Below are 56716 nucleotides of genomic sequence, written 5' to 3'. Positions count from 1 at the left end.
CGGTTGTGGACGACGCAGCTCACTGCGGCCAGGCGCGGCACGTCCACCGTGAAGGCGGGGGCGGAGGACGTCCCCACGTTCGTGACTTCCACCGGCTCGCCGTCGTCGAGGTTGGTGCAGACCGCGTTCTTCGCGCCTTGCGTGACCAGCTCGTAGCCCGGCTGTTGAGCCTCGGCAACGGTGACGTCGGCGTCCGTGGTCCCGGCCGGGTAGGTCGGCCTGAAGACGACGCCGCCCGTTCCGTCGTCCACCGTGGTCTCTCCGGCCGGCAGCCCGCCGACCCCGGCCGTGGTGGTCGACGCGTCGAACTGCCAGCCGGCACCGGCCGGTTCGGCCCCCGTGACGTCCTCGCCTTCCGTGTCCTCAGGCACGATCTGCTTGATGACGGACAGTGTGCCCTCGCACTGCGCCAAAGCCATATTCCTCAGAGCCTCGCCCGCCGCGGCGAAGTCGGTCGTCTGGTAGTAGTCGGCGGTCTGCGGCGCGGGGTCCGCCGGATCGAAGGCATCCTCGCCCGAGATCGCTTTCAGGTTGATCCCCGAGATCCCTTCAATGCCCTTGCCCACGCCGACGGCGACGATCCTGGATCCCTTCGCCTTCACCGCGTTGGCGGAGAAGATCCCGCCCTCGACGTCCGCGAAGTGGGTGTTGGTGCCGTCGCCCGTGTACGGCTTGGCGAAGCGCGTCGGGTTGCCGTCCGTGAGGACGATCACCAGGTCGTACTCCGGAGCCGACCGCGCGACCGCGTTCAGCCCCTGGTCCCAGTTCGTCCCGGAACCGAGGGTCCACCCCTGGTACATGTCCTTGAACGCCTGCGCGCCGTCCTTCGTCGAGACCGGCATGAGGGCGGGATGGTTGGCGGTGCCCGTGCTGGGCGAGTTCCGGTCGAAGGAGAACAGCGCGAGGCGGGAAGGCGTCCCGGTCAAGGTGTCCGTCAGCCTGTCGGTCGCCGCTTTGAGGTCCGGCAGGGCTCCGCCGACAGACGCCGACAGGTCGAGGACCACGGCCACGTCCAGACCGCAGGCTGAGGGAAGCGGCGGGTTCACCCGCGACTGCTGCCAGATCCCGCCGGAAGCCACGTACGGCACCGCCGCCCAGTCCGTGCTGTGCATGAAGTCGGTGAGGGAGGAATACGTCTCCCCGCCCTCAAGCGCGGGGAGACGGAACTGGTACGCGGACTCCACCGAACCCGAGCCGCTGCCCTTGCCTGTACGCAGCGACGGGTTGACGAACCAGCCCGCGGGCACCCCTCCCGACACCTGCCGCACCCAGAAACGCGCCCCGGCGTTGGTCCCGCCGCTCTCCGTGTCCGGCACGGTGAAGCTGCAGTCTCCGTCCGCATCGGAAGTGCACCGCGCCCAGGCGCCTGCGACCGGGTCGGTATCGGCCTCGTCCGCGAAGAGGGCCAGCCGCACTCCGGGGAGAGGGGTGACCCCTGTGTCCCCTGTTCGGTCCCCTCCGGTCTTCACGGTGACCACCGACGCATCGGCGGCGGGTGTCGGAACATCGGCCCTCACTCCAGGCGCGGCCAGTCCGGCGAGGACGAAAACAGCGGCACCCAGAGCGAGCTGACGGCGTTGCGGACGCATGAACGGTCTCCAGGGGAAAGAAGTTCACCAAGCATGAAACTTAGCGACTTATGCCCAGATTTGCCCACTATGCGACATAAGTGAGCGTGTCGACAGAACGGGGAGCTCACACTTACCCATGCGTACCACCGAGCCCTTACGAGCTGGCGCGTGGTCACGTGTTGCGGTGCGGTGGGAGACGAGGTCGGCGGTGGCCCGGTAGGTGGCGGGTAGGACCTTTCGGGGCACCTGACTCTCCGTACAGCCAGATGGTCAGAGGAATCCTGGCTCGCGGCCGGGTTCGGCGTCTCGACCACGACGGCCTGGCGCTACGTCGACGAGACGCTGAACGTCCTCGCGTGGCATGAACGTCCAGGCCATCGCGCGGCCGGACGGCAGTTCAACCGCGACCATGCCCGGCTGAGAGCCCCGGGCGAACGCGCCTTCGCCCTGCTGAAGTCCTGGCGGCCGCTCCGGCGGGCCAGATGCTCCACCCGCCGCATCGGCACCATCGCCCAAGCCGTCCACACCCTGCTGACCTGCAGTTATTCAGGATGAAAAACGCCTCACTCAGGTCACTAGGTCCTGGGTGATGTCGCCTGTTCAGGTAAAGGTGCTCATGGAGAGTGCATGTGAACCCGAAGAGGAAGTGTAGGGGGATCCCCTCACGAACGGAGTAATCCGATGCTTCGGATCAGCACCGCACTCACCGCTCTCGCCGCAGTCTCCACCGCTCTTTTGCCCACTGTCTCCGCGGCCGGCGCCGACCGACCGACGGTCGTGACCGCCGCCGCGCCGAATCCGAACTTCACTGTCCGTTGCTTCACCACGCTCGGCGGTGTACAGCAGACCGAGAGTTGGCTCTTCCAGCCCGCCCCCAGCACTGCCGGCCGAACCATTTCGGCGACCCACCGCACCAGCTATCGCTCCTGCTCGGGCAGCGCCAGCAGTACCCTCAATCAGAACGCCCCCGTGATCTGGGACTCCACCTGTGAGGAGCCCTTCCCGGTGTTCAGCACCGAAACGGTCACCTACACCTGGAACACGGGCGACACCACCACCGTTAAGTACGACCAGGTAGTGATGACCCACGAGGCCGGCGGCAACCTGATTCGCTACCGGATGCAGAGCAAGGGCACCGTCACCGACGGCAGCGGCCTCGGCAAGGCGGTCACCCGCAGCACCCTGTTCGACCCGGTCGGCAGCGGCTGCAACAGGGACACCACCGAAGTGTTCGGCGTCACCGACTCCTTCAGCATCGTCTGACAGCCGGGTCTGTCAATCCAACGGTGCAACGAGGGTCGTTGGGGTTACCGACGGGCTGCGGAGGGGCGGCCGTCGAAGGCGTGCAGCGCGGTCTTCCAGCGCTTGGTGCAGCATGCCTGGCCCGTGCCCGTGGGGTCCAGGGACGTGATCGCCATGTAGACGCACTTCGACGCGGCCTGCTCGTTCGGGAAGTGGCGAACTCGGCGAACCGCTCCAGGGCGGTGGTCTCTGGCGGGACGGGGCCCTGCTGTTCGGCGTTCTCCGTCACGTAGACCGTTGTACGGCCGAGCGCGTCCTTCACGGCGATCACGTCGGCGATGCCATGCCGAAGCGGGAAGAAGGGGTGACGGCGAGGCACGCCGGGGTGTCGGGGTCGACCGCGGACAGCCGGTCGATGAGATCACGAGCGGTAAGGGTGAAGGACAACAGCAGCTCCTAGAGAACCGTGCGGGACCCCTGGTCAGCGGGGAGCAGCGGGTACGGACGTGGCCGGCACGCTGCCGACGGCGGCGGCGACAACGGTTGGCGGGGTCTCCTTACGGAAGGAGACCCAGTAGCCGGGCGCATCCGCGTGCCGGTGACGGCGAGCTTCCGGCCCTCTCCGTCGGTGCCGGGCCGGCCGTCGGGAAACCAGCCGAGGTAGAGCCGACCGTCACGGAAGTTGAAAGGGACATCGGCGCGGTCGTCGACGACGACCTTGAAGTCGGCGTCGGTGAAGAGGTCGATGACGTCCACCGGCTGCCCTGGGCCGAGCAGCCACGTCCGCAGCCTCAGGTCGGCGACAGTGGTGGAGAAACCTGGCCTCGCAGCATCGACGGTCGTGGGCATTCACGTCTCTGACCTGGAGCTTTTCGGGAAGGGGCCAACGTTGACATCCTTCTCGCCTGTCCACCAGTCCTTCCCCGCTTCTTCCTGTCCGCCTGAGGCGAACTCTCGGAGTGGGCCCTTGTTGTAGGGTCCAAGATTCCGCGGCACGGTCTCAGCCGCGATGGCACCAGGTTGGCACGTGTGCCATCCATCGGAGATCCGCAGGTCGAGCACGGCATCTTGCTGGTCAACCACTTTGCGGTGGGGTGATGATGGCCGCGCAGCACCGTCTCCGGCGCCTGATCTGCGACGGGAACACCCGTCCGGCCGGCGGCCGCGGGCGAGATGACCGACGCGGGGTCACGTGAAGCCACGGTGACATCTCGCCGGCCATGAAGTGGCGGTAGCCCCGCACAGGCAGACGGACGACCATGGCGGAATCCGACCCCGGCTCTCCGAAGCTCCTTCCGGACGAGATCCACCGACGGTGAGACCCTCCGCAATCTCGCACTGACGGCCACCTGTGGCGCCCTCCGGCTTCGGCGGTCCTCAAGGACGCCGGAGGGGCACGGTGTCACCGGCTCCGCTCGGCGAGGTGGGCGTCCATGGTGGCGTTCAGATCGGCCATGAACTGCTCGAACCGCTCCAGAAACTGGGGCGGATAGGGGGCCATCGAGGCGTCGAGACGGCCGGCGAGCGGGCCGAAGAATTCGTCCGCCCGCTCCCGGACATGTGCTCCGCTGCGCAGCGTGACGATGCGCCGGTCGGAGTGCTCGCGGGTGCGGGTGATGTGCCCGGCCGCTTCGAGACGGTTCAGCAGCGCGGTGGTGGCGCCGGTGGACAGGGAGATCCGCTCGCTCAGCCGCGCCGGCGACAGCGGGGCGCCGCGCTCCTCGGCAGCGGCGATCTCCAGGACCGCGGTTGCGTCGGTGGCGTGCAGGCCCAGCCAGGCGGCGAAGCGCCGGCTGAGCTCGGCGTAGTGGCCGCCGTAGATCCTCAGCAACTCCATCAACCGCTCACGCTGCTCCGCGACACCGTCGCGCACCGCTTCCTCCACGCCTCCGCCCTCCGCTCCTGCCGCACGGCCACTCCGCGTTGACAACCTACCGCCACCACTTTACCTTCACCATGGAATTACTTCACCATGGAGGTATCTGGAATGCGTGACCCGTCCCCCACCCCCGAGCAGACGACCGAGCCCTACCGGTGGCGGTGGCTGATCCTGGCGGTGATGATCCTCGCGGAGATCATGGATCTCCTGGACGCCTCGATCGTCAACGTCGCCGGGCCGGACCTGGAGAAGTCCCTCGGTGCCGGTTCCGTCGGGCTGCAGTGGGTGATCGGCGGCTACGCCCTCACCCTGGGCGCCGGTCTCGTGCTCGGCGGCCGGCTCGGAGACTGCTACGGCCGACGCCGGATGTTCCTGATCGGACTCGCGGCGTTCACCGCGGCCTCGCTTCTGTGCGCGGTCGCGCCGAGCATCGAGTCGCTGATCACCTTCCGTCTGCTGCAGGGCACCGCCGGAGCGATGCTGCTGCCCCAGGGGCTGGGCCTGCTGCGGGAGAACTTCTCCGGCCCCGAGCTCACCAAGGTCTTCGCGATCTTCGGACCCGTTCTCGGCTTGGGCGGCATCATCGGCCCGGTCCTGGGCGGCTTCCTCATCGAGGGCGACTTCTTCGGCCTGGGCTGGCGGTCAGTGTTCCTGATCAACCTGCCCATCGGCATCGCGGCACTGATCGTCGCCGCGAAGTTCGTGCCCAGGAAGGCGGGCGACCGCACGGTCCGGGTCGACATGACCGGCGCCGCCCTGGTCGTGGCGTCCTGCGCCCTGCTGGTGCTGCCGCTCAACCAGGGGCAGGAGAACGGCTGGCCGCTGTGGACGTGGCTGTCCATGGCCCTCTCCGTGATCGGTTTCGCCCTCTTCGCCCTCCAGCAGCGCCGCACGGCCGCCGCGGGCCGCGAGCCGCTGGTCACCCCGGGCCTGCTGCGCAAGCCGGCCTTCACCGTCGGCCTCGGAGGCATCGCTCTGTTCTTCGGCGGGCTCATCGGCACCCAGCTCGTACTGACCCTGTTCCTCCAGATCGGCCACCACTTCACCGCCGGCGACGCGGGCCTTGGCAACCTGCCCCTCGCGGTGGGAACCGCGATCGGCGGCGCCATCAGCGGTGCGTTCCTCGCCGACAAGATCGGCCGCAAGGTGCTCCAGATCGGACCGCTGGTCCAGCTGGCCGGCGCGGCCGTGCTGTGGTTCGAGCTCGACGGCCTCGACGCCGCCTCGTTCTCGATCTGGGACATCGCTCCCGGCGTGGCAGTGGCGGGCATCGGCGCCGGCATGGTGATCGCCGCCCTGTTCAGCTTCATCCTGGCCGCGGTCGACGACGACGAGATCGGATCCGCCTCCGGTGTCCTGTCGGCGGTCCAGGCGGTCGGCGGCTCCATCGGCGTCGCGGTCTTCGGGTCGGTGTTCTTCGCCCAGGCCAAGACCGGTGATTTCACCGGCGGCTTCCACCGCGCGCTGATCGTCCAGGCATGCTTGCTGGTGGTCTTCTTCGCAATCACCTTCCTGCTGCCCAAGAGGGGCCGCCCCGAAGACGAACAGCACGGCATCACCACCGAGCCCACCACCGGCTCCGACGCAAAGCAGCACCTCACCGTGTGAAACACAGCTGGGGAGAGCGCCCACCGAAGCGGCCTCCCCACACACCGGCATGGACCGACCAGGCATGACCCGACTACACGCCACGGGAAGAGCCCGGACGAATACCGCTGTTGGATTACGGGACAGCCTCGGCACCGAACGCGTCATCGGTCAGCGAAACGTCGGATCACCGGTTCGTCCGTCCCGACCGATCGGCAGAATCCGCGAGGAAATGCCACCTCCGTGAGACGGAACAGCGTGCCGTCCACCCGAGACGGCGGAAGAACCGCCGGTCAGCGACCCCGCCCAGTGCCACGAGCGGCGAGGCCCCACAGCCCTCGGGTAAGGTCGCGGATTTCGTCGCCAAATCTCAGGCCGGTTGGCCATTGCGTGGCCACTCGGCCACGTGGCTGAGACGGGCACGTCAGCAGCCTTCGCCTCTCGCCCTCACCGTAGAGCTCTGCGAGGGAAGCGCGTCGCGCCCGACCGACGCATCGCCCGCAACCGCCGTGGGGTGCTCACTTGTCGCAGTGCTCGGCGGGCTCCTGGCGAGCAGGCGCATCGCCGACGTCCTCGCCATCCTCCCTTTCGTATTCGGCCGCACGGAGCGCCGTCGGGTCGCGCAACCACTGCCGCCCGTCGCTGTCGATGAACTGGATCGCCCGGACCGGGGCCCCGCCCTGCTCGATCCCGAAGTGGCTCAGAAGGAATTCGTCGAGGGCTCGGTGATCGAAGACCATTCGGGTGCAGGGTGGGATGGTCTCGAAGGCCATGAAGACCCATTCATGCTTGGCAGGGTCGATGTTCGCGTCCGGCGCGTACCACCACAGCTCGACGTTGGTCACCGGATCCAGCGAGCGGTTCACGATGATGACCGTCTCGGCAAGCTCGCCGGCCGACTCGGTCCAGTAGCCGACCCTCCCAGCCTGTTGCCGCTCGTCCTGGTCCAACTGCCTGCGTGTCGCGTCGACGCTCGACGACGCCACCGTGGCGCTGAAGAACAGGCCGATCGCTGCGGCGATGGCCGTCAATGCCGTTGCCCAGGGCGCCAAGGATTCGCCGAGACCAGGTGGCCGCCGCGCCGCCCCCGGTGATGCGTTGGCCGGCGGACGTCCGCGGCGGGCATACCGCCGGCGTGCCCTGACCGTGGGGGAGGTCACTCGATGCACCACGACATCACTATCAGCCGGAGGACGCATCCCGGCCACTGGGTGTCCGCCACCTGGCAGGAGAGAACGGACCTGACCGGCGCCGGACGGGACCCTACACCTCGTGCAGGTTCACAAGAACGGCACCAAATTCTCAGCGTCGATTGCATACACGGGCCGTAGTGGACCGCTCGCGGACTCGGTCGTGGACGGGCGAAGTACGCGTCAGCTGACCCGAAGACCGACCGCCAGCGTCAGTTCAAGGACCCGCTGTGGCGATGCGAGATCCGGAAACAGCTCCCGCAGCTGCGACATCCGGTACCGGACGGTCTGGGGATGGACGAACAACGCCGCCGCCACCTCGTCCCGCCTGCCCTGGTAGAGCAGCCACGCCCGCAACGTCTCCTCCAGTCGCCGTGCGGTCGCGACAGGCAAGGTCCGCAACGACGCGAGGGCTCGGGCCCGCAGATCCGCGAACGCGTCCACGTCAGCGCTCAGCACCAGCTCGGGCAGGTGGTCCTCGGTGTCGCGGATGTCGGAGGAGAGGGAGCGCGCGCGTGCGGCTCGTTCGTACGAGGCCGATGCACGGATCCATGGCCGGGCCGGGCCGACCACGGCGGTGCGGTCGGTGAGCTGCCGCAGGAGATGTGGCCGGTCGGCATCGGGGACGAGTAGCACACCGGAGGCGTCCGGCAGATCGTCGAGGACGAGGGTGTTCGGGTCGAGCGTGCGGTAGGCGGGCCGGGCCTGGGCGGCAGGCAGCAAGACGGCGGTCAGCGAAACCGGAGGCTGCCACCCGGCCCGTTGAACGGAGGCCAGCAGCACGTCCGGGCTCGCGCCGGCGAGGAGGTCGCGGGCCAGGTGTTCCAGGTGACGCTCGTGGGCCCTGCCCCGGGCGGCCAGTTCGTCGGCGTGACCCGCGGCGCTCGCCGCGGAGAGCTCGTCGATGTAGGCGAAGGTCAGCTCGGCGAACTTGGCGACCTCGGCGGCGGGCAGCCCCGCGGGTACGGCACCCGCCGCCAGGCATCGCCAGGCCACACGGGCGCCGACGCGGTAGGCGCTGAGCAGGGCGTCCATCGAACGTCCGTCGCGCACCTCGCCGCGGCCCAGCTCGTAGGCCGCGTCACCGGCGTCGCCGCCTGTGGCGTTCCCGCTCGCGAGGTCCAGATAGTGCCCCAGGGCGGTGCGGACGGCTCGGCGGATGGTGACGCCCATGCGGCCCGCGAGAGCGTTGGCGTAGGGAGGGACCTCGTCGATGATCGCCTGGACGACCTCGTCGGCGGTGGTCTTCAGCGCGGCCCGAAGCGCGGTGACCGTTGCCTGGTCCAGGGCCAGGTCGGTGACCCTCCGGATGGGATAGCTCATGCTTTATTCCCTGCGAACAATTCAGCCGATCAAATTTACATCTTTTGGTCAGGACTTTACCCCTTGAAGCGCATCAAGCTGGGGTCATGACGAGTGCAGCCCTCCGCAGTAGGGCGTGGAAACTGCTGGAGACGATCACGACGCCGCTGCTGCCGTCGGACTACCTCGACCTGGTCAGCCCCCTGCGGGCGGGAGCAGACCTGCGGGGGCGCATCGAGGCCGTGCACCCCGAGACGGATGACGCCGCGACCATCGTGATCAGGCCGGGAAGGGGCTGGCGCGGCCACACGGCCGGTCAGTACGTGCGGATCGGGGTCGACGTCGACGGGGTGCGCCTGTGGCGTGCCTACTCCATCACCTCGCCGACAAACCGCCCGGACGGCCGCGTCACGATCACCGTGAAGGCGATCCCGGACGGCAAGGTCAGCAACCACCTGGTCCGCAGGGCGAAACCGGGCACGCTGGTCCAGCTCGGCCAGGCAACCGGTGACTTCGTCCTGCCGCAGGCCAAACCCGCCAAGGTGCTCTACCTGACGGCCGGCAGCGGCATCACGCCGGTGATGGGCATGCTGCGCGACATCGAGTTCGACGACGTCGTCATGGTCCACTGCGCGCCACAGCCGCAAGACGTGATCTTCCGCGACGAACTGCACGACCTGGTCGCGGACAAGAAACTGCGGCTCACCGAGGTGCACACCCACACAGACGGCATGCTCGACATCGCCCGCCTCGACGAACTGGTGCCCGACTGGGCCGAGCGCGAGACCTGGGCCTGCGGGCCCGCGGGCCTGCTCGACGCCGCCGAAAGACACTGGACCGAGCACGCCGTACAAGAGCGCCTGCACACCGAACGCTTCCGCCCCGGCATCGTCGTCGCCGGCGACGGCGGCGAGGTCACGTTCAGCGCCACCGGCAAGACCGTCGACGCGGACGGCGCCACGCCCTTGCTGGACATCGGCGAGGAGGCCGGCGTGCTCATGCCGTCCGGGTGCCGCATGGGAATCTGCTTCGGCTGCGTCACACCGCTCAAGGCGGGCGCCGTCCGCGACTTGCGTACCGGCGAGATCACCGAGGCCGAGCCTGGTGTCCTCATCCAGACCTGCGTGTCCGCCGCGGCGGGCCCCTGCGACATCGAACGGTAGGAACACCTTGACCGCCATCGACCCCACCGCCCACCTGACCGCGGAGCAGATCGAGGAGCTTGGCCGCGAGCTGGACGCGATCCGCGACGAGGTGATCGCCGACCGTGGCGAGAAGGACGCCGCCTACATCCGTAAGGTCATCTCGGCGCAGCGCAAGCTCGAGCTGGTCAGCAGGGGCGTGCTGCTGTTCTCGTTCTTCCCGCCCGCGTGGCTGCTCGGCACCGCCGGTCTGTCCGTGGCGAAGATCATGGACAACATGGAGATCGGCCACAACATCCTGCACGGCCAGTGGGACTGGATGCGGGACCCGAAGATCCACTCCACCACCTGGGAGTGGGATCACGTCTCGCCGTCCGAGCAGTGGAAGCACTCGCACAACGAGCTGCACCACACGTACACCAACGTGATCGGCAAGGACAACGACCTCGGCTACGGCATCATGCGCGTCGACGAGGACCAAAGGTGGTACCCGTTCCACCTCGGCCAGCCGCTGTGGAACTTCATCAACGCCTGCTTCTTCGAGTACGGCATCGCAGCGTACGACCTGGAGCTCGGCAAGAACCTGCACAAGCGCCGCCGCAAGAACCCGGAGTTCCGCGCGCGGGCCAAGGCCGTGGGCCGCAAGATCCGCAAGCAGGTGCTCAAGGACTACGTGATCCACCCGCTGCTGTCGGGCCCGTCGTTCCTCACCACGCTCGCCGCCACGTTCACCGCGAACCTGGTCCGCAACATCTGGTCCCACTCGGTGATCATGTGCGGGCACTTCCCCGAGGGCGTGAAGGTCTTCGAGCGCCGGTCGATCGAGGGCGAGACGCGCGGCCAGTGGTACCTGCGCCAGATGATGGGCTCGGCGAACATCAGCGGCAGCAGGGCCATGCACTTCATGACCGGCAACCTGTCGCACCAGATCGAGCACCACCTGTTCCCGGACCTGCCGAGCAACCGGTACGCCGAGGTCGCGGTGAAGGTGCGCGCGCTGTTCGAGAAGTACGAGCTGGAGTACGTCACCGGGCCGCTGCCCAAGCAGGTGTTCTCCGCGTGGCACAAGGTCTTCCGCCTCTCGCTGCCGAACAAGAAGCCCAAGGTCAAGACGCCGGACCGCGAGCAGGAGCTCGTCGCGGCCTGACTCCCGGTATCGGTTCGGATCCTTCGGCCGGACCGGCGGCACCGCCGGGTCCGGTGAGACCCGTCGCGGACGGCCGGCGGCCCGACCTCAGAGGTGGCTCGACTCGTCGTACAGCCTGTAGTGCCACCACTCTCGTCCCGCCCGGTACCAGGGCTGCCGGTGCGCGAACGGGTCGGGCAGGGTCCGGCGCCGCAGTTCCTCGTCCAGTCCCGCCAGCAGCGTCGCGAGTTCCCGGCGCGCGCCGGGCGGGAGCCGGGGCAGGACCTCGGACAGGACGTCCCGGGCGGCGGCCACATTCTGCGCGCGTTCGCAGTCCTCGCAGCCGCAAGGGGTCCTCCGGGGGTAGAGGTAGCGGCCCGGTTCCGCCAGGAACGCCCGGTAGCACCGCAGGGCGATCCCGGTGTCACCCGGGCGCAGGTCCGTCTCCCCCGGTGGAGTGCCCGTCTCCGCGCGGTGCACGGCGAGGGCCGTACGGGGGGACAGGCCGTCGATCCGGACGGGGTGTTCGCGCGGACCGGTGAGGTGCGGCCGGCTCGCGCGGGCGTACCGTCGCCGACCGGGCCGGCGGGGTGTCGCGTGCTGGGCGCGTAGCCGCCCCGGGCGGCTACGCGGCATGGGCCTTTCGGCGGAGGCGGGTCATGTCGTGATCATGGCTCGCGATGCGTGAGGTGTCCAGGGGCGCGTGCCCGCCCGGCCCGCTCAGCCACCCGCACCCGGCTGGGCGCGTCGCGTCGACGCGCGGGCGCGGAAGCGAGAGGTCGTCAGGATCGGGCCCTTGCTCGGTTCGCCGGCGATGCGGGCCTGGAGGAGGTCGAGGAGTGCCAACGTCGTGTCGGCGACGTGGAGTTCGACCGACGAGATCGCGGGGCGGCTGTGCCGGGTGTGTTCGGAGTCCGAGGCCGCCGCCAGCATCGTGCACTCGGGCACGGCGACGCCGCGGGCCGTGAGGCCCGCCAGCACTCCGGCCGCCTGGCGACCCGTGTGGCACAGGATCGCGTCCGGCACGCCGTCGTCGACGAGGGCGTGCGCGACGCGCTCGCCGCCCCGTTCGCCGTCGCGCTCCGCCGACGCGTACACGCGGGGCGCGATCCCCGCGCCCTCGCACCACGCGCGGTACGTCGCCTCGCTGTCGATGTTCCAGGCGTTCCGGTCGGTCCCGCGTACGAGCGCGACGGAGCGTGCGCCGTTGGCCGCGAAGTGCTCGTAGACGCGCCGGAAGCTCACGTTCTCGTTCTCGGTGGCCCAGTCGGTGAAGTCCGGGCGGCCGGGGTCGCGTCCCAGCGTGACGTACGGGATCCCCCGGCGTTCGAGGAGGGCGACGACCGGGTCGTCCAGGTGCGGCATCGTCACGATGTAGCCGTCGAGCGAGAGAGCGAGCGGCGGCGTCGGGCGCCTGGTCGGGTCGGGTACGAGCATCACGCTGAGGCCGCGGTCCATCGCCTGCGCCGAGACGGCGCCGATGTAGCGGGTGAACACGTCGACGCCGCGCGGCGCGTACTCGCCCAGCGAGTCGAGTGACCGCATGACCAGCCCGATCGCCCCGACCGACGCCCGGCGCAGCCCGCGCGCGAGGGCGTCGGCCTGGTAGTCCATCTCCTCGGCCACCGCGCGGACGCGCAGCCGTGTCGCCTGGCTCAGCGTCCCGGTGCCGTTGAGCGCCATCGAGACCGCGGCGACGGAGACGCCGGCGCGCTGGGCGACGTCGCGGATGGTCACGCCCTTCGAGCGGGCCACAGGGACCTCCTGGTAGACGGAGAGTGCGGAAGGTGACGTCGGGGAAGCCGGCGGATTGACTTCGACCGTTGTATTAAACGTTTTACCTGCCTAGCGTGGCGGCCGTTCCCCCTGTGATGGGCCTCACAAGGCAAAGGTCTGCGAACTCTATGAAGCTGCACATCCTGCGCTCGACCGCCACCGACCCCCGCGAGCGCGGCCACGAGATCGGCACGCTGTGCGGGGAGCGGGTGCGTGACGTCGGCGCCCGCTACCTGGAGCATTTCGCGCTGTCGGGCATCCCGGACGCCACCGTCCGCGAGATCACGGCGCGCAGTCACGACGCCCTGCGCGACTGGTACCCGGCGCTCGCCGAGGAGTCCGACGCGATCGCCGGGGCGGCGGGCGTCGAGGCGTGGCGGGTGGCCGCGGTCGGCGCCCGTACCGAGATCCTCGCCGCGGCGTCGGCACCCTCGAAGGGCGAGTGCACGACCGCCGTGTACGCACCGCCCGCCGGCGGCCCGCCCGAGACGATCCAGACCTGGGACTGGCACGACTCGCTGACGCCGGACGGTCTGCTGCTGTCCCTGGTGACCGGCGCCGGGCGCCGGGTGAAGCTCTTCACCGAGTTCGGCACCGCCGCCAAGATCGGGCTCAACGACGCCGGGCTCGGCCTGCACTTCAACATCCTGCGGCACCGCTCCGACAGCTCCGCCGGCGGCGTGCCCGTCCACGCGGTCGCGCGCCGCGTCCTGGAGGAGGCGACGACGGTGGCGGAGGCCCGCGACATCGTCGCCTCCGCCGAGGTGAGCGCCTCCACCGTGCTGACCGTCGTCTCCTACCGGGGCGGTCGCGCCGAGGACCGTGCCGAGGAGGACACCGACCGCACCGAGGCCGCCTCCATCGAGATGTCCCCCTCCGGGACCGCCGTACTGGAACCCGGCGCCGACGGCTGGCTGCTCCACACCAACCACTTCCTCGACGCCGGGCTCGCGGGCGGTGGCATCACCGTGCCGGAGTCGGTGTCGGTCGAGCGGTACGCGCACGCCCTCGCCGTACGGGGCGGCATGACCGGCCGCTCCGCTCCCGAGCGCGCGGCGGCGTTCTGCGGCGCCGAGGGGGCCGACGCGGTCGTGTGCGTGCGCGCCGATCCGGCCGAGCCGCGCCACGAGCAGTGGGGCACCTTGCTCACCGCGGCCCTCGACCTTCCCGGCTTCGCCCTCGCGTACCGGGCCGGCACCCCCGACACCGCGGCCCGCGAGGGCCTCGACCTGTTCTGACCCATCCGTCCCTCGCCGTGCTCTTCCTGCCCTTCCCACCTGCTCCGAGGAACCCCATGGACGACAGCCTCACCCCGCTCGACACGCCCCCGCCCGCCCAGCTCTACCGCAACGCCCGCGTCTTCACCTCCGACCGCCGCGCCCGCGCCGAGGCCCTCGTCGTGGTGGGCGAGCGGATCGCCTACGTCGGCGACGAGGCCACCGCCGCCCGCGTGGCCGGGCCGGACGCCCGGGTCCACGACCTCGGCGGCGCGACCGTCCTGCCCGGCTTCGTCGACGGCCACGCCCACGTGGTCGGCACCGGTGAGGCCGCGGCCCAGGTGAACCTCTGGGGCGCCGACTCGGTGGCCGAGATCCAGCGCCGGATCGACCGCTGGGCGCACGCGCATCCGGACGCGCCCCGCGTGCTGGCCACCGGCTGGAAGCACGGCGACATCCCCGGCGGCGCCCCCGACCGCGGGATGCTCGACGCGGTCGTCGCCGACCGGCCCGTCTACGCGCAGGCGTACGACTTCCACTCGATCTGGCTGAATTCGGCGGCCCTCGAAGAGACCGGCATCGACGATGCCACCGTCTCCCCGCCCGGCGGTACGGTCCACCGCGACGCGCGGGGCGCCGCCACCGGCCTGGTCGACGAGACCGCGATGCACCGTCTCGTCTGGCCGGTGCTCGACGGCTTCACCACCGAGGCCGACCGGGACGAGGCCCTGACCGTCGCCCTCGCCGCGTACGCCGAGTCCGGGATCGTCGGCTCGACCGAGATGGCGCTCAACGAGGACGACTACGCGGCGATGCGCCGCGCCGACGCGGACTGCGCCCTGACCACCCGTATCAGCGCGTTCTGGCGCGTCCAGCCCACCGGCGACGAGGCCGACAACCTCGCCCAGGTCGCGCGGGTCGCCGAGCTCGCCGCCAGCGACGCCACGCCGTTCCTGCGGGTCACCGGCATCAAGGTCATGGTCGACGGCACCGTCGACGGCTGTACAGCCTCCCTCGGCAAGCCGTACGTGGACGGCACGAACGCCGACCCGATCTGGAGCCTCGCCGAACTCGCCCCCGTCGTGGCCGCCGCCGACGCCGCAGGTCTCCAGGTCGCCATGCACGCGATCGGCGACGAGGCCACGCGGGTGGCGATCGGCGCCGTCGAGCACGCCGTCGCGCTCAACGGTCCCCGGGAGCGCCGCCACCGCATCGAGCATCTGGAGGTCGTCGACCCCGAGGACATCCAGCGGCTGGCCGCCCTCGGCATCACGGCGAGCATGCAGCCCGTACACGCGGATCCGGCCATACAGGAGAACTGGCGCCGCGTCCTCGGTGACGAGCGCGCGGACCGCGGCTTCCCGTGGCCGGAGATGACCGAGGCGGGCGCCACGCTCGTGCTCGGCACCGACTCCCCCACCTCGCCGCACGCCCCGCTGCCCAACATGTTCATCGCGGCGACCCGGCGCTCGGCGCTGGACCCCTCGCTGCCCGCCAACATCGCCCGTTACGCGCTGCCGCTGGCCGACGCGATCGTGCACGCCACCCGCGACGCCGCCTGGGCGAGCCGCTCCGAGCACCTGCACGGGCGCCTCACGGAAGGGCTCTACGCCGACTTCGTCGTGCTCGACCGGGACATCTTCTCCCGCCCGCTCGACGAGCTGCTCGACACCCGCGTGCTGCGCACGGTCGTGGGCGGGCGCGCCGTCCACCACGCGCGGCCGGAGGAGGAGAGATGAACGACGCCGCTACGAAGGGGGCGACGGCGGCGGGAGCGGCGACGCCGCCACCCGCGCCGCCGACCCGCAAGCGCCCCGTCGCGGCGGTCACGCGCTTCGTGGCCGTACGCCTCGCGGGTCTGGCGGTCACCCTGCTGATCGCGAGCCTGGTCGTCTTCGGGGCGCTGTTCGCCGCGCCCGGCAGCCCGCTCACGTACCTCACGCACGGGCGCACGATGAGCCCCGAGGCGATCGCGTCGATCAAGGCCGAATACCATCTCGACGACTCCATCTGGGAGCAGTACCTGCGGTGGCTCGGCGGGGTGCTGCACGGTGACTTCGGCACCTCGATCGTCTACAACCAGCCGGTGTCCACGCTGGTCGGCGGCCGTGCCGCGGTGACCACGCTGCTCGTCGTGATGGCCGCGGCGATCGTCCTGCTGTGCGGTCTGGCCATCGGCACGCTCGCCGGGCTCAGGCCCGGCTGGGTGTCCCGGTCGGCGATGGCGGGCGCCACGGGCCTCATGGCGGTGCCGACCTTCGTCGGCGCGGTGGTCCTGATCATCGTGTTCGCCGTGAACCTCGGCTGGTTCCCGGTGTTCGGCGCGGGCAGCGGCGTGTTCGACCAGCTCTACCACCTGGCCCTCCCGTCGCTGGCGCTCGCCCTGGCGTCCGTCGCGTTCGTCGCGCGGCTCGCCCAGACCGCCGTACGGGCGGAGCTGGCCGCCGACCACGTACAGACGGCGATCAGCCGGGGGCTCCCCCGCCGGGCCGTCGTGCGCCGGCACGTCATGCGCAACGCGGCGATGCCCGTGCTGACCGTCGCCGGTCTCACGATCGCGGGCCTGATCGCCGGAAGCGTCGTGGTGGAGCAGGTCTTCCAGCTCGGCGGGCTCGGCCAGTCCCTCGTCAACTCGGTGCAGCAGAAGGACTTCCCGGTCGTCCAGGCGATCTGCCTGGTGTACGTCGCCGCCTTCATCGTGCTGAACACCCTCATCGACATCGCCTACACACTGCTCGACCCGCGGGTGTCGATCGGGAAGAAGGACTCATGAGCGCGACAGCGGCGGTACACCCCGACGGGCCGCGTTCCGGGCCCGGCACCGGACCCCGCGCCGTGAAGCGCGCGTGGCGCCCCCGGCGCGCCCGACGCCCCGGCGCGACCGGAGGGATCGGTACGTCCGGCTGGACGGCCCTGGTCCTCCTCGGCTGCGTGGTGCTCTGCGCGCTCCTCGCCCCGGTCCTGGCGCCCCAGCCGCCGAACGCGATCGACTTCTCCGGCGCGTACCAGGGCCCGGGCGGCGCGCACCTGCTGGGCACCGACGCCACCGGCCGGGATCTTCTCTCGCGGCTGATCACCGGCTCCCGGACGGCGCTGACCGGCCCGTTCCTCGTCGTGGCGGTCTCGACGCTGCTGGGGACGGCGCTCGCGCTGGCGGCCGTGTGGTTCGGCGGCTGGTTCGACCAGCTGGTGGTCCGGGTCGTCGACGCCGTGTTCGCGTTCCCGGGGCTGCTGCTCGCGATCCTGGCGACCGCGCTGTTCGGCTCCGGACTTCCGGCGGCGATCGTGGCGCTGTCGGTCGCGTACGTCCCGTACATCGCCCGGATCGTGCGAAGTGCGGCGCTGCGCGAGCGCAACCTGCCGTACGTGGCGGCGCTCCAGGTACAGGGGGTGCACGGGCTGCGGATCGCGCTGGGGCACATCCTGCCCAACGTGAGCGGGCTGATCGTCGCCAACGCGACGCTCGCCTTCGGCTTCGCGCTGATGGACCTCGCCGGGCTCTCGTTCATCGGCCTCGGGGTGCAGCCGCCGACGTCGGACTGGGGCGCCATGGTCGGCACCGGCATGGCCGGCGTGCTCCAGGGCCACCCGCAGGAGGCGCTGCTCGCATGCGCGCTCATCGTCATCACGGTCGGCGCCGTCAACACGCTCGGCGACCGGCTCACGGAGCGCTGGGAGGCACGCTCGTGAACGCACTGCTCGAAGTCGAGGACCTGACGGTCCGGCTGCCCGTCGCGGGCGAGCTCCGTACGGTGCTGCGCGACGTCTCGTTCTCGCTGGCCGAGGGCAGGACGCTCGGTCTGGTCGGCGAGTCCGGCTCCGGCAAGTCGATGACGGTACGGACCGTCGCGCGGCTGCTCCCGGACGGCGCCGAGGTGGCCGGCCGGGTGCGCTTCGACGGCGCCGACGTCTTCGACCTGCGCGCCGAGGCCCTGCGCGCGTACCGGGCGAAGGACGTGGCGATGGTCTTCCAGGACGCGCGGGCCCACACCAATCCCGTCCGCACCATCGGTGACTTCCTCACCGAGGCGATGCGCCTCAACGACCGGATGCCGAAGGCCGTAGCGCGCGGGCGCGCGCGGGAGCTGCTGGCCGAGGTCGGGATCTCCGATCCGGAACGCCGGCTGCGGCAGTATCCGCACGAGCTGTCCGGCGGGCTGCTCCAGCGGGTGATGATCGCCGCCGCGGTCGCCGCCCGGCCGCGCCTGGTGCTGGCGGACGAGCCGACGACCGCGCTCGACGTCACCACGCAAGCGGAGGTGATGGGGCTGCTGCGCCGGATGCAGCGCGAGTACGGCATGGCGATGCTCTTCATCACGCACGACCTGGAACTCGCGGGCGCCGTCTGCGACGAGACGATCGTCCTGTACGCGGGCCGGGTGATGGAGCGGCAGCCCTCGACGCGGCTGCACGAGGACCCGCTCCACCCGTACACCGCCGCGCTGGTACGGGCGCGCCCCGAGATCGGCCGGCGCGTGGAGCGGCTGCCCGCGATCGCCGGGCACCCGACCACCGCGTACGAGGCGCCGGACGGGTGCGCGTTCACCCCGCGCTGCGGCTTCGCGGAGGACCGGTGCGCGGAGGGGGCGCCGCCCCTGCTGCGGGTCGGTGAGGGGCTTACCGGCTGCGTCCGGATGCCCGGCCTGCGGGGCCGCCTGCTGTCGTCGGCGCCAACCGCCACCACCGCCGCCTCCGCCACCGCCGCCGCTTCGGACGAGGAGGTCCAGCGATGACCGAACCCCTGCTCGTGGTCGAGCACCTGACCAAGACCTTCGGTCACGGGCCCGCTCGCGCCACCGCCGTGGCCGATGTGAGCTTCACTCTGGCCGCGGGCGGTTCCCTGGGCATCGTCGGCGAGTCGGGCTCCGGCAAGACGACGACGGCCCGCATGATCATCGGCCTGGAGCGGCCGTCCGGCGGGCGGATCACGGTGCGGGGCGAGGACCGCACCCGGCCCGCGCGCTCGGCCCGCGCCCGCCGCTCGCGCGGCAGGGACGTCCAGATCGTCTTCCAGGATCCGTACACCTCGCTCGACCGGCGCCAGCGCGTCGGCGACTGCCTCGCGGAGGTCGTCGGCGTCCACTCCCGCCTCGGGCGTACGGGGACGAGGGCGCGGGTCGCCGAACTGGCCGGGCTCGTCGGGCTGGACGACCGCCAGCTCGCGGCGCTGCCGCGGTCCCTGTCGGGCGGGCAGCGGCAGCGCGTCGCCATCGCCCGAGCGCTCGCCGCGGATCCGGAGGTGCTGATCCTCGACGAGGCGGTGTCCGCCCTGGACGTCTCGATCCAGGCGCAGATCCTCAACCTGCTCGCGGACATCCGGCGGGAGCGGGGCGTGAGCTACCTGTTCATCAGCCATGACCTCGCCGTCATCCGGCAGGTCACGGACGACACGATCGTCATGCGGCACGGCGTCGTCGTCGAGCAGGGGCCCACCGCCGAGGTCCTGGACAACCCCTCCCACCCCTACACCCGTCTGCTGCGCGACAGCGTCCCGCGCACCGGCTGGAACCCCGAGACCCTCACGGGCCCCACCACCTCGCCTGGAGTAGCGCCATGACCGCACGACACCGCCCGCGCGGACGGGGCTTCCTCGCGACACCCGGGGCCTCCGCCACAGGCACGGCCCTCGCTCTCACCCTCGCCCTGACCTTCGGCTTGACCGGCTGTACCGGTGGGGCGGCTGTCGGAGGCGCCGGTTCCGCCGCCTCCCTCACGACCTTCACGCCCCCGGGCACCGGCACGGTGGAGAAGATCACCTGGAACGTCTTCCAGGGCGAGCCGCAGACCGTGGACCCCTTCCACGCGGCCGACTACACGCCGAATATGATCAACTCGAACATGTGCGAGACCCTGTTCGTCCAGACGCCCGACTTCACCATCAAGCCCAACCTGGCGACCTCGTACACGAACCCCGATCCGAAGACCTGGGTGTACCGGATCCGCTCCGGCGTGACCTTCTGGGACGGCTCCCCGATGACCGCCGAGGACGTCGCGTGGAGCATGAACCACCACCTGACGGACGCCACCGGCTTCTACGGCTATCTCTACCGAAACGTCGACTCGGTCACGAGAACGGGTGAAGACGAGGTCACGGTCAAGCTCAAGCGCCCCGACTACCTCTTCAACGACGAGCTCGCGAGCTACGCGGGCGTCGTCGTCCAGAAGGAGTTCTACGAGCGGCACGGCAAGAAGGTCGGCACGCCGGACGTCGGCGTCATGTGCACCGGCCCGTACAAGTACGCCGGGTGGAAGCGGGGGCAGTCGATCAGCGCGAGCCGCTACGACGGCTACTGGAACAGCGAACTCCCGCTGAAGGTGAAGAACATCGACTTCACCTTCCTCACCGACGACTCCGCGATCACCTCGGGCCTGCTCTCCGGCCAGATCGACGGCACGTACCAGCCGCCGACCGCGGGACTCCCGCTGCTACGCGCATCCACGGCCGGCAGGCTCTATTCGGGCCCCGCACCGCTCGCCGTCACGCTCGTCGTCGCGAACCCGAAGGGCGCGATGGGGAACGCGGACGTGCGCCGGGCGCTCCAGATGGCCATCGACTGGAAGGGCATCGGGAGCCAGGTGTACGCCGGCGAGGGCACCCCCGCCGCCCTGCAGACCGTGCCCGCGGCGTACGGCTTCGCGAAGGCGGGCCTGACCGCGTACGCGGACACGGTCAGGACGGACGGCACCCCGAGGATCAAGGAGGCGAAGAAGCTCCTGGCCACGGTCCCGGCCGCCGTCAGGTCCCAGCGGATCAGCCTGGTCGTCCCCCAGCAGGCCGAGACCCAGCAACTCGGCATCGGCGTCAAGGACGCGGCGGACAAGATCGGCCTGAACTTCCAGCTGGACGTCGTCCCCGCGACCGGATACTCGAACTATCTGTACGACCCGGCGACGCGCGGCGGCACGGACCTGCTCTACACCCAGTTCTGGCCCAACATCCCGAACCCGCTCGACTGGCTCGGCATCACGGCGGTGACCGGGGGCAGCTTCAACCAGTCCGGCTACAGCGGCATCGACGCCCTCTACACGGAGGCGGTGGGCACGAAGGACGAGACGGCCCGCGCGAAGCTGGTCGTCCGGATGGAGCGGCAGCTGCGGGAGGAGACGAACCCGATGTTCCCGGGCATCCAACTGACGAACGACGTCTGGCTCGGAAACCGCGTCACGGGAGCCCCGGCGGCCTTCGCCTTCGTCTACTACCCGTGGGCGGCGCACCTCGGGGGGACGGGGCGGTAGTACCGGGGGCCCGGGACGGCAAGGCCGGTTCGCTGGAGTGGGACCGCTGGGAGACCGCCGGGCACCTCGCCCGGACGGCCACCCGCTCCGGCTCCGCCCAGGTGATGGCCCGATCACTGTCTAGCGGCCGAAGGTGTCGATGTTCTCGACCAGCCAGCGGCCGTCGCGCCGGACGACGTCGACCGCGAACATGGCGCCCGCGTAGGCGCCCTGGTCCTGGGGCTTCGCGCCCTTCTTGGCGCCGGCCGTGGCGACGCTGCTCTGGTCGGCGTAGACGAGGACCCGGGCGCGGTCGCCGTCGATGCGCTCGACCGCGCTGTCGGTGACCGTGGTGGTGATCACCATCTTCTGCCGGGCGGCCTGCTCGAGGACGCCGCGGAAGAGGGTGCGGTGCTGGGCCACGGCCTTGCCGGTGAGGAAGGTCTTCCCGGCCTTCTCGAAGGCGTCCGGGGCCGCGTGGTCGTAGGAGAAGAGTGCGGCGACGGCCTCGGCGGTCGCGCCCTTGATCTCGCTGGTGCGGGCGAGGTCGGTGAGGGCTGTGTTGGCGCGCTCCGGGTCGCCCCGGAGCGCGCCCGCCCTGCTGTGCGCCCATCCGGCGAAGCCGCCGAGGAGCAGGGTCAGGACGCAGAGGACCACCAGCGGCGCGGCGCGGCGAGGACGCGGCCCGCCCGACGCCTTCCGGGCCGGCGGCGTACCCTCCCCGCCGGTCTCCCCCGGGGGTTCTTCTCCGGGCTTCCGTCCGCGTTCGCGTACGGGCTTCCGTGCGGGTTCGCCCGCACGGTCCGCCGCGGCTTCCGCCGGGGTCTCCCGTACGGGCTCCGCGGGCGCGGGTTCCGTGAGGACGTCCCCGGCGGGGCGGGCCGGGGAAGGGGACGCGGGGTCGCCGAGGGCCTGGCGGCGGCGCTGGCGGTTGAGGTGGTGGCGGGTCGTCGACATGGTGCGTGTCAGTCCTTTCGGCGGGGGGCGGCTCTCTCGGGACGGGCCCGGTCAGCCGCCGGAGGCCGTACCGCCCACGGGGGCCTGGCCCAGGCCGCTGAGCATCCACTGGCCGTCGACGCGGGTCAGCTCGCCCAACATGCGGCTGTCCTTGTCGGTGCTCTTGTCGTCGGGCGTCGTGACGGTGACGCGCAGGGCGACGAGCATCCGGGCGCGGCCCGCCCGGTCGTCGAGTTCGGTGACGGCGCCGGAGAGCACCCGGGCGCTGGTCACCGTCCGCGCCGCCTTGACCTGTCCGGCGAACTCCTTGCGGCCCTGGACGAGTTCTTGGTGGAGCTCCCCGGTGGTGGAGGACTCCCAGAGGTCGAGGCCCTGGTCGACACGCCGGTGGTCGAGCGTGTTGAGGTTCTGCACCGCCTGCTGTCCCGCCGCGAGCGCCCGGTCGCGCTGCGCCGCGTAGGCGGCGGAGTCGTCGTGGGCGGCGGCGTACCAGCTCTGGCCCTGCCAGGCCGCGAAGCCGCCGGCGACGAGGGTGAGCACGAGGGCCGTGGCCAGCGCGGGCCGGCTGCCCGTCGTGGTGCGTACCAGGCGTTTCATGGGTTCTTCCTTCTTCCGCTCGCGGCTCAGCGGGCCTTGATGTCGGTGATCAGCCACCGGTCGTCCTGGAACTGCGCGGTGACGGTGAGCTGGGCGGCGGCGGAGGTGACCGCGCCCCCGTCCCGCCGGGAGGTCTGGTCGAGGAAGACGAGGAGGCGGGCGCGGTCCCCGTCGAGCTCGATCACGCCGGTGCGGACGGTCTGGGTGGTGAGGGTGATCTTCTGGGCGACCAGGTTCGCGCGGACCTGGGCGATCAGCTGCGCGTACTGGCGGGCCGCACGGCCGGTCAGGACGGTGCGGGCCGAGCGCTCGGCGGTCTCGGTACCGGCCGGGGTGTAGGAGAAGATCCGGGCGAGGCCCTCGGCGACCTCGCCGCCGACCCGGTCGGTGGCCCCGGCGTCGGTCAGGGCCCGGTTCTGCGCGGCCGGGGTGGACCGCAGCTGGTGCGCCCCGTAGAGGAAGGCGCCCCCGCCGAGGAGGAGGACGACGACGGCCGCGACGACGGCGGTCCCGCGCCAGGAGACGGGGCCGCGCCGCTCCGCCTCCTGGGCCCCGGCGCCGCCGTCCTCCCCGGCGGTGACGGCACCGGTGTCGGTGTCGGTAGGGCTGGTGGTGTCGGTGGTGCCGGTGGTGTCAGCGGTGTCGGTATCGGTGGTACTGGTGGTGTCGGCGGGGGTGTCGTCGGCCGTCGTTTCCTTCAGCAGTCGGGTCACCGGCCCTCTCCCTTCCCGGCGGGGGTGACGGGGACCGCGCTCAGTGCCGAGACCTTCCAGGTGTCCTCTCCCGTACGGGTCAGGACGGCCTCGAGCCGCTTGCGGTCGGTGGTCGCGGCGGCGGAGCCCCGGGGGGTGACGTCGACGCGGAGGGTCGCGATGAGCTTCGCCGTCCCCGCCCGGGCGTCGAGCGCGGTGAGGGCGGCGTCGGTGACCGTGGCGCGGGCGGAGGCCCCCACGGCGGGCCGGACGCGGCCCAGTTCGGTGTGGAGGGGGCCGGTGGAGGCGTCGCTCCAGGCCCGGATGTCGGCCTCCGCCTTCGCGCGGGTCGAGGCGTCGAGGGTGTGCAGGACGGTGAGGCGGGCGCGGCCCTCGGCGAGCGCGGTGTCCCGCTCCCGGCCGAAGGCCAGTTCCTCGTCGGCACGCGCCTGGGCGTAGGTCCAGGCGCCGGTGCCGCAGAAGCCGAGGGCGAGGACGAGGGCGCCGACCGCGGCGGCGCGGGCGCGCTTCACCGGCCGCTCCGGTCGTCCAGGCCGAGCAGGCCGGCCAGATCCGTCGGGGCGGCTCCCTGGCCGGGCAGGGCGAGCGCGCCGGGCAGGGCGGTCCGGGCGCCGGGCGCGGTGCCGGAGGGGAGCGAGCCGGGCCGGGCGGGCTCGGGGACGGCGCGCCCGCCGGGGGCGTGGGCCGAGCCGCGCACGTTGATCCCCGAGGAGGCGGGGGCGGTGCAGGAGGCGCCGGTGTTGAGGGCGGGCGCGGTGCCGAGGTCGAGGCCGTTGCGGTAGCGGGTGGCGCCGTAGCCGGAGGTGCAGGGCAGCGGCTTGAAGAAGGTGACGGCCATGCCGACATTGAGGCGGCCGTCGTGGACGGCGGAGGCTCCGGCGGCGACGGCCGGGGGGAGCTTGACGAGGAGTTCCTCGAAGCCGCGCTGCCGGGTGACGGCGATCTCGGAGGTGGTCAGGAGGTTGGCGAGGACGACGCCGAGGCTGGGGTCGACGTCGCGCAGCAGGCCGCTGACCTGGCCGGTGGCCTCGGGGGCGGTGGCGAGGACGCGGCGCAGGTCGGCGTCGGAGCCCTTGAGGGCGGCGGCGAGGTCACGGGCGCCGGTGGCGAAGCCCCGGATGGCGCGGCTCTCGTCGGCCTGGGTGCGCAGCACCACTTCGCCGTCGTCGATGAGGCGGGTGGTGGCGGGCAGCGAGCGGTCGGCGGCCTCGATGAAGCGGCTGCCGTTGTCGAGGAGGGCCTGGAGGTCGTCGCCGTGGCCGTCGAACGCCGTGCCGAGTTCGTCGACGACGGTGCGCAGGGAGTCCAGCGGTACGGAGCGGGTGAGGTCGTTCATGCTGGCGAGGACGTCGGTGACGGGGGCGGGCACCTGGGTGTCGATCTGGTCGATGGTGGCGCCCTCGGCGAGGTAGGGGCCGCCGTCGCTCTCCGGGCGGAGGTCGATGTACTGCTCGCCGACCGCGGAGAGCCCGGCGACGACGGCCTTCGCGTCGGCGGGGATGCGGGGCGCGGACCGCTTGATGCGGAGCTCGGCCACGACGCCGTCGGCGGTGAGGTCGATGGCTCCGACGCGGCCGACGGAGACGCCCCGGTAGGTGACGTCGGAGTGGGTGAAGAGGCCGCCGGTGCGGGCCAGGTGGACCCGGACGGTGTAGTGGTCGGCGACCCCGGCGAAGCGGCCGAGGTCGGCGTAGCGGATGCCGAGGTAGCCGAGGACGAGGACGGCGATGACGAGGAAGGCGATGTTCTTGAGCCAGACGGTACGCGTGATCATCGGCGGTTGCCTCCGTCCGCGGGGGTGGTGACCGGGGGCAGCGGCAGGCCGGTGGCGGCGCGTCCGCCCTGCCGGAGGGCGCCCTCCTCGGGGGCCGGCGGCTCCTCGGGGGGCGGGGTCTCCTCGGGGGGCGTGGGGGGCGAGGTCGGCGTCTCGTCCCGGGGGATCAGCGGCGGGATGACCTCGGTGCCGGGGGCGGCGGCGAGGTGCAGGTAGGTGTTGAGGTAGTCGCCCTTGATGCCCCGCATCACCTCGTCGGTGAAAGGGTACGTGAGGAGGACCTGGAGCGAGTCGGGCAGGTCGGCACCGGCGTCGGCGAGTGCCTTCAGGGTCGGCGCGAGGGCCTTGAGGTCGGCGACCATGTCCTTCTTGCTGGAGTTGACGGTGGAGACGGCGACCCCGGAGAGGGTGTCCAGGGAGCGCAGCATGGTGATGAGGGAGCCGCGCTGGTTCTCCAGCGTCTTCAGGCCGGGCGAGAGGCCGGTGAGGACGGTGTCGATGTCGTTCTTGCGGCCCGCGAGGGTGGTGGAGAGCCGGTTGAGGGCGTCGAGGGTGCCGGTGATGTCCGCGCGGTGCTCGTCGAGGTTCTTCACCAGGGTGTCGACCCGGTTGAGCATGGAGCGGACCTCTGGTTCGCGGCCGCCGAGCGCCTTGTTGAGTTCGCGGGTGATGGTCTTGAGCTGGTTGACGCCGCCGCCGTTGAGGAGCAGGGAGAGGGCGCCGAAGACCTCTTCGACCTCGGTGTTGCGGCTGGTGCGGGCGAGCGGGATGACGGCGCCGTCGGCGAGGCGGGGGCCGTCGTCCTTGCCGGCCGAGGTCTGCCGTACGGCGTCCGCGCCGGTGCCGGTGCCCGCGCCGGTGCGGAGGGGGGCGACGAGCTGGATGTACTTCTCCCCGAGGAGGCTGGACTGCTCCAGGCGGGCGTTGGCGTCGGCGGGCAGCCGGACGTCGCCGTTGATCCTGAGGGTGACGCGGGCGGTCCAGCCGTCGGAGCCCGGCTCGATGCGGGTGACGCGGCCGACGGCGACGTCGTTGACCTTCACCGCGGCCTGCGGCACGAGGCTGAGGACGTCGGTGAGTTCGGCGGTGACGGTGTAGGGGTGGGAGCCGAGGTCGGCGCCGCCGGGAAGGGGCAGGTCCTCGATGCCGTCGAAACGGAACGGGGTGCCGGGCAGGAGGCCGAGGACGGCGGCGAGGCCGAGGCCGAGGGCGACCGCTCCGGCGGCTCCGGCTCCGGCCGCCCTGCGGGAGGGCAGTGCGCGCTTCGTCATCGCCGCTCCCTCCCGCCGCTCGTCGCGCCGCCGCCGGTGACCGGCAGCGGGAGCAGGGGGCCGCCGAGGCCGATCTCGTTGAGGTTGGCGCGGCCGGTGAGGGTGCGGGTGTCCCGGTCGTAGGCCCTGACGAGGTTGCCGGCGGCGAGCGGGGCGGTGTCCAGGGCCTCGGCGAGGGAGGCGCGCTGGTCGACGAGGGTCTGGGTGAGGGGCACGAGCCGGTTCACGTTCTTCTTGAGCTCGCCCCGGTTCTCCTTGATGAAGGTCTTGACCCGGGCGAGGGCCTTGGCGAGTTCCTTGAGCGCGCCGGAGAGGTCGTCCTTGTTCTCCGCGAAGTAGCCGACGACCTCGTCGAGGCGTTCCTGGGCGGTGCGGACGTCGCCGTCCTTGTTCTTGAGCATGGTGGTGAAGGTCTGGAGCTGGCCGAGGGCGGCGAAGAGGTCGTCGCTGTTGCCGCCGAGGGTCTTGGCGGCCTTGCCGAACTGTTCGATGGAGGTGCCGATGGCGGCGCCGTTGCCCTTGAGGTTCTTCGCTCCGGTGTTCAGGAGATCCGAGAGGGCTCCCTCGGCGTTGGCTCCGTCGGGTCCGAGGGCGTCGCCGAGCTCGGTGATGGACCGGTAGAGCTGGTCGATCTCCACGGGCACCCGGTTGCGGGAGGCGGGGAGTTCGGCGCCGTCGGCGAGGGAGGGGCCACTGCTGTAGGCGGGGGTGAGCTGGACGTAGCGGTCGGCGACGATGCTGGGGGCGACGACGACGGCGCGGGCGTCGGTGGGGACGCGGATCCCCTCGTCGAGGCGGAGCCGGACGCGGACCCGGGTGCCCTCCGGGCGGACCGACTCGACCTCCCCGACGCGGACGCCGAGGATGCGCAGGTCGGAGCCGGCGTAGACGCCGACCGCCTGGTCGAACCAGGCGGTGACGCGGGTGCCCTCGGCTTCGAGGACGCCCCCGGCGGTGAGCGCCCCGGCCGCGAGCACCACGAAGGCGATGCCGGCCACGAGGGGTTTTCTGGCTCTGGTCATCACTCACCGCTCCCCTGGGCGGCCGCCTTCTGCTTCGGCGGCATGCACCCGGTCGTGGGCTGGGAGCCCTCGGGCAGGTAGGTGCGGGGCACCACGCCGCACAGGTAGCTGTCGAACCAGCGGCCGTTGCCGAGGGTGTTGCCGACGAGCCGGTAGTACGGGCCGACGAGCGCGAGCGTCTTGTCGAGCTGACCGCTGTTCTTCTCCAGCACCGCGGTGACCCGGCCGAGGGCCTTCAGGGTGGGGCCGAGCTGGCGCTCGTTGTCCCCGACGAGGCCGCTGAGCTCGGTGCCGAGGGCGCGGCTGCCCTTGAGGAGGGAGCGGATGGCCTCGCGGCGCTTGCGGAGTTCGCCCAGGAGGGAGCCGCCGTCCTCCAGGAGGATCTCGAAGCTGGACTTCTTGTCCGCGAGGGTCTTGGTGAACCGGTTGCTGTTCTCCAGGAGCCGGGCGAGTTCGGCGTCGCGCTTGGAGACGGTCCTCGACAGGGCGGAGAGGCCGTCGGCGGCGCTGCGCACGTGCGGCGGGGAGTCCTTGAAGGTGTCGGAGATCGTCTCGAAGCTCTCGGCGAGCTTCTTGGTGTCGATGGCGTCGCTGGTGCGGCTGAGGTCCTGGAAGGCCTCGGTGACGTCGTAGGGGGAGGTGGTGCGGGTCTGCGGGATGCGGGTGCCGGGGTTCTGGGGCGCGGAGCCGAGCGGGTCGAGGGCCAGGTACTTCTCGCCGAGGAGGGTCTTGACGGCGATGGCGGCGGTAGAGCGGTCGCCGACCCAGGCGTCGCCGACCTCGAAGGTGACCTTGACCTTGGGGCCGTCGAGGGCGACGCCGGTGACCTCGCCGACCTTGACGCCGGCGATGCGGACCTCGTCGCCGGTGTCGAGTCCGGCGGCCTCGGAGAAGTCGGCGCTGTAGGCGGTGCCGCCGCGGGCGAAGGGGAGCCGGTCGGCGTTGTAGGCGCCGGCGGCGAGGAGGGCGAGGACGACCAGGCCGACGACGGCGACGGCGATCGGGTTGCGCTCCTTCACGGGCTTGAGTCCGGTGCGGGGGCTCATCCGCGGCACCTCGATTCGGTCACGGCGATGCCGGTCGGCGGCTTGGAGCCGTCGGAGGTGCCCACGCCGGTGACGCGTGCCTCGCACAGGTAGAGGTTGAACCAGGACCCGTAGGAGGAGAGGCGGGCGAGGGCGGTCATCTTGCCAGGGGTGTGGGCGAGGAAGGCCTCGATGTCGGGGGTGTGCGCGCCGAGGGTGCCGGAGAGGCGGCCGAGCTCGCGGATGTCCTTCTTGAGCGGGGCGCGGCCTTCCTGGAAGAGCCCGGCGGTGGTGGTGGCGAGGTCGCCGACGGCCTGGACGGCCTGGCCGAGCGGCTTGCGGTCGGTGTTGAAGCCGGTGACGAGCTTCTGGAGGGTGACGACGAGGTCGTCGAAGGCGGCCTCGCGGTTGTTGATGGTGGTGAGGACGGTGTTGAGGTTGGTGACGACCTGGCCGATGACCTGGTCCTTGGCGGCGACGGTCCGGGTGAGGGAGCCGATGTGCCGCATCAGGCTGTCGACGGTGCCGCTCTCGCCCTGGAGCACCTGGACGAGGGAGTCGGCCAGGTCGTTGACGTCGGCGGGCGAGAGTCCCTCGAAGAGCGGCTTGAAGCCGTTGAAGAGGAGGGTCAGGTCGAGGGCGGGGGTGGTGCGGTCGAGCGGGATGGTGTCGCCGTCCCGGAGGGTGCCGGCGATCTCGCCGCTGCCCCGGGCCAGGGAGACGTACCGCTGTCCGACCATGTTGAGGTACTTGACGGCGGCGGTGGCCGAGCGGGGCAGGGCGCGGTCCTCGCGGACGGTGAAGGTGACCTGGGCGGTGCGGCGCTGGACCACGCGCACGTCGGTGACCTCGCCGACCTTGACGCCGGCGATGCGGACGGAGTCGCCCTTGACGAGGCCGGTGACGTCGGTGAAGAGCGCCTTGTAGGAGAGGGTCCGGGAACCGACTCCGGTGTTGGCGATGCTGAGGCCGAGGACGGCGGTGGCGAGCGCCGTGACCAGGACGAAGACGAGGGACTTGACGAGCGTGCCGGTGAGGCCGCGGCGGCGGGTGTGATCGGTCGGGGACGTCATCGCAGGGTCACCTCCGCTCCGCGGAAGGCGGGGCCGGCCAGCAGGCTGCTCCAGTCGGGCAGGTCGCCGGGGGCCGTGCCCGCGGCGGGGGCGAGGAGTTCGGTGACGAGGTCGTTCTCCTGCGGGGAGTTGGCCGGTCCGAGGTCCTGCGCGGCGGCCTCGGAGGAGCGCGCGGCGGGGGCGACGGAGGTGCCGAGGTAGGGCACGGGGTAGCAGCGGGGGCCGCCCCCGGAACCGTAGGAGGGGGTGTCGCGGCCGGGGACGTACGCGCCGCGCGAGGGCACGGTGGTGACCTCGACGTGGAGTCCCGGCCGGTTGGTGCCCTTGCCGAGCGCCTTGTCCATGGCGGGGACGAACTGGGCCAGGGTGCGCAGGGTGCAGGGGAAGGACGAGGAGTACGCGGCGAGGAGTTCCAGGGTCGGCCGGCTGGTGGAGCTGAGCCGGATGATGTTGTCCTTGTTCTGCCGCAGGAAGGTGGTGAGGTCCTGCGAGGTCCGGGTGGTGGCGCCGATGCTCTCGGCGAGCCGGCTCTCCTGCTCGGCGAGGGTGCCGCTGGTGGTGGTGAAGTCGGTGAGCGCGGTGACGATGTCCGGGGCGGCGTCCGCGTAGAGGTGGCTGACCTTCACGAGTTCTTTCAGGTCGCGGTTGAGGGTGGGCAGTTGGGGGTTGAACTTCCGCAGGTGGGCGTCGAGCGTGGCGAGGGTCTCGCCGAGCTTCTCGCCGCGTCCTTCGAGGGCCTGGGAGACGGCCGAGAGGGTCGCGGAGAGCTTCTGCGGCTGGACGGCGGTGAGCATGGGCAGGACGTTGTCGAGGACCTGCTGGAGTTCGATGGCGTTGCTGGAACGGTCCTGCGGGATGACGGAGCCGGGGGCCAGCCTCCCGCCCGAGGAGGTCTCGGGCGGGACGAGCGCGACGAACCGTTCGCCGAAGAGGGTGGTCGGCAGCATCTGGGCGCGGACGTCGGCGGGGACGTGGTCCAGGGCGCCGGGCTTCATGGCGAGGGTGAGGCGGGCGCCTTCGCCGCTGGCGTCGATGGCGCGGACCTCGCCGATCACGACGCCCCGGAGCTTGACCTCGGCACCGAGGTGCATCTCGTTGCCGACGCTGCCGGCTTCGACGACGACCGGGTCGGAGTCGGTGAAGCGCTTCTGGTAGACGGCGACGGCAAGCCAGGCCAGCAGGGCGGGCACCAGCAGGAAGACGATTCCGGCGAGCCGGAGGCGGGTGGTCCCGCCGCGTGGGTCGCTCATCTCACCCCGCCACCTTCACGGTCGTGGTCGCGCCCCAGAGGGCCAGCGACAGGAAGAAGTCGGTGACGCTGATCAGCACGATGGCGTTGCGCACGGAGCGGCCGACGGCGATGCCGACGCCGGCGGGGCCGCCGGAGGCGCGGAAGCCGTAGTAGCAGTGGGCGACGATCACCATCACGCTGAAGATCAGCACTTTGAGCACCGAGAGGAGGACGTCCGTCGGGGACAGGAAGAGGTTGAAGTAGTGGTCATAGGTGCCCTGGGACTGCCCGTTGAAGAGGACGGTCACGTAGCGGGAGGCCAGGTAGGAGGAGAGCAGTCCGATCGCGTAGAGCGGGACGATGGCGACGACGCCGGCGATGATCCGGGTGGTGACCAGGTACGGCATGGAGCGGATGCCCATGCCTTCGAGGGCGTCGACCTCCTCGTTGATGCGCATGGCGCCGAGTTGGGCGGTGAAGCCCGCGCCGACGGTGGCGGAGAGGGCGAGTCCGGCGACGAGCGGCGCGATCTCCCGGGTGTTGAAGTAGGCGGAGACGAAGCCGGTGAAGGCGGCGGTGCCGATCTGGTCGAGGGCGGCGTAGCCCTGGAGGCCCACGACGGTGCCGGTGAACAGCGTCATGGCGATCATGACGCCGATGGTGCCCCCGATGACGCCGAGCCCTCCGGAGCCGAAGGCGACCTCGGCGAGGAGCCGCTGCACCTCCTTGAGGTAGCGGCGCAGGGTCCGGGGGACCCAGAGCAGGGCGCGCACGTAGAACAGGAACTGGTCACCGGACCGGTCGAGCCAGGCGAACGGGGAGGCCATCGGCCTCAGCCTCCCTTCGGCGGGACGATCTGGAGGTAGATGCCCGTCAGCACCATGTTGACGAAGAACAGCAGGAGGAAGGTGATGACGACGGACTGGTTGACGGCGTCGCCGACGCCCTTGGGGCCGCCGCGCGGGTTGAGGCCGCGGTAGGCGGCGACGATGCCCGCGATGAACCCGAAGATCAGCGCCTTGAGTTCGCTGATGTAGAGGTCGGGGAGCTGGGCGAGGGCGGAGAAGCTGGAGAGGTACGCGCCGGGGGTGCCGCCCTGGAGGACGATGTTGAAGAAGTAGCCGCCGAGGGTGCCGACGACGGAGACCATGCCGTTGAGGAGCACGGCGACGCCCATGGTGGCGAGGACCCTGGGGACGACCAGCCGTTGGACCGGCGAGACGCCCATGACCTCCATCGCGTCCAGCTCCTCGCGGATCTTGCGGGAGCCGAGGTCGGCGCAGATCGCGGAGCCGCCCGCGCCGGCGATCAGCAGGGCGACGATGAGCGGGCTGGCCTGCTGGATGACGGCGAGGACGCTGGCGCCGCCGGTGAAGGACTGGGCGCCGAGCTGCTGGGTGAGCGAGCCGACCTGGAGGGCGATGACGGCGCCGAAGGGGATGGAGACGAGGGCGGCCGGCAGGATGGTGACGCTGGCGACGAACCAGAACTGCTCGACGAACTCGCGGAACTGGAAGGGGCGCCGGAACACGGCCCGGCTCACCTCGGCGGCGAGGGCGAAGAGGCGTCCGGTCTGCCGCAGCGCCCCGCCGATCACGAGCCGCTCCCGGCGGCCGGCTCGGTCAGGGCGGGGACGGCGCCGCCGCGCGCGTACGTGTCCTGGATGGCGGCGCGGGCGGCGGGCGGCAGCTGGTCGAGCATGCCGAGGACCCGTTGCCGGCGGCGCTCCACCGCGGCGCGCGGCGGGAGACCGGGCGAGGGTTCCAGCTGCGGCACGATGACGCGGGGGCCGGCCGTCAGGTGCGGGGCGGCGGCGTCGGCCTCGGCGGCGAGAGTGGCGGCGTCCTTCTCCTCGGACATGCCGATGGGCCCTTCGCGGCGGCCCGCGAGGAACTGGGTGACGACCGGTTCCTCACTGGTCAGGAGGACTTCGCGGGGACCGAAGGTGACCAGGTTGCGCCGGAAGAACATCCCCATGTTGTCGGGGACGGTGGCCGCGATGTCCAGGTTGTGGGTGACGATCAGCATCGTCGCGTCGATCCGCGCGTTGAGGTCGATGAGGAGCTGCGAGAGGTAGGCGGTGCGGACCGGGTCGAGGCCGGAGTCGGGCTCGTCGCAGAGGACGATCTGCGGGTCGAGGACGAGGGCCCGGGCCAGACCGGCGCGCTTGCGCATTCCGCCGCTGATCTCGCCCGGGAGCTTGCCCTCGGCGCCGAGGAGGCCGACGAGGTCGATGCGCTCCATGACGATGCGCCGGATCTCGGACTCCCGCTTGCGGGTGTGCTCGCGCAGCGGGAAGGCGATGTTGTCGAACAGGGTCATGGAGCCGAAGAGCGCCCCGTCCTGGAACATGAGGCCGAAGAGCTTCCGGGTCTCGTAGATGTCCTTCTCGGGGCTGCTGACCATGTCGACGCCATTGATGAGGACACGGCCGTGCTGGGGCTTGAGCAGCCCGATGAGCGATTTCAGGAAGACCGTCTTCCCGGTGCCGGAAGGCCCGAGCATGACGCTGACCTCTCCGGTCGGCAGGGTCAGCGAGACATCCTGCCAGATGTTCTGCTTGCCGAAGGACATGGTCAGACCCTCAACGACTACTTCGATTCCCATTCCACCTCCAGCAAGCCCGCGTCGGGTGTGCACCGCGGGCGCACGTTAAGTCGGTGTCGATCACCCGGACAATAGGCATGGCGCAAAATCCTTGATCCGATTCCTTATTTGTCATCGGGGAGACAAAACTGCGGTCGGTTCTTGTCTCCGGGGAGACAGTCGGGCTTCCCGCCCCGGAGGGCGGGAGGAGTGGGCCTCCACCCGCGGACGTGCCCGCCCCGGCCGGGAGACCGGGGCGGGCACGTCCGCCGCAGGGTGGCTCGCGGAGCTGCGCCGACCTGCGACGGGGCGCCGCCCGGCGAACGCTACGACCCAGTAACCTCCCGGAGCAATACGCGAGTGGGGAGTTTTCTGCAATGGGGGGCGGAAGGACGGATTCCTGTCACCGGTGGCACAATCTCGCCTTTGGCGTTGTCATCCGGGAGAGCGTGGCGACTTCCCCGGCGACCGCCGGAGGGGCGGAACTGCGAATTCGCCTCACAACCGCTTCATGATCGATCATAATCGTCGACATTACGCACCCGGGAACCAAGACGATTGCGCTGGCCACTCACCCGCCTGACAGGCAATGGACCTCTTCAAAGAATCATGGTCGGCGCCATTGTTCAGCCAAGTTTCCCGCAAGTAACGTCTGGTTGCGCGGCCAGGGAAACGTCGAGCCGCCGGCCGCTCGTCCCCGTCGCGGCCAACCCTCTGCCGGTCCGTCTCCAAGGAGAGTCCCAGAGTCATGAAGAAGTCGATCAGAAACCTCGCCGTGGTCGCCGGTGGCGCCTCCGCCGCCTTCGCCCTCGCGGTCTCGCCGGCCTCGGCGGTGCCCTCGACGGTCTGGACCGTCAGCCCCAACCCGGCCAGCATCACCGCCGCCAACAGCGGCAACGTCGTCCTCACGGTCAACGGCATCGCCATGACGTGTACGAAGTCGAACGGCGCGGGCACGGGTGCGAGCACCACCGGCAACCCGGCCACCGTCGGCAGCATCACCTCCATGGCCTTCGGCGCCACCGGCGCGCCCTGCACCAGCGTCCTCGGCCCCGTCACCGCCGTCCCGGTCACCCCCTGGACGATCGTGGCGCAGGACTACACCGCCGCGACCGGGGTCACCAAGGGCTACGTCGGCAACGTCGACGCCAACGTCTCCGTCGGAGCCTGCAACTTCCGCGTGACGGGCAAGGCGACCAGCACCTACACCAACTCCACGGGCGCGCTCGCCGTGAACAGCCTCGCGGGCGACCTCACCGTCGTCTCCTCGTCCGGCTGCGGCTCGGCCGTCCCGGTCGGCGCCAAGCCCACCTTCAAGGGCACGTACCTCTTCAAGACGAGCGCCGGCATCCCGACCATCGTCGGCTCGAACCCGTAAGGACCCAGGACCCCGCGTCCGCCCGGCCGGTGACCCCGGCCGGGCGGGCGCGGGTCTGTCCGCGTTCTCGACGTTCTCGACGTTCCCGATGTTCCCGACGTTCCCGACCGCCCCGCCCCCTGGAGGCCCCGCGCCATGAAGAAGCCGACCGGAAGAAGGTCCGCGCTCGCCGCCCTCGCCGCCATGGCCGCGCTCGTCCTGACCGTCACTCCGGCCTCGGCGGTGCCGTCGACGGTCTGGACCGTCACCCCGTCGCCCGCCCTCGTCACCGGGACGAACAGCGCGAACGCCACCGTCAACGTCAACGGCGACGTCCTGAACTGCGCCAAGTCCGGCTTCACCGCCGCCCTCCACAGCGCCACGGGCAACCCCGCGCAGGTCGGCACCTTCGGCAGCTTCACCTTCGGCACCGCCTCGACGCCCTGCACCGGCGTGCTGGGCCCCGTCAGCGTCACGGCCACCACCCCGTGGACCTTCACGGCGCAGGACCACACCGCCGCGACCGGCGTCACCAAGGGCTACGTCGACGCGATGGACCTGACGGTCTCCGGCGGCTCCCTCTCCATCCGGGCCCGGGGCAAGGCGCCCGCCTCGTACACCAACGCGACGGGCCGGCTGGTCATCGACGGCACCGCGGGCCAGCTGCTGATCACCCAGACCAGCGACGGCACCGTCTTCCCGATCGGCACCAGCGTGATCGTCAAGGCCGCGTACCAGCTCAAGCTCGTAGGCGGCGGAGGCATCGCGACGATCGTCGGCACCGCCCCCTGACCCCCCGGCCCACCGGCCCGGCACCACCCCGCGTCAGCGAACGACCCCGAGCGGAGCACCAGATGAACGGCCCACGGCCCACCCCTCGCCCCACCCGGACCCGCACCCGCGTGCGCGGTGCGGCGATCGCCGCGTTCGTGGCGCTCGCCCCGCTGCTTCCGGCCTCGGCCGTCGCCGCCGGGACGCTGAAGGTCGACGCCGCGCTGCCCTACGTCTGCGCCCTGCCCTCGGGGCAGCGGGCCGTGACCGTGCGGATCACCGCCGCCTTCCCCGAGCGGGTCGCGGTCGGCGAGGAGATCCTGCCCGCCGACGTCACCACGACGGTGGAGTTCCCCGAGACCACCGTGGCCGAACTGACCGCGCTCAAGGCCGCCACCGTACGGGCGGAGACCCGGCTCACGGTCGGCGTGGCCCAAGGCGAGCAGCGGACCGAAGCGACGTGGAGCGGCACCGGGCAGCCCGCCGCCCTCCCGGCCGAGGGGCCGCTCGCGCTCACCACGACCGGGGACGTGCCGTCCCTGACGCCCGGCGCCGCGGGCGGACTCTCGCTCACGGCCGGCGCGTTCGGCGTGGACCTCGCCCTGAGCACGGCCGAGGGCACGGCCACCGAACCCGCCTCGCTCTCCGTGACCTGCGCCCCCGCCCCGGACCCGGACGGCCGTACGGTGCTGGCCGAGGTCCCGGTCGGCGCCGGCACCCCCACCGGGGAGCCGGGCACGACGCCGCCGTCCCCGGGCACCCCGTCGCCCTCGCGTCCCGCCCCGGGGCTCCCGGACCGGGACGCCGGGAAGGACGCGGGACGCCCGGTCGCGAAGGACCCGCGCGCGGGGCAGGGCCCGGCGGCGGCCGACGACGACACGCCGGGCACCCCGGCGCCCCGGCCGGCCGCGCCGTCCTGCCTCACCAAGGAGCCGACCCCCATGTCGCTGTCGGCCTACATCACCGGATATTCCAACGTCCGGAAGCTGGAGGGCGCCTCCCTCATCCCGCTGACCTGCGTCCTGATGGAACAGGCCGAACCGGAGATCATCGACAGGGGAACCGAGGACGAGCCGGAGACCCATCTGATCAACAAGGCGGTGGGGCACTTCTCCACCCAGGGGCGCAAGCAGACCCCGCCCTTCAAGGCGACCTTCCTGACCTTCGGGTTCGCCCCGACCACCGCCACCCTGGTGCTGGAGCAGACGGGCCCCCTGACGCTCTACTCGGACACCCTGCTCGCCCTGCCGTACAACATCAGCAAGACGTACGTCCGGGCCCCCCTGGTGCTGCGCGTCCTCGACGTCCGGGTCAACGGCACGCGGCTGAACGTCGGTTCCTCCTGCCGCACGGAGAAGCCGCTCTCCTCCCCTGAGCCCGACCCCGCGACGTACCCCGGGGACCACATGGTGCTGGTGGGCAAGGGCCAGTACGTCTGGGGCGAGCCCGCCACGGGCTACCTCCTCACCGGCGGCGGACCGCTCGTCGGCGAGGTCACCATCCCGGCCTTCAAGGGGTGCGGCACCGGCGGCGAGAACCTCGACCGGCTGCTCACCGCCTCCATCTCCGGATCCGGCAACTACGTCCGGCAGATCCAGGGCCAGACCTGCAACATCCTCAACCCGTTCCCGCCGATCGACCCCGAGTGCACCGAAGACGGCCAGCCGTACCAGGTCCCCAAGCCCGCGCGCTGACCCTCGCCCCGGTCCCCCTCGCTCCTCACCGACCTTCACCGACCTTCACCCGTATCCCAGGAAGGCTCCGCCATGCCCCTCGTCTCCACCCGCACGAAGCTGGCCGCCGTCTCCGCGCTCACGGCCCTCGGCTCCTTCGCCGCCGTGGGCACGGCGACCGCCGCCGGTCCGCAGCTGAACGGCAGCTGGGCGCCGCTCGACCGGTGCCCGGTGGACGCCCCGGCGATGCTCGCCGCGGACGGCATCGACGCCACCCCGCAGTGCGTCGTCTCGTACTCCCTCAGCGGCTCCCTCAAGCTGGGGAACACGACGGTGACCACCGGGAAGACCAACCTCCAGTTCGGCGCCGTCCAGAACATCGACGGCACCACCACGGTCCTGGGGACCTCGGGCAGCTCGCTGATCGCGGACTCGGCCACGGTGCCCGGCGGGCTACTGGGGCTGATGTGTCCGAGCGACATCCCCTTCATCACCGACATCTGCCGGCAGCTGTCGGACGCCAAGCTCAACAAGATCACGGCCACCATGGAGTCGGCCGGCGCCCCCACGAGCTTCGACCAGATCGCGGGCGTCGTGACCGACCAGCCGATCGTGACCGTCCCGGTCCGCATCCGCCTCCAGAACCCCTTCCTGGGCGACAACTGCTACATCGGGTCGAAGGCCAACCCGATCCTGCTGCGCCCGAAGAACGCCAACGCGCCCGAGTTCGGCTTCGAGCAGTTCAACGGCGACGGCACCCCCAACGCGGACGGCGAGATGAGCCGCCTCAACCTGCTCGGCTCCACCCAGTACGACGACAGCTTCGCCGTCCCCGGCGCGAGCGGCTGCGGCCTGGGCTGGTTCGGCGTGATCGACGCGGCCGTCAACCTCAAGACGGGGCTGCCCTCCGCCGCCGGCAAGAACAAGCTCGTCCTCAACAACACCCAGACCTACCTCGCCGGCCTCTACGCGCCCGGTCTCGCCGCCCCCGACGCGGGCAAGAACCTGTCCCGGAACTGGCACTCCGCCGTCAAGTAACGGCCACCCGGGGGTGATAACCGGCCTACTCCCGGGACCGGTGCCCCCTCCAATCAACAACTCTTGCTCAAGTTGTGTACAGCACCGAGTAGTTGATCTAACTTCAGCAGTCCCCGTTGGTACACACCTGACGGTTTCGGCGGCGCCCACCACGCCAGGTTGGGCGCCGTGCTCATTCCGCACCGGTCACCCAGAGAGCAAGGGATCGGTTCATGACCGCCATCGCACCACCCACGAACCTCGGCGAACCACTCGACCCCCTCCCCCGCGAGTTCGCCGAACTGATGCGCCCGGAGATCCCGAGCCTCATCAAGGAGATCGGGGTCGAGGTCCAGCGGACCTACCCCGTGTACGCCCACCTCTTCGCCGGACCCCACGTCGACGCGATCCGCCAGGGCATCGAACAGGCGCTGACCGCCTTTGTCGAACGAGTCGCCAACCCCACCGTGAAGTCGGCGCTCCGGGACGACCTGCTGCGCAAGTTCGGCCGAGTCGAGGCGTACGAGGGCCGAGACCTCGACTCCCTCCAGGGCGCGTACCGCCTCGGTGCCCGCATCGCGCTGCGCCGGGCCAAGTACATCGGCCGCACCTACAACCTCTCCCCCACCCTGATCCTGGCCTTCGCCGACGCGCTCTTCGCCTACGTCGACGATCTGGAGGCGCTCTCCCGCGAGGGCTATCTGGCGGTCCAGGCCCGAGGCGTCTCCGACACGGCGGCGCTGCGAAGACAGCTCCTCCACCTGCTGGTCACCGGGGCGCCGCTGCCCCAGGGCGCCATCGCCGCGCTGTGCCAGGAGGCCGGATGGGAGATGCCCACCGAGTGCACCCTGGTCGCCCTGCGCCCGCCGGCCGCCGAACTGCTGCCGCCCGCACTCGACCGGGACGTGCTGGCCGAGTCCACCCTGCCCCAGCCGCACCTGCTCGTCCCCGGGCCCCTCTCCGGCGAGCGGCTGGCGATGCTGGAGTCCGCGCTGGGCGGCGTGCACGCCGTCATCGGGCCGACCCTGCCCTCCGCGCAGGCCACCCACTCGCTGCGCTGGGCGCGCCGGCTGCTCCAGCTCATCGACGAGGGCGTGGTGCCGGACGCCCCCGTGGTCCACTGCGACGAGCACCTGACAACGTTATGGCTGCTCTCCGACACCGCGCTGGTGGACCACCTCGCCGCCCGTGAACTCGCCCCGCTGGACTCCCTCTCCGGCACCCGGCGCGACCGGCTGGTCGAGACCCTGCGGGTCCACATCTCCACCCGGGCCCCGGCCGAGCAGGTCGGCGAACTACTCGGCGTGCACGCCCAGACGGTCCGCTACCGACTGCGGAACCTGGACCACCACTTCGGCCGACGGCTCCACGACCCGGAGCACCGCTTCGCCCTCGAAGCCGCCCTGCGCTCGCTCCACCTGCGCACGGGGAAGCACCAGAACTGAGGCCACCGGCCTCCCCCTCCCCCCACACCGCACCTCCTCCCCCGCGCCTTCCCCCCACCGCGCGGTGTTTCCCCCGGCGGCCGGCGGACAGCGGGTGCCCGCGGAGACGGTGGGCATACGGAGCGCACCTGGCACCGCCGTCACCCCCGTCGCGACGCATCGCACCGACCTCCCCCCGCGCCGGGTGACCGTACGGGCCCTGAACAGCACCGCCCCATCGGCCCGTCGGGGGTCCGCAGCGGCTCGTGGAGGGGCCTCGGACGGGGCCGACCGTGGACACGTACCGACGCCGGACTCCGACCAGGCCGTTCCGAAGTACGCCCAAGACGAGGTCATCGGGAGAAAGGTCCCGCACCGGGCCGCAGGACGCGATCGCGGGGCCCTCCGCGCTCCCTGGCTGGTTCATGGCCCATCTCAGCACCGACCTGCCGCCCGAGGCGCTCGGCCTGGTCGCGGACGCGCTGGTCGACGCGGGCGTCGCCGACGAGGACTCCCCCGGACTGGCCCGGGCGCTCCTGGAAGACCATCCCCTCTGGGATCCGGTCGAGTGGTCGCTCCCTGGCGCGTCCCCGCTCTCGGGCGGCGAGGAGCCGTTCCCGGCCCTCCTGTGCTGCGACGACCCCCACAGCCCCCGCTGCGGCACGCGCCTGGCCCAGGGCATCACCCGGGAACAGACCGCCCGCCTGGCCCGCGCACTCGGCACCTGGCCCGCCTGACGGGCCGACGCCCACGCGGCGTGCCCGAGTGTCGGGGCGGCGCTCCGTCCCCGTACTCGATATACCGGTCCCCTCGAAGCCGCCCGCACCGCTCCACCCCGTACCACCCCGTACCGCTCCGTACCACTCCGTACCGCTTCGTACCGCTTCGTACCGCAGAGGGAGAACCGTCATGACGCTCCGTCGCATGGACAACGTCGCCATCGTCGTCGAGGACCTGGACGCCGCCGTCGCCTTCTTCACCGAACTCGGCCTGGAGGTCCAGGACACCGCCCGGATCGAGGGCCTCTTCGCGGATCGGACCGTCGGGCTCGACGGCGTGCGCAGCGAGATCGCGATGCTGCGGACCCCCGACGGCCACGCGAGGCTGGAGCTCACCCGCTACCTCTCCCCGGCCGCGAGCTTCGACGGATCCCGGAATCCGCCGCCGAACACCCTGGGCCTGCACCGGATCATGTTCGCCGTCGACGACATCGACGACACCCTCGCCCGCCTGCGCGCGCACGGCGCGGAACTGCTCGGCGAGGTGGCGCGGTACGAGGACGTCTACCGCCTCTGCTATCTCCGCGGCCCCTCGGGCATCATCGTCGCCCTGGCCGAGGAGCTGCGCTGACGGGAGGCGCGGAGGCGGCTCCGCCTCCGAGGTGCGGTCAGCCCCGCAGCTCCGTGATCGCCTTCTCGATGCGGCGCTGCCGCGTCTCGGGCTTCTTCGCGCTCTCGATCGCGCGCACCTGCTCGCGCCTGCGGGTGAAGGAGAGCCCGTCGTACGCGGCGCGGACCGCCGGGTCGGCGTCCAGGGCCCGGGCGAAGTCCTCCGGCTCCACGACCACGCGCGGCTCGGTGTCGAGCGCCAGCTCCACCTCGACCTCCTCGCCGGTCTCGACCTGCGCGGCCTCCCGGTTGGCGAGGCTGAGGCCGAGCAGGTGACGCCCGCGCATGAGGGCGACGCGGCTCTTCCAGGTGTGCCCGTTGAGCGTGATCGTCACCGGCGGCCGGGCTCCCCCGCCCAGTGCCGCCACCACCTCGGGCGGCACCTCCAGACCGCGCATCGGCTCGGGCGGCTCCACGTGCGTGCGGAACTTCATGGGTTTCCTCCTGGCCCTCATCGCGCTCGCGGCTACTCGGCGTACGGCTGGTCGTCGCCCTGCGCGCTGTAGCCGAGGCTCCACACGTAGCCGTCCGGGTCGGCGAAGGTGCCCCCGTACCCACCCCACGGCAGGGCCCCGGCGGGCTTGAGGACCGTGGCGCCGGCGCGCTCGGCCTCCGCCATGACCTCTTCGACCCGCGCCTCGCTGCGGACGACGTACGTCAGCACCAGTCCGCTGAAGCCGCTTCCCTCCGGGTCCGTGCCCACCTGCGCGGCCAGGCCGGCCCGGTCGTAGAAGCCGACCGGCGAAGCGCCGTCCGAGGCGAAGAAGACGGAGATCCCGTAGTCGTTCTCGATCTTCCAGCCGAGTCCTTCGGTGTAGAACTCCTTGGCCCGCTCCATGTCCCGGACTCCGAGGAGGATCGAGCTGACGTGCGCCTTCATGATGTGCTCCCTGCTCCGTGGGTGGTGTTCCTGTGCTGGTGCCTCACGCTACGGGCCCCGCCCCGGCACCGGCTTCTCGAATCCTGACCGTTCGGGCGACCTGCCGCGCGACGTGCGTCGGCATCTCCTCCACCGTGACCTCCGCCCCGCCGCGGAAGGCTCCGGGCGGCACACGGACCCGTTCGGTGAAGCGTGCCGGAACGCGCCCGGCGACACGCAGCCGACTCGGCGCGCACCTCCTCGACGCTGAGCTGTCCCCGGCCTGCCTCACCCGTTCGGCGGATGCGAACGGGTCGGGCGGGCCCGGGAGAAGTGGACTGGAGCGAAGCGGAGGAGGGACCGAGCATGGACAGACAGGTGCCGAACGCCCGGGTCGCCGAGATCGCGTTGCGGACGTGCTGGTGCGGCGGCGAGCTGGCGGGGCTGGAGCGGCGGCTCGCGGGGCGGCCGGGGGTGCGGTCGGCGAGCGTCGACCGGACGACCGCGACCGCCCACATCGCCTTCGACCCCGCCGTCACGAGCGCGCACCGGCTCGCCGGCGAGCTCGACGAGGCCGGGTACGCCTGCGACCGCACCGCCTGCCCCGACTCCTGCTGCCAGCCCGGGCACCCGCCGGTCGGCCCGGCGGACGAGCGCGAGCCGGCGCCCGTACACGAGCGACACGAGGAACACGAGGGACACGAGCAACACGACGAGCCCGGCGGTCATCGCGGTCGTGGCGGTCGTGGCGGTCGTAGCGGTCATGGCGACCACGACGAGCACGCCCAGCACGGCGCCGCCGCCGTCGACGACATGCTCCGCAGGTTCGTCGTGTGCGTGCTGCTCACGATCCCCATCGTCGTCTTCTCGCCGATCGGGCACAGCCTCGGCGTGACGGTGGACCGGCCGCTCGGCTTGTCGATGGCCTGGTTCGGTCTGGTCCTTGCCACGCCGGTGGTGTTCTGGGGCGGCTGGCCGTTCCTGTCGTCGGCCGGGCGCTCGCTGCGCCACGGCGACGTCACGATGATGACGCTGATCTCCGTAGGCGTCCTCGTCGCGTACCTGTACTCGCTGTTCGCGACGCTCGCCGGGCAGGAGGACGTGTACTTCGAGGCCGCGGCGATGCTGACGACGCTGAGCCTGATCGGGCACTGGCTGGAGATGCGCTCCCGCTTCGCGACCGGCCGGGCCGTGGAGGCGCTGCTGACGCTGGCGCCGCCGACCGCGCGCGTACGCCGTGGCGGCACGGAGTCGGAGGTGCCGTTGGACCGGGTCGTGGTGGGCGACGAGGTCGTGGTGCGGCCGGGTGAGAAGGTCCCGGTCGACGGCACGGTCGGCGAGGGGACCAGTTACGTCGACGAGTCGATGATCACCGGCGAGCCGGTGCCGGTGGCGAAGGCGGCGGGCGACCGGGTGGTCGGCGGCTCCCTCAACACCACCGGGGCGTTCACGTTCACGGCGACGGCGGTCGGGGCGGACACCGCGCTGGCGCGGATCGTGCGGATGGTCCGCAACGCGCAGGCGTCCAAGGCCCCCGCCCAGCGCCTGGCCGACACGGCAGGGCGCTACCTCGTCTTCGTCGCGCTCGGGGCGGGGCTGCTGACGTTCGTGGCGTGGAGCGTCTTCGGCCGCGACCACGGCATCGGGTTCGCGGTGACGGCCGCCGTGTCCGCGATCGTCATCGCCTGCCCGGACGCCCTGGCCCTCGCGACGCCCACGGCGATCACGGTGGGGATCGGACAGGGCGCCCGCGGCGGCGTGCTGTTCAAGAACGCGACGGCGCTGGAGGACACCGCGGGGATCTCGGCCGTCGTGTTCGACAAGACCGGCACGCTCACCGCGGGGAAGCCCGCGGTGACCGACGTCGTCTCCGTGCCGGGCACGTCGGACGAGCGGGTCCTCGCGGCGGCCGCGGCGGTGGACCGGCGGTCGCAGCACCCGCTGGCCGAGGCGATCGTGGGCGCGGCCGAGGCCCGCGGCCTGGTCCCGTCCCCGGCCGGCGGCTTCGACTCGGTGCCCGGCCACGGCGTCACGGCCGTCGTCGACGGCGTCACCGTCCTCGTCGGGAACCTGCGCCTGATGCGGCGCGAGCGGGTCGACGCCTCGGCGCTCACCGGGACGGCGACCGCGCTCGCCGCGTCCGGGAAGACGGCGGTGTACGTGGCGGCCGACGGCAAGGCCCTCGGGCTGATCGCGGTCGCCGACCCGGTACGCGGCACGGCCCCGGCGGCCGTGGCCCGGCTCCGCGAGCAGGGGCTCAGGACCGTGATGCTCACCGGCGACCAGCGCGGCACCGCCGACGCCGTCGCCCAGGCGACCGGCATCGGCACCGTGATCGCGGAGGTGCTGCCCGAGGACAAGGCGGCGAACATCACCGCCCTCCAGAGCGGCGGGGCCCGGGTGGCGATGGTCGGCGACGGCGTGAACGACGCGCCCGCCCTCGCCCAGGCCGATGTCGGCATCGCGATCGGTGCGGGGACCGACGTGGCCGTGGAGACCGCCGACGTGGTCCTCGTCCACGACGACCCCGCCGACGTGGCGTACGCCGTCACCGTCGCGCGCGCCACCCGCCGCAAGATCAAGCAGAACCTGTTCTGGGCCGCGATCTACAACCTGCTCGCGATCCCGGTCGCCGCCGGCGTCCTCTACCCCGGTCTGGGCATCCAGCTCCGTCCGGAGTGGGCGGCGCTGCTGATGAGCGCGTCCACGATCATCGTGACCTTCAACGCGCTCCTGCTGCGCAGGCTCCGCCCGCCCGCACGCCACCCGGGCGCGGCCACCGGCGGCCGGACCTCCTGAACGGGCATGGGCTCAACGGGCCAGCTGTGCCCGTAGCCACGTGGGATCGGGGTTGGCGTGCACCCGGCCTGCGACGCCGACGGTGGGCACGGTCTCGTTCCCGTCGTTGGCGACCCGCACCTCGGCCTCGACCACGGCCTGACCATCAGTACAAGGCGCTCTCCTGGCGGTCGATGATGTAGAGGAAGCAGGCGAACACTCCAGCCTGCCGGCGTCCCGGGCGACGATCGCCTCCGGCGTCTCGCCGGCCTCGTACTCGTCGACCGCGCCCTGCACCCCGGCGCGCACCGCCAGTGGCCGTTGGCGACCTGGTCCACGGTCACCTCGCCGTTCGGAGCGGCCCTGATGTACTTGCTGCCGATGTGCGGGATGTCCCCGACGCGGGTCTCCTGGGAGTCGTACAACAGAGACAGCGGCGCCACCCGGGCCGGGTCGGCGCCCTCCATCATGGCGAGCACCGAGCCGATCACCCCGACCCGGAAGCTGTGTTCGGCGACGGACTCCGGGGCCTTGTTGCCTGTGAACCACCAGCCGGTCCTGAGGGTGCGCGTCAGGACCGGGGAAGTGCACCCTCGTCGGTCAGGATGCTGCACCGATGCGGAACGGTGGATGCGTCCAGAGCATTGAGACGAGCGAGCCCAGCCCGAGGAGGCCCCCGGTGACAAGGACCGCTGGTGCTGACCCCGCATCGTGGAGGAGCCATGCCCAGATCTCTGGGGTCCCGTTCGGTCGCCAGCCGGCTGCGGCGAGCACGAGAGGGAGTGCCGCGAGCGCGGCTGCGGCTAGCTGGTGGCCCAGGAGTGGGAACAGAAGCAGAGCAAGGCCGATGTATCCGGCCTGGTTTCGGCCGAGGACAAGGGCCAAGTCCGAGTTCAGCGTGAGATGGCAGATGATTGCTACAAGCGCTCCTGTGCCGGCCGCGGCCAGGCCCATTGCCGCATCCCATGAACGAATCTGGCGTACAGCCATGCTGGCGCTTCGTTCGTCGCCGCGGCCAAGGCCGTAAAGAAGTGTCACCGCTGGGATGAGCGTCATCAGATGCGCGAGCAGAAAGTGGCCGGACTGTCCGGTCAGGACGGGGACGGGCAGCTCGATCTCGCCGATGCCGAGGCCCACCAGGATCGTACCGAGGGTGGCAGCTGCTACGAGGGCCAGCGCGCGGGATTTGCACCACCAGATCACGGACGGCCCCCTGCGGTGCTCAGCTGGGGTTTCGGTCCGCAGGCACTCATGGCCTGTCGGTTGTTCTCATACCAGGCCAGCTGTTGCTTGGGCGGCACCTCGCGTAGTTGCTTCAGCAGGCGGGCAGTCTGCGGGTCGAGACGTGCTTCTACGGTGCCTTCTGGAGCGCCGGCGCTGACCTGCAGCCACCCTTCGATCGCGACGGTGGCCTCGCCGGCGGGGTAGGGGCGGCCCTCAAGCGCGCAGGCAGGTGGTTGTGGCAGGAGACCTGATGCGATGCCGCCAGGGATGTCCTCAGGCTGGGCGGTCGGGGTGATGCCTAGCTTGGTCGCGCCGGGCTCAGGGTGTGCTGCCATGGTGAGCGTCCTAGGCACGAGGATCCCGGCGCGCTCCAGGTTCTCTGCCGCTGTGCGGGTGTCCTGGCGGACGCGTGAGGGGTTGTCGACCTCTGGCCAGAGACAGATGCGATACCGGCCGGTGGTTTCGCAGACTAGTGCGCTCACCGTGCGGGGTGAGGTCGGTTCGGGGCCGAGATCGCGGACGAAGAGCCAGGCCAGGCTCAAGCTGCCGGCGACGCATGTGGCTGCGGCGGCCAACGGTATGGCTCTGCCTCGGAGGCGGACGAGTACCAAGGCCGCCACGGATACACCGCTGGTGAAGATGACCGTTCCGAGGAGTGCTTTGTCGTCGACAGACGTATCAACGGAGCAGCAGCTGTTGAGACCTCCGCCGACGAGGTGCCGTAGCCAGAAGACGTTCCAGGAGGCTGGGTAGGCGTTGGCGAAGAAGCTGCCGATGAGGGCCAGAGGTGCCGCGAGAACACCGGGCATGATCCGCCCGATGACACTGCCGACGAGGGTGTTGGCGAGGAGTACGGCTGCAGCGACGGCAAGGATCCCCAGGTGGGGTATTCCGAAGGGCACGTCGGCGGCGATGGCTGCCATGGCCAGGGCTGCCAGGAGGGCGATGAGGCCGGTGGTGAGGACGGGCAGGAGAACCATGACGGTGATGGCCAGCGGTCCTCGGACGGGCGCCTGCTCAAAGACGCGGCCCTTGGCGAGTCGGGCCGCCTCCCATGCGGCCGAACCCGCACATGCCGCCGCGATGAAGGGAAGAGCGAACGCGGCGCTGCCCGTGGCCGAGGTCCAGTAGTGGGGTGTGACCCAGGCGGTGAGGTCGTCGCCCAGGGCGAGCAGGACGAACCCGACCAGCAACGGCAATAGGGCGGTGGCGGAGGAGGACCGTACGACGGTACGCAGACGCATCGTCACGCCTCCCTGGTGACGAGCCTGGTGTAGGCGGCTTCGGCACGCTCGCGGAGCGAAGGGGCCGGGCCGGCCAAGGCGTGGAAGTCGCCTGTGCTGCCCTGGAAACACACGGCTCCGCGGTCAAGAACGACCACTTCCTGGTACAGGTCGGCGAGGTCCTCGGTCTGGTGCGTCGATACGATGACGTGGACGGAACGGCTGAGCTCGGCGACCAGGTCCCGGAACATGCCACGCTGGGTGGGGTCGAGGCCGGCGGTCGGTTCATCCATCAGGATGACCTCGCTCCGATGGGTAAGCGCCCCGGCAATTCCCATGCGGCGCAGCTGCCCTCCGGACACCTCATGGCTCTTGCGGCTCGCCAGCTCTCGTAGACCGACCCGCGCTACTGCCTGACCGGACGCCTCCCACGCCTCGGACCTCGAGAGCCCCTTCAGCCAACCCGCGTACGCGATCTGCTCCCGGACCGTGAGGCCGGGCACCGGAGTGATCTGCTGCGGAATCCACGCAACCGCCTGCCGATACCGTGCCCGCTCGCGCCGGTGCGACGCCTCTACATTTCTCCAGGCCACACGACCTGCGGATGGCCTCAGATGGGAAGCGGCCAGCGCCATCAACGTGGACTTCCCCGCTCCGTTCGGCCCTAAGAGCACTGTTGACAGGCTCTCAAGATTCAGGGAGAAGTCAGAGAAGACGGGGGTTCCCCTTCCATACCGGAATGAGAGACCTTGAAATATGAGAGACATGTCGCGCATTCCGCTGCCTCGTGGCGAGCAGCTATTCCGTAGTTCCATGGGCGGTGCTCCGCAGGCCTTCTGCGGAGCACCGAAGTCGGGCGGCCTACTCAGTACGTGATGCCCACCGAGCTCACCCACAGGTAGCTGCCGCTGGTGAAGCCGTCGAGCTCGAAGTAGTAGTCTCCCGCAGACTTGTCGCCCCAGTAGACGCGATTGCAGTAGTTGGTCTTGAAGCCTGCGCTCTGGTCGGGGCCGAAGACGTCCTTCCAGAGCACGACGCCGGCGGCCTCGAACCCGTTCCCACCATTGGTCGTGCACCCGCTGAATCCCACCGACGTGCTGGTGGCGTCACGATCGTTGCCCTGCAAATTATCTGCCGGAGGGATCCGGTCCGCCGCTTTGATCGAACCCTTCACCGATTGGCGGGCGTTGCTGGCTCGAAGGGGTACACCGAGGGCTCCGGCAGACCAATAGTTTCGTCAACCCGCCAGACCGCTGAGAGAGAAGATGTGATCGGTCTCCGCCACCCAACTGACGGCATTCAAGCGACACCGAACGCTTCCCCAAGGCAATGACCGGACCACCGGGGGCACCCTTGACAGTCAGATGCATCGTGCAAGCCGGACTCTGCGGGCACGATGGACGGAGGACGGAGGGCGCCAGCAGGTTGATCGCTCGGACGTTCGCGCCAGGCACCTTGCCGTTGGCAGCCGTGAGGAGCCTCAGTGCGATCCAGCGGGTCTTCGTGCCGTACGCGGGAGCGTCGAGGACGACTCCAGTCGGCCGGACTCGGCGTCGAACGCCGCAGCCCGGACATGGCCGACGCGTTCGGGGGCACCGCGGCGAGGACAGTCTCCCACCGGGCGAGCACGCTGCTGCGGGCGGCCAGGCGGCGTGGCGTCCTCGGCTCCTGTCGTGTCCGCCGGCTCCGGCGGCCTGGAAATGGCGCGTCGGCCCTCTCCGCGCGAGCGGGGGTGAACCCCGAGGCCCATCGTCTCGCGCCCGTCACGCCACGGACCGGCCTCCGCTTCCGCTTCGCATTCTGGCCGTTCCCGTGCGCGACCTGAACCGGGCCGATGCCGGGGCGTCTGGCCGCCGCTCATCCACGCCCTCTGTCCCCGTACTGCCGCGAGCCCGGACCCGATTCACCCCTGCGGACGACGACGAGCGGGCCCGCCCGGTGGCTGCCAGGGCCGGGTCCTCCTGGCGGGGCGGGGCGGGCGGTCTCGCGGTGGGCGGCGAGCGTACGGCGGTCTCGGGCCGCTCGGCCGGCGCTCGTTGTCGTCGGCGGCGTCCGGTCGGCTCGGGTTGTTCCGCCAGGGCACGGACCGTCTTCACTCCTGAGGGCGCGGGCGCGGGAGGGCACCGGGTCCGCACGACGCCCGGCTTGATTCGCGGACGGGTTGTCCGGAACGAGGCTGGGGACCGACATCTCCACGGCCGTACTGTGCGGATGCGGATCGCTACGCATCGTGTCCGGGCGGCGGGAATGTCCCCTGCCGGTCCCGAGGGCGCCCCTTCGGCGTGTCCTGATGCGTCGTGTCGGTCCTTCAGTCCAGCCGACGAAAGGCAGAGAACACTCGTGGCTCTCCCCGATCGTGACCAGACCCAGCCCGCCACCCCGCTGACGAGGGACCTGAACGCGGCCGTCGTCGTTCCCGACCCGAGCACGGACGCGGAGGCCGCGTTCGCCGCCCGGGGGCTGGTCGCCGCGCTCCCGGCCGACTTCACCGTCGAGAAGACCGACGGCGGCCCGGTGCCCGCCTGGTCCCTGGAGCCGTTCCAGTTCCTGACCGGGCAGGCCCCGGACACCGTCAACCCGAGCCTGTGGCGCAACGCCCTGCTGAACATGAACGTGGGCCTGTTCGAGGTCGTCGAGAACGCCGTCTACCAGGTCCGGGGCATGGACCTGTCCAACATCACCTTCCTGGAGGACCCCACCGGCACCTCCCGGGAGATCGTCGTCGTCGACCCCCTCATCAGCGAGGAGACCGCCGCCGCCGCGCTCGCGCTCTACCGGGAGCAGCGGGGCGACGACCGGGTCATCCGCGCGGTGATCTTCACCCACTCCCACGTCGACCACTACGGCGGCGTGCTCGGCCTGTGGGAGGACCGGGCCCTGCCCGACGGCGTCGAGATCATCGCCCCCGACGGCTTCCTGGAACACGCCGTCAGCGAGAACGTCTACGCGGGCAACGCCATGCAGCGCCGCGCCCAGTTCATGTACGGCTCGCTGCTGGGGCGTTCCGCGCAGGGGCAGGTGGACGCGGGTCTGGGAAAGGCCACCTCCCTGGGCACCTCGGGTCTGCTCGCCCCGACCTTCACGGTCACCTCGGACCTCGCCGCCCCCGGCGTCGTCCACGCCTTCGGGCCGGTGAACGTCGAGTTCCAGCTCACCCCCGGCACCGAGGCCCCGGCCGAGCTGAACTTCTACCTCCCCGACATCCGCTCCCTGTGCATGGCGGAGAACGCCACCCCCACCCTCCACAACCTCTACAGCCTGCGCGGCGCCCAGGTCCGCGACGCCAAGGCGTGGTCGGAGTTCCTGATCCAGTCCGCCGACTGGTACGCCGACCGCTCCGACTCCCTGTTCGCCTCGCACTTCTGGCCTCGCTGGAACAGCGAGGACGCGCCGGAGACGGTCCGCTCCTTCCTCACCTCGCAGGCCGACCTGTACCGGTACCTGCACGACCAGTCGCTCCGGCTGGCCAACCACGGCCGGACGATGACGGAGATCGGCGAGGATCTCGACAGCGCCGTACCTCAGTCGCTGGCCGGGCAGTGGTTCAACCGGGGCTACTACGGCACCGTCAACCACGACTCCAAGGCGGTCTACCAGCGCTACCTCGGCTGGTACGACGGCAACGCCGCCCATCTGCACACCCTGCCGCCCGAGGAGGCCGGAGCCCGGTACGTCGACGCCTTCGGCGGCGCGGACAAGGTCGTGGACATCGCCCGGACGGTCTTCGACGACGCCAAGACCGCGCAGGACTACCGGTTCGCCGCCGAGCTCCTCACCCACGTGGTCTTCGCCGACCCCACGAACACCGGCGCCCGCGGCCTCCAGGCCGACATCCTGGAACAGCTCGGCTACCAGGCCGAGAGCGGCCCCTGGCGCAACTTCTACCTGGCCGCCGCGAACGAACTGCGCGTCCGGCCGGCCGACAGCCCCGTCACCCTGCCCTCGCCGCAGATCATCACCCCGCCGGTCCTCGCCGCGATGCCGCTGGACATGCTCTTCGACTACCTCGGCATCCGGCTCAACGGACCGAACGCGGCCGAACAGCCCCTCACCATCGGCCTGACCGTCACCGACGGCATCCCGGACGACCCCACCACCTACACCCTGCGCGTACGCAACGGCGTCCTCGTCCAGTACCCCGGCACCCTCGAACCCGCCACCACCGACGCCGTCTACGACATCACCCGAGACGGCCTCAACCGGATCGCCATCGCCGCCGCCACCCCCGAGGAACTCCTCGCCGACGGCTCCCTCACCGTCACCAGCGGCACCATCGGCCCCCTCAACACCCTCAACGCACTCCTCGACACCTTCGAGTACTGGTTCGGCCTCACCACCCCCTGACCAGCCCTCCGGCCGTGGCCCCTCCGTTGTACGGGAGGGCCACGGCCTTGCCGGCCCACCAGCCGGACAGAGCCCTGACAGAGGACGTCGCCGTGCTGACGGCGCGTGAGGCGGGCGACAACACGTTGACCGCCTGGACGTTCGCGCCGGACACCCGGCTGTTGGCGGCCGTGATGGGCCGCGGCGCGTACCAGCGGGCCATCGTTCCGTAACCCGGCTGACCGCCACCCTCATGCCGTACGCCGTACCACCTCCTGACCAACGGGAAGGTGGGCGCGACGGGCCTCGGCATGATCATGGGACCATCAGCCTCGGCGGTCTCACCGGAGCACTCGCCGCTCCCCGGCTCGCCCGCCGGCCAAGGGCCCACATGGCTGGCTCGCGATCCTCACCGTCAGCGCCTATACGCAGGGGGCGGCAGCGACCTGCATCGATACCACTCGGCACCCGGGGCTGCGGAGGAGCGGAGGGTGGCGGTGACCCGCGCCCGAGCCGGGCAGGACGAGCGCTGCCGTCGGTCCGCCGAGCTTCCGCTGGCTGATGTCCACGCGGCGCGCCACGGCCCGGGCCTCCGGTGTTGTCCGGAAAGGTCCTGTCCCGCGCTCACGTGTGTTCCCCACGATGTGCGGGTGTCCGTCGATCGCCCTGTAGTGCTGTCAGGCTCATCTCTCAACCAGAGTCGCGGCGGTGGGCCGCTGGTGGCGCTGTCGAGTAACACCGTGCAGGCGAGTGACCGCTTCGCTTGGTACTCCGACCAGGTCCAGCAGTACATCTTTCCCATCAGGCTCTCCACCCCGCACACCGAGGACTTCCGTTCGGAGGTGTCCGCGCTACAGCTCGGTGTTGTGCAGGTAGCGCACTTCACGTTCCCGCCGTTGAGTGCGGCCCGCACCGCGCGGCACATCCGGCAGGCCGACCCCGAGATGTATCAGCTGGGATGGGTGCGGCGCGGAACCGTGGGGTGCACCCAGCTCCGCAACGACGGGTTCATCCCCGCCGGCGACATGGTCCTCTTCGACACCTCGCACCCTTTGGAGGCGGACATACGGACCGGGGACGCCACGGTCGAGATCACCATCCTTCGCATCCCGAGGAGTTCCCTCTCCCTGCCCACGGCGCAGACCGACCGGCTCCTGGCCCGGCGGCTGCCACACGACGCGGTGAGTGGTGTCCTGCTCAGTCGGCATGTGGACACCCTGGTCACGCAGGCCGCTCGTCTCGGCCCGGCCGAGGCCCACCGGCTGGGCACCGTCACCGCCGCCCTCGCCACCTGCTTCGCCGCCGAGGTACTCGGAAGGCAGGAACTCGCGCCCCCTGAGTCCCGCACGGCGGAGCTCCGCGCCCGCATCGTCGGCTTCATCAGCTCCCATCTCGCGGACCCCGACCTGCGGCCGGCTTCCATCGCGGCCCACCACCACATCTCGCTCCGGACCCTCCACACCCTGTTCCGGCACGAGCCCACAACGGTCGCGGCGACCATCCGGCGCCTGCGGCTGGAGAAATGCCACGACGACCTCGCCGACCCCCGGCTGCGCGACCTCCCGATCGCCGCGCTCGCAGCCCGCTGGGGGCTGCTCCTGCCCGCCGAGTTCAGCCGGGCCTTCAAAGCCGCGTACGGGATGAGTCCGGGCGACTTCCGTGCCGAGGCGGCCCGTCTCCACGGGAGCGCGCGGAACCACTAGCTACCGTGCACGCCCGCACAAGCCGACCGGTCGCCCCGGCCACACGATGGACTCTGCCCGCCCGGTTGGCGAACGGCCACCGGGCTCGGGGGCGAGTCCGCTCGCTCCCGGCCCACGGCCGGCGCAGCCCGGGCACCCAGCTTGTGGAGAGGAAGTCCGTTGAACGTGACCCTTCGCGGTGTTGCCACCGCCACCGCCCTCGTGGCCGCCCTGGGCCTTGGCATCGCAGGAACCGCCGAAGCCGCGCCCACCCCGCAGACCACAGTCACCCTCGTGCCGGGGACCGACAACGTGTACAAGTACGAAGGAGGCGACTTCGGCGCCCAGGCGTACAACGACTGCGCCGGTGGCACCTGCTTCTTCAGCGAGTTCGACGGCGTCGGCTACCGCTGGACCGTGCCCGGCTGCGGTCGGCACAACGTGCCGACCTGGTTCAACGACCTCGCCACCTCGGCCTGGAACCGCACCTCGGTCACCGTCAACATCTTCAAGAACGCCAACCAGAGCGGCTATCTGGGCCCCATGCCCGGGTGGTTCAAGGGCAGCCTGGACCCCGCCCACGACGGCATGATGAGCTCGGTCGACTCGCTCTGCTGACCGGAACGAGCTCCCCGCACGGCGGCCGTGCCGGCGCTGGCGCCGGCGGTGCCCCATTCCCCGCCAGAGGCACCCAGTAGCCGCTGATCGGCAGTCCATCAACTCTGCTGGCACCGGCCGGTACCGCCTTGGTGCCGGCCGTCAGTGCTCCCCCGCCTCGGCGCCGCCTCGGCCGGATCACCCCGATCGGCCCGGTCGCCGTCGTCATCGCCGTCGCCTTCAAGCGTCGGGGCTGCATCACCACCATGCGCGTGTTGTCCACCGAGTACGTAGCCCTGCCAGTTGGGGGCGTATTGAGGAGCAAGGGGCTGGCCGGGAGAGCTTCCCACGCCCTCTGAACTGGTGGTTTGGCCCTCAGAACCGGCGGCGTGCACGAGGGGTTCCCTACCGTGAGTCAAACCGCTGCCCTTCGGGGCGGGGGCGATCGTGGGAAGGAGCCGACATGTCGTTGAAGAGCCGCATGTTCCAGAGCAAGAGGTCCCGAATCATCGCCTTGGCCAGCGCCGGACTGTGCGTGGCGGCGACTGTGGGCGGCGTGGCTGTGGCCGCGGCGCCCGGAGGGGCGAACGCCGGGCACACGCAGGCGGCAGCGATCATCAACGCCGACACGAGCATCGTGCGCTCCAAGGGCATCAGCTCGGTGACCAGCCCTTACGCCGGGCGCTTCTGCGTGAGGCTCGACCCCGTCGGCCTGAACGTCAACGAGATCATCCCGATCGCAACACTGACCACCGGCGGCTACCCCGGCCAGATCTACGTCCACCCCGGAGCAACCAGCGAGTGCGCCAACCGCGCCGACACGCTCCTGATCGTCACCACCAACTCCAGGGACGAACCGGAGAACAAGCAGTTCTCCCTCATCAGCCCCTGACCTCCTCCAAGGTGGCCCAGCCCGACCTGTAGTGAATGGCGCTCACCACAGAACGGGCGAGGGGCCTACCTGTGAGTCCGGGCGTGTGGATGTCGAGGTGGCGGCCCGGGCGACGGGCCGCCTCGCCCCGGTCCGCCGGGCGAACGGGCAGGGTCCGCCTACCCGTTCGCCCCCGCTGCTGTGCCGCCGGTCCGCCGCCGCGTCCCGGCGCCTGCTCGTCGTTCTGCTGCTGCTCGCGGTGGCCGGGTGGCCGCTGCCCACCGCTGCCATACCCTGTCGCGGCCGGGCGTTGCGCTGCGCCCGCGGCTGCCGTTCCGCTGTCCGACCGCTGTTGGGCTTCGGGGCTGCCGTTGCGCCGGGCCCGGCATGTGCGTCGCTGGCGCCGCTGGCCGGGTCGACGCAGGTGTCCGACCTCCGTGAAGGTGGCGCGCGTCCCGCTGGTCATGGCCAGTTGTCTGAGCCCCCGGCGGGCGTTACGGCTGGGCGTGCCAGTTGTCGAAGCCGTTACACGTAGGTGTGAGGGCTTTGAGCTGCACGGATGCCGGGAAGGAAAGCGATGCGTCTCGTCGTCGACCGCTGTCAGCGCCGGCGGGTCTGCCGACTGCGGTACGCCTTCTGCCGACACCTTGCATCTCAGTACGCAGAGTCTGCACGCCCAGCCGTGACGAGCTCGCCGCAGGAGCCGCAGGGACGCCCGATCCCTGTCCACTGCCGCTCGGCGCCTCAACCGCCCCAGGTAGCGACCCACACCAAAGTCCCGCACGCGAGGGGGAGCGCGACGCTGCCGGCGAGGAGGAAGCGCGCGGGTACCGACATGCGCCGGACGGAGGGGAGGAAGGTCAGGGCGACCGGGATGCCGAGGGTGACGATTCCGGTCAGCGTGCTCCACAGCAGCAGGCCGCCGACCGGCTCGTCCTTGGCCGCTCGGACGAACGCGGTGATGACGACCATCGCCGCCGGCACGCCCAGCAGGACCAGTACGACCGCCCACACCACCCCTGCCAAGATCGCGACGCCCGTCTGCCCGCGGCACGGCGACGCCGCCGGGCGACCGTTGCCGTACAGCGCCCTGTACGAATCGGGGTTCACGGACGGCTCCTTGAGTGCGGTACGGGCTGACGGCCCCATTCTCACTGCCCGACGCCACAGAGCCCAAACTGAGGGTCCTCGTGGAGGGAGTCCTGAGCAGCGGTCTCGGCCAAAGCCCGGCGCCGGATGCACGGCGCACGCGTCACTAGGGTGACGTCTCGGAGTCCTTGCAGTCTTCGTGGGTGCGCGGTGGGTTCTGGTGGGCGACGGCGTCTTGCCAGCGGGCCCGCTGGCTTTGGAGTTGGAGGCCGTCGGCGTTGGTGGCGAACCAGATCTGGCCGTCGTACCCGGGCCAGTCCTGGACACCGATCACGTACCGGTGGCCGGGGAGCAGCGGCTGTTGGTGTGGCGCGGCCGCCTGGTAGGCGCCGGTGGGGGTCACGTTGACGGCCTGTTCGACGGTCGCGGCTGTCGGCACGGTCCCTTTGAGGGTTTCCTCGACGTGGACTCGGGAGGTCAGGTAGGCGGCGGATGAGGGGTCTTCCTGTTTCACCTTGGGATTCTGGTCCACGGTGACGACTGTGACGTGGTCGACGAGGCCGGCCTTGTCGCGGTCGGTCTCGTCCTGTTCGACGCACATCGCGTCGATCGTGCTGGGCCCGTTCTGGAGGACGGCAATGGCGCCGGAGACCGAGGCAGCGGCGACCGCCAGCCCAGCGGCGACGAGGATGACCGTTCGCTTCATCAGCCCCACAACCTGCGGTAGTTGGCCTGGTCGACGGACGTCGGCGAGTTCTTCACCTCGTTGTGCTCTTCCCACATGATCGAGTCGTACCGGCCCGGCTTGTGGCACAGGCCGAGCGCGTGGCCCAGTTCGTGCGATGTGACGCTGCGGATGTACGCGAGCGGCTTGCCTTCGAGGTACCGATTGTTGAGGAAGATGTAGTCCGTCTCCGCGATACCGTAGCGACGCTGCCAGTAGC

General features: G+C 71.1%; 51 protein-coding genes and 5 pseudogenes (1 of these 56 cut by a window edge). 24 read left to right on the top strand and 32 right to left on the bottom strand.

What is annotated here, in order from left to right; all coding sequences use genetic code 11:
• A protein-coding gene (locus AB0Q96_RS35935) for a vWA domain-containing protein (protein WP_365332978.1) crosses the window boundary here: on the bottom strand, positions 1-1316 show its 5' portion. 304 nt of this gene lie to the left of the window's left edge; the window shows 1316 of its 1620 coding nt (coding positions 1-1316); its start codon is at positions 1314-1316; the stop codon falls past the left edge of the window.
• Between the two features lie 663 nt (positions 1317-1979).
• Here AB0Q96_RS35935 and AB0Q96_RS35930 point away from each other — a divergent pair.
• Both AB0Q96_RS35930 and AB0Q96_RS35925 read left to right on the top strand, forming a co-directional pair.
• A pseudogene (locus tag AB0Q96_RS35930) lies at positions 1980-2126 on the top strand (IS5/IS1182 family transposase); the annotation flags it as partial.
• A gap of 126 nt (positions 2127-2252) precedes the next feature.
• Positions 2253-2834: a hypothetical protein gene (locus tag AB0Q96_RS35925; RefSeq protein WP_365332976.1), complete on the top strand. Its 582-nt coding sequence runs from the start codon at positions 2253-2255 to the stop codon at positions 2832-2834.
• Between the two features lie 44 nt (positions 2835-2878).
• Here the strand turns inward: AB0Q96_RS35925 and AB0Q96_RS35920 are convergent.
• The 3 genes and pseudogenes from AB0Q96_RS35920 to AB0Q96_RS35910 form a co-directional block, all read right to left on the bottom strand.
• Positions 2879-3028 (bottom strand): annotated as a pseudogene (locus AB0Q96_RS35920) (IS256 family transposase); the annotation flags it as partial.
• Between the two features lie 266 nt (positions 3029-3294).
• A pseudogene (locus AB0Q96_RS35915) lies at positions 3295-3662 on the bottom strand (DUF317 domain-containing protein).
• Positions 3663-4215: 553 nt separating this feature from the next.
• Complete coding sequence (locus tag AB0Q96_RS35910) at positions 4216-4698, bottom strand: MarR family transcriptional regulator (RefSeq protein WP_365332974.1); 483 nt, start codon at positions 4696-4698, stop codon at positions 4216-4218.
• A 102-nt stretch (positions 4699-4800) separates the two neighbouring features.
• Here AB0Q96_RS35910 and AB0Q96_RS35905 point away from each other — a divergent pair, with 102 nt between their 5' ends.
• Complete coding sequence (locus AB0Q96_RS35905) at positions 4801-6300, top strand: MFS transporter (RefSeq protein ID WP_365332971.1); 1500 nt, start codon at positions 4801-4803, stop codon at positions 6298-6300.
• 497 nt (positions 6301-6797) lie between these two features.
• Here the strand turns inward: AB0Q96_RS35905 and AB0Q96_RS35900 are convergent, their stop codons facing one another.
• The gene (locus AB0Q96_RS35900) at positions 6798-7310 is read right to left on the bottom strand and encodes a hypothetical protein (protein WP_365332969.1); all 513 of its coding nucleotides are present in this window, start codon (positions 7308-7310) and stop codon (positions 6798-6800) included.
• Between the two features lie 342 nt (positions 7311-7652).
• Positions 7653-8792 carry a helix-turn-helix domain-containing protein gene (locus AB0Q96_RS35895; RefSeq protein WP_365332967.1) on the bottom strand — a complete coding sequence of 380 codons (1140 nt, stop codon included), beginning with the start codon at positions 8790-8792 and terminating at the stop codon, positions 7653-7655.
• Positions 8793-8878: 86 nt separating this feature from the next.
• Here AB0Q96_RS35895 and AB0Q96_RS35890 point away from each other — a divergent pair, with 86 nt between their 5' ends.
• Both AB0Q96_RS35890 and AB0Q96_RS35885 read left to right on the top strand, forming a co-directional pair.
• Entirely contained in the window at positions 8879-9934 is a 1056-nt protein-coding gene (locus AB0Q96_RS35890; RefSeq protein WP_365332965.1) for a ferredoxin reductase, read from the top strand.
• Positions 9935-9941: 7 nt separating this feature from the next.
• On the top strand, positions 9942-11060 hold the full coding sequence (locus tag AB0Q96_RS35885) for an acyl-CoA desaturase (RefSeq protein WP_365332963.1): 1119 nt from the start codon (positions 9942-9944) through the stop codon (positions 11058-11060).
• An 87-nt stretch (positions 11061-11147) separates the two neighbouring features.
• On the opposite strand, the gene AB0Q96_RS35880 is transcribed toward AB0Q96_RS35885, so the two are convergent.
• Together AB0Q96_RS35880 and AB0Q96_RS35875 are read right to left on the bottom strand one after the other, a co-directional pair.
• A complete protein-coding gene (locus AB0Q96_RS35880; RefSeq protein ID WP_365332961.1) occupies positions 11148-11675 on the bottom strand; it encodes a hypothetical protein in 528 nt (175 codons plus the stop codon).
• Between the two features lie 84 nt (positions 11676-11759).
• Complete coding sequence (locus AB0Q96_RS35875; protein WP_365332959.1) at positions 11760-12794, bottom strand: LacI family DNA-binding transcriptional regulator; 1035 nt, start codon at positions 12792-12794, stop codon at positions 11760-11762.
• A 149-nt stretch (positions 12795-12943) separates the two neighbouring features.
• Here AB0Q96_RS35875 and AB0Q96_RS35870 point away from each other — a divergent pair, with 149 nt between their 5' ends.
• Genes AB0Q96_RS35870 through AB0Q96_RS35840 form a run of 7 tightly spaced genes read left to right on the top strand, consistent with a single transcriptional unit; the run spans position 12944 to position 21268 of the window.
• The gene (locus AB0Q96_RS35870; RefSeq protein WP_365332957.1) at positions 12944-14053 is read left to right on the top strand and encodes a C45 family peptidase; all 1110 of its coding nucleotides are present in this window, start codon (positions 12944-12946) and stop codon (positions 14051-14053) included.
• A 56-nt stretch (positions 14054-14109) separates the two neighbouring features.
• A complete protein-coding gene (locus AB0Q96_RS35865) occupies positions 14110-15771 on the top strand; it encodes an amidohydrolase (RefSeq protein ID WP_365332955.1) in 1662 nt (553 codons plus the stop codon).
• The gene (locus AB0Q96_RS35860) at positions 15768-16805 is read left to right on the top strand and encodes an ABC transporter permease (protein WP_365332953.1); all 1038 of its coding nucleotides are present in this window, start codon (positions 15768-15770) and stop codon (positions 16803-16805) included. Before AB0Q96_RS35865 ends, AB0Q96_RS35860 begins: the two co-directional genes overlap by 4 nt.
• On the top strand, positions 16802-17722 hold the full coding sequence (locus AB0Q96_RS35855; protein ID WP_365332951.1) for an ABC transporter permease: 921 nt from the start codon (positions 16802-16804) through the stop codon (positions 17720-17722). Before AB0Q96_RS35860 ends, AB0Q96_RS35855 begins: the two co-directional genes overlap by 4 nt.
• Positions 17719-18765 carry an ABC transporter ATP-binding protein gene (locus AB0Q96_RS35850; RefSeq protein WP_365332949.1) on the top strand — a complete coding sequence of 349 codons (1047 nt, stop codon included), beginning with the start codon at positions 17719-17721 and terminating at the stop codon, positions 18763-18765. The genes AB0Q96_RS35855 and AB0Q96_RS35850 overlap by 4 nt, the downstream gene beginning before the upstream one ends.
• Positions 18762-19589 (top strand): ATP-binding cassette domain-containing protein, encoded by an 828-nt coding sequence (locus AB0Q96_RS35845; protein ID WP_365332947.1) that lies wholly within the window; start codon positions 18762-18764, stop codon positions 19587-19589. The genes AB0Q96_RS35850 and AB0Q96_RS35845 overlap by 4 nt, the downstream gene beginning before the upstream one ends.
• Positions 19586-21268 (top strand): ABC transporter substrate-binding protein, encoded by a 1683-nt coding sequence (locus AB0Q96_RS35840; RefSeq protein WP_365332945.1) that lies wholly within the window; start codon positions 19586-19588, stop codon positions 21266-21268. Before AB0Q96_RS35845 ends, AB0Q96_RS35840 begins: the two co-directional genes overlap by 4 nt.
• Before the next feature lie 120 nt (positions 21269-21388).
• Here AB0Q96_RS35840 and AB0Q96_RS35835 read toward each other — a convergent pair whose 3' ends face one another.
• From AB0Q96_RS35835 to AB0Q96_RS35775, 13 genes are read right to left on the bottom strand one after another with little or no spacing between them, the layout of a single operon-like run.
• The gene (locus AB0Q96_RS35835) at positions 21389-22204 is read right to left on the bottom strand and encodes a hypothetical protein (RefSeq protein WP_365332944.1); all 816 of its coding nucleotides are present in this window, start codon (positions 22202-22204) and stop codon (positions 21389-21391) included.
• A gap of 51 nt (positions 22205-22255) precedes the next feature.
• Positions 22256-22801 (bottom strand): hypothetical protein, encoded by a 546-nt coding sequence (locus AB0Q96_RS35830; RefSeq protein WP_365332942.1) that lies wholly within the window; start codon positions 22799-22801, stop codon positions 22256-22258.
• Between the two features lie 26 nt (positions 22802-22827).
• Positions 22828-23514, bottom strand: a complete 687-nt coding sequence (locus AB0Q96_RS35825; protein WP_365332941.1) for a hypothetical protein — start codon at positions 23512-23514, stop codon at positions 22828-22830.
• The gene (locus tag AB0Q96_RS35820; RefSeq protein WP_365332939.1) at positions 23511-24026 is read right to left on the bottom strand and encodes a hypothetical protein; all 516 of its coding nucleotides are present in this window, start codon (positions 24024-24026) and stop codon (positions 23511-23513) included. The genes AB0Q96_RS35825 and AB0Q96_RS35820 overlap by 4 nt, the downstream gene beginning before the upstream one ends.
• Complete coding sequence (locus tag AB0Q96_RS35815; protein ID WP_365332937.1) at positions 24023-25288, bottom strand: MlaD family protein; 1266 nt, start codon at positions 25286-25288, stop codon at positions 24023-24025. Before AB0Q96_RS35815 ends, AB0Q96_RS35820 begins: the two co-directional genes overlap by 4 nt.
• On the bottom strand, positions 25285-26559 hold the full coding sequence (locus AB0Q96_RS35810; protein ID WP_365332935.1) for an MlaD family protein: 1275 nt from the start codon (positions 26557-26559) through the stop codon (positions 25285-25287). Before AB0Q96_RS35810 ends, AB0Q96_RS35815 begins: the two co-directional genes overlap by 4 nt.
• Positions 26556-27581, bottom strand: a complete 1026-nt coding sequence (locus AB0Q96_RS35805; protein ID WP_365332933.1) for an MCE family protein — start codon at positions 27579-27581, stop codon at positions 26556-26558. Before AB0Q96_RS35805 ends, AB0Q96_RS35810 begins: the two co-directional genes overlap by 4 nt.
• Positions 27581-28627: an MCE family protein gene (locus tag AB0Q96_RS35800; protein WP_365332931.1), complete on the bottom strand. Its 1047-nt coding sequence runs from the start codon at positions 28625-28627 to the stop codon at positions 27581-27583. Before AB0Q96_RS35800 ends, AB0Q96_RS35805 begins: the two co-directional genes overlap by 1 nt.
• On the bottom strand, positions 28624-29679 hold the full coding sequence (locus tag AB0Q96_RS35795) for an MCE family protein (protein WP_365332929.1): 1056 nt from the start codon (positions 29677-29679) through the stop codon (positions 28624-28626). The genes AB0Q96_RS35800 and AB0Q96_RS35795 overlap by 4 nt, the downstream gene beginning before the upstream one ends.
• Positions 29676-30929: an MCE family protein gene (locus AB0Q96_RS35790; RefSeq protein ID WP_365332928.1), complete on the bottom strand. Its 1254-nt coding sequence runs from the start codon at positions 30927-30929 to the stop codon at positions 29676-29678. Before AB0Q96_RS35790 ends, AB0Q96_RS35795 begins: the two co-directional genes overlap by 4 nt.
• A 1-nt stretch (position 30930) precedes the next feature.
• Complete coding sequence (locus AB0Q96_RS35785) at positions 30931-31737, bottom strand: ABC transporter permease (protein WP_046907540.1); 807 nt, start codon at positions 31735-31737, stop codon at positions 30931-30933.
• Positions 31738-31742: 5 nt separating this feature from the next.
• Entirely contained in the window at positions 31743-32507 is a 765-nt protein-coding gene (locus AB0Q96_RS35780; RefSeq protein WP_046907541.1) for an ABC transporter permease, read from the bottom strand.
• Complete coding sequence (locus AB0Q96_RS35775) at positions 32504-33517, bottom strand: ATP-binding cassette domain-containing protein (protein ID WP_365332926.1); 1014 nt, start codon at positions 33515-33517, stop codon at positions 32504-32506. The genes AB0Q96_RS35780 and AB0Q96_RS35775 overlap by 4 nt, the downstream gene beginning before the upstream one ends.
• Before the next feature lie 727 nt (positions 33518-34244).
• Here AB0Q96_RS35775 and AB0Q96_RS35770 point away from each other — a divergent pair.
• From AB0Q96_RS35770 to AB0Q96_RS35740, 7 genes are all read left to right on the top strand, one after another.
• Positions 34245-34874: a hypothetical protein gene (locus AB0Q96_RS35770; protein ID WP_365332924.1), complete on the top strand. Its 630-nt coding sequence runs from the start codon at positions 34245-34247 to the stop codon at positions 34872-34874.
• A gap of 135 nt (positions 34875-35009) precedes the next feature.
• Positions 35010-35645, top strand: coding sequence for a hypothetical protein (locus tag AB0Q96_RS35765; protein ID WP_365332922.1), 636 nt, complete (start codon positions 35010-35012; stop codon positions 35643-35645).
• 62 nt (positions 35646-35707) lie between these two features.
• Positions 35708-37318 (top strand): DUF6801 domain-containing protein, encoded by a 1611-nt coding sequence (locus AB0Q96_RS35760; RefSeq protein WP_365332920.1) that lies wholly within the window; start codon positions 35708-35710, stop codon positions 37316-37318.
• A gap of 72 nt (positions 37319-37390) precedes the next feature.
• On the top strand, positions 37391-38335 hold the full coding sequence (locus AB0Q96_RS35755; RefSeq protein ID WP_365332918.1) for a hypothetical protein: 945 nt from the start codon (positions 37391-37393) through the stop codon (positions 38333-38335).
• Positions 38336-38547: 212 nt separating this feature from the next.
• Positions 38548-39759, top strand: a complete 1212-nt coding sequence (locus tag AB0Q96_RS35750) for a helix-turn-helix domain-containing protein (protein ID WP_365332916.1) — start codon at positions 38548-38550, stop codon at positions 39757-39759.
• 404 nt (positions 39760-40163) lie between these two features.
• A complete protein-coding gene (locus tag AB0Q96_RS35745; protein WP_365332915.1) occupies positions 40164-40475 on the top strand; it encodes a hypothetical protein in 312 nt (103 codons plus the stop codon).
• A 172-nt stretch (positions 40476-40647) separates the two neighbouring features.
• On the top strand, positions 40648-41088 hold the full coding sequence (locus AB0Q96_RS35740) for a VOC family protein (RefSeq protein WP_365332913.1): 441 nt from the start codon (positions 40648-40650) through the stop codon (positions 41086-41088).
• 37 nt (positions 41089-41125) lie between these two features.
• On the opposite strand, the gene AB0Q96_RS35735 is transcribed toward AB0Q96_RS35740, so the two are convergent.
• Positions 41126-41560: a YdeI/OmpD-associated family protein gene (locus AB0Q96_RS35735; protein WP_365332912.1), complete on the bottom strand. Its 435-nt coding sequence runs from the start codon at positions 41558-41560 to the stop codon at positions 41126-41128.
• A 32-nt stretch (positions 41561-41592) separates the two neighbouring features.
• Positions 41593-42006, bottom strand: coding sequence for a VOC family protein (locus tag AB0Q96_RS35730; protein ID WP_365332911.1), 414 nt, complete (start codon positions 42004-42006; stop codon positions 41593-41595).
• A gap of 345 nt (positions 42007-42351) precedes the next feature.
• Here AB0Q96_RS35730 and AB0Q96_RS35725 point away from each other — a divergent pair, with 345 nt between their 5' ends.
• Positions 42352-44784, top strand: coding sequence for a heavy metal translocating P-type ATPase (locus AB0Q96_RS35725; protein WP_365332909.1), 2433 nt, complete (start codon positions 42352-42354; stop codon positions 44782-44784).
• A 12-nt stretch (positions 44785-44796) separates the two neighbouring features.
• Here AB0Q96_RS35725 and AB0Q96_RS35720 read toward each other — a convergent pair whose 3' ends face one another.
• The 6 genes and pseudogenes from AB0Q96_RS35720 to AB0Q96_RS35695 all read right to left on the bottom strand — a co-directional run bounded on the left by AB0Q96_RS35720 (position 44797) and on the right by AB0Q96_RS35695 (position 48300).
• On the bottom strand, positions 44797-44919 hold the full coding sequence (locus tag AB0Q96_RS35720; protein ID WP_365333021.1) for a hypothetical protein: 123 nt from the start codon (positions 44917-44919) through the stop codon (positions 44797-44799).
• Positions 44920-45206: 287 nt separating this feature from the next.
• Positions 45207-45473, bottom strand: a pseudogene (locus AB0Q96_RS35715) (HD domain-containing protein); the annotation flags it as partial.
• Positions 45364-45900 carry a hypothetical protein gene (locus AB0Q96_RS35710; RefSeq protein ID WP_365332908.1) on the bottom strand — a complete coding sequence of 179 codons (537 nt, stop codon included), beginning with the start codon at positions 45898-45900 and terminating at the stop codon, positions 45364-45366. The pseudogene AB0Q96_RS35715 and the gene AB0Q96_RS35710, both read right to left, overlap by 110 nt.
• Before the next feature lie 62 nt (positions 45901-45962).
• Positions 45963-47237 carry a hypothetical protein gene (locus tag AB0Q96_RS35705; protein ID WP_365332907.1) on the bottom strand — a complete coding sequence of 425 codons (1275 nt, stop codon included), beginning with the start codon at positions 47235-47237 and terminating at the stop codon, positions 45963-45965.
• Positions 47234-47977, bottom strand: a complete 744-nt coding sequence (locus AB0Q96_RS35700) for an ATP-binding cassette domain-containing protein (protein WP_365333017.1) — start codon at positions 47975-47977, stop codon at positions 47234-47236. Before AB0Q96_RS35700 ends, AB0Q96_RS35705 begins: the two co-directional genes overlap by 4 nt.
• A gap of 98 nt (positions 47978-48075) precedes the next feature.
• Positions 48076-48300, bottom strand: a complete 225-nt coding sequence (locus AB0Q96_RS35695; protein ID WP_365332906.1) for a hypothetical protein — start codon at positions 48298-48300, stop codon at positions 48076-48078.
• Positions 48301-49550: 1250 nt separating this feature from the next.
• Between AB0Q96_RS35695 and AB0Q96_RS35690 the strand changes: the two genes are divergently transcribed.
• The 4 genes from AB0Q96_RS35690 to AB0Q96_RS35675 all read left to right on the top strand — a co-directional run bounded on the left by AB0Q96_RS35690 (position 49551) and on the right by AB0Q96_RS35675 (position 54704).
• Positions 49551-51554 (top strand): alkyl sulfatase dimerization domain-containing protein, encoded by a 2004-nt coding sequence (locus tag AB0Q96_RS35690; protein ID WP_365332904.1) that lies wholly within the window; start codon positions 49551-49553, stop codon positions 51552-51554.
• A 719-nt stretch (positions 51555-52273) separates the two neighbouring features.
• Complete coding sequence (locus AB0Q96_RS35685; RefSeq protein ID WP_365332902.1) at positions 52274-53236, top strand: helix-turn-helix domain-containing protein; 963 nt, start codon at positions 52274-52276, stop codon at positions 53234-53236.
• A gap of 165 nt (positions 53237-53401) precedes the next feature.
• The gene (locus AB0Q96_RS35680) at positions 53402-53833 is read left to right on the top strand and encodes a peptidase inhibitor family I36 protein (protein ID WP_365333015.1); all 432 of its coding nucleotides are present in this window, start codon (positions 53402-53404) and stop codon (positions 53831-53833) included.
• Between the two features lie 442 nt (positions 53834-54275).
• Complete coding sequence (locus AB0Q96_RS35675; protein ID WP_365332900.1) at positions 54276-54704, top strand: hypothetical protein; 429 nt, start codon at positions 54276-54278, stop codon at positions 54702-54704.
• A 723-nt stretch (positions 54705-55427) separates the two neighbouring features.
• Here AB0Q96_RS35675 and AB0Q96_RS35670 read toward each other — a convergent pair.
• The 3 genes and pseudogenes from AB0Q96_RS35670 to AB0Q96_RS35660 form a co-directional block, all read right to left on the bottom strand.
• On the bottom strand, positions 55428-55793 hold the full coding sequence (locus AB0Q96_RS35670) for a hypothetical protein (RefSeq protein WP_365332899.1): 366 nt from the start codon (positions 55791-55793) through the stop codon (positions 55428-55430).
• A gap of 145 nt (positions 55794-55938) precedes the next feature.
• Positions 55939-56478 (bottom strand): hypothetical protein, encoded by a 540-nt coding sequence (locus AB0Q96_RS35665; protein WP_365332897.1) that lies wholly within the window; start codon positions 56476-56478, stop codon positions 55939-55941.
• Positions 56478-56716 (bottom strand): annotated as a pseudogene (locus AB0Q96_RS35660) (hypothetical protein); the annotation flags it as partial. The pseudogene AB0Q96_RS35660 and the gene AB0Q96_RS35665, both read right to left, overlap by 1 nt.

The sequence above is a fragment of the Streptomyces sp. NPDC093111 genome, assembly GCF_040683955.1.
In the GTDB taxonomy this organism is placed as follows: Bacteria; Actinomycetota; Actinomycetes; order Streptomycetales; family Streptomycetaceae; genus Streptomyces.
The sequence above is the reverse complement of the archived record's forward strand: the minus strand, read 5'-3'. Positions and strand labels throughout refer to the sequence as shown.

Coding starts and splice junctions, on each gene's coding strand:
- AB0Q96_RS35755 (WP_365332918.1), top strand. CDS start 37,391: ATGCCCCTCGTCTCCACCCGCACGAAGCTGGCCGCCGTCTCCGCGCTC.
- AB0Q96_RS35805 (WP_365332933.1), bottom strand. CDS start 27,581: ATGACCAGAGCCAGAAAACCCCTCGTGGCCGGCATCGCCTTCGTGGTG.
- AB0Q96_RS35810 (WP_365332935.1), bottom strand. CDS start 26,559: ATGACGAAGCGCGCACTGCCCTCCCGCAGGGCGGCCGGAGCCGGAGCC.
- AB0Q96_RS35675 (WP_365332900.1), top strand. CDS start 54,276: ATGTCGTTGAAGAGCCGCATGTTCCAGAGCAAGAGGTCCCGAATCATC.
- AB0Q96_RS35855 (WP_365332951.1), top strand. CDS start 16,802: ATGAGCGCGACAGCGGCGGTACACCCCGACGGGCCGCGTTCCGGGCCC.
- AB0Q96_RS35700 (WP_365333017.1), bottom strand. CDS start 47,977: ATGTCTCTCATATTTCAAGGTCTCTCATTCCGGTATGGAAGGGGAACC.
- AB0Q96_RS35750 (WP_365332916.1), top strand. CDS start 38,548: ATGACCGCCATCGCACCACCCACGAACCTCGGCGAACCACTCGACCCC.
- AB0Q96_RS35800 (WP_365332931.1), bottom strand. CDS start 28,627: ATGAGCCCCCGCACCGGACTCAAGCCCGTGAAGGAGCGCAACCCGATC.
- AB0Q96_RS35730 (WP_365332911.1), bottom strand. CDS start 42,006: ATGAAGGCGCACGTCAGCTCGATCCTCCTCGGAGTCCGGGACATGGAG.
- AB0Q96_RS35775 (WP_365332926.1), bottom strand. CDS start 33,517: ATGGGAATCGAAGTAGTCGTTGAGGGTCTGACCATGTCCTTCGGCAAG.
- AB0Q96_RS35845 (WP_365332947.1), top strand. CDS start 18,762: ATGACCGAACCCCTGCTCGTGGTCGAGCACCTGACCAAGACCTTCGGT.
- AB0Q96_RS35835 (WP_365332944.1), bottom strand. CDS start 22,204: ATGTCGACGACCCGCCACCACCTCAACCGCCAGCGCCGCCGCCAGGCC.
- AB0Q96_RS35745 (WP_365332915.1), top strand. CDS start 40,164: ATGGCCCATCTCAGCACCGACCTGCCGCCCGAGGCGCTCGGCCTGGTC.
- AB0Q96_RS35735 (WP_365332912.1), bottom strand. CDS start 41,560: ATGAAGTTCCGCACGCACGTGGAGCCGCCCGAGCCGATGCGCGGTCTG.
- AB0Q96_RS35905 (WP_365332971.1), top strand. CDS start 4,801: ATGCGTGACCCGTCCCCCACCCCCGAGCAGACGACCGAGCCCTACCGG.
- AB0Q96_RS35765 (WP_365332922.1), top strand. CDS start 35,010: ATGAAGAAGCCGACCGGAAGAAGGTCCGCGCTCGCCGCCCTCGCCGCC.
- AB0Q96_RS35925 (WP_365332976.1), top strand. CDS start 2,253: ATGCTTCGGATCAGCACCGCACTCACCGCTCTCGCCGCAGTCTCCACC.
- AB0Q96_RS35840 (WP_365332945.1), top strand. CDS start 19,586: ATGACCGCACGACACCGCCCGCGCGGACGGGGCTTCCTCGCGACACCC.
- AB0Q96_RS35860 (WP_365332953.1), top strand. CDS start 15,768: ATGAACGACGCCGCTACGAAGGGGGCGACGGCGGCGGGAGCGGCGACG.
- AB0Q96_RS35665 (WP_365332897.1), bottom strand. CDS start 56,478: ATGAAGCGAACGGTCATCCTCGTCGCCGCTGGGCTGGCGGTCGCCGCT.
- AB0Q96_RS35740 (WP_365332913.1), top strand. CDS start 40,648: ATGACGCTCCGTCGCATGGACAACGTCGCCATCGTCGTCGAGGACCTG.
- AB0Q96_RS35760 (WP_365332920.1), top strand. CDS start 35,708: ATGAACGGCCCACGGCCCACCCCTCGCCCCACCCGGACCCGCACCCGC.
- AB0Q96_RS35895 (WP_365332967.1), bottom strand. CDS start 8,792: ATGAGCTATCCCATCCGGAGGGTCACCGACCTGGCCCTGGACCAGGCA.
- AB0Q96_RS35870 (WP_365332957.1), top strand. CDS start 12,944: ATGAAGCTGCACATCCTGCGCTCGACCGCCACCGACCCCCGCGAGCGC.
- AB0Q96_RS35795 (WP_365332929.1), bottom strand. CDS start 29,679: ATGACGTCCCCGACCGATCACACCCGCCGCCGCGGCCTCACCGGCACG.
- AB0Q96_RS35770 (WP_365332924.1), top strand. CDS start 34,245: ATGAAGAAGTCGATCAGAAACCTCGCCGTGGTCGCCGGTGGCGCCTCC.
- AB0Q96_RS35815 (WP_365332937.1), bottom strand. CDS start 25,288: ATGATCACGCGTACCGTCTGGCTCAAGAACATCGCCTTCCTCGTCATC.
- AB0Q96_RS35880 (WP_365332961.1), bottom strand. CDS start 11,675: ATGCCGCGTAGCCGCCCGGGGCGGCTACGCGCCCAGCACGCGACACCC.
- AB0Q96_RS35865 (WP_365332955.1), top strand. CDS start 14,110: ATGGACGACAGCCTCACCCCGCTCGACACGCCCCCGCCCGCCCAGCTC.
- AB0Q96_RS35785 (WP_046907540.1), bottom strand. CDS start 31,737: ATGGCCTCCCCGTTCGCCTGGCTCGACCGGTCCGGTGACCAGTTCCTG.
- AB0Q96_RS35830 (WP_365332942.1), bottom strand. CDS start 22,801: ATGAAACGCCTGGTACGCACCACGACGGGCAGCCGGCCCGCGCTGGCC.
- AB0Q96_RS35790 (WP_365332928.1), bottom strand. CDS start 30,929: ATGAGCGACCCACGCGGCGGGACCACCCGCCTCCGGCTCGCCGGAATC.
- AB0Q96_RS35725 (WP_365332909.1), top strand. CDS start 42,352: ATGGACAGACAGGTGCCGAACGCCCGGGTCGCCGAGATCGCGTTGCGG.
- AB0Q96_RS35890 (WP_365332965.1), top strand. CDS start 8,879: ATGACGAGTGCAGCCCTCCGCAGTAGGGCGTGGAAACTGCTGGAGACG.